The 56,281-nt window shown below is 67.5% G+C and carries 56 protein-coding genes (2 of these 56 cut by a window edge); 15 read left to right on the top strand and 41 right to left on the bottom strand.

The window, feature by feature from the left end; genetic code table 11:
- From M2428_RS02180 to M2428_RS02160, 5 genes are all read left to right on the top strand, one after another.
- A protein-coding gene (locus tag M2428_RS02180; protein ID WP_277523232.1) for an amino acid permease crosses the window boundary here: on the top strand, positions 1-164 show its 3' end. Its footprint begins 1,249 nt before the window's first position; the window shows 164 of its 1,413 coding nt (coding positions 1,250-1,413); the start codon falls outside the window, past its left edge; its stop codon occupies positions 162-164.
- A 106-nt stretch (positions 165-270) separates the two neighbouring features.
- Entirely contained in the window at positions 271-1,308 is a 1,038-nt protein-coding gene (locus M2428_RS02175; RefSeq protein WP_277523231.1) for a thiamine pyrophosphate-dependent enzyme, read from the top strand.
- Entirely contained in the window at positions 1,301-2,380 is a 1,080-nt protein-coding gene (locus M2428_RS02170) for an alpha-ketoacid dehydrogenase subunit beta (RefSeq protein WP_277523229.1), read from the top strand. Before M2428_RS02175 ends, M2428_RS02170 begins: the two co-directional genes overlap by 8 nt.
- Positions 2,373-2,702, top strand: a complete 330-nt coding sequence (locus tag M2428_RS02165) for a biotin/lipoyl-containing protein (protein ID WP_018775751.1) — start codon at positions 2,373-2,375, stop codon at positions 2,700-2,702. Before M2428_RS02170 ends, M2428_RS02165 begins: the two co-directional genes overlap by 8 nt.
- A gap of 4 nt (positions 2,703-2,706) precedes the next feature.
- The gene (locus M2428_RS02160; protein ID WP_277523225.1) at positions 2,707-3,534 is read left to right on the top strand and encodes an alpha/beta fold hydrolase; all 828 of its coding nucleotides are present in this window, start codon (positions 2,707-2,709) and stop codon (positions 3,532-3,534) included.
- 95 nt (positions 3,535-3,629) lie between these two features.
- On the opposite strand, the gene M2428_RS02155 is transcribed toward M2428_RS02160, so the two are convergent.
- The 3 genes from M2428_RS02155 to M2428_RS02145 all read right to left on the bottom strand — a co-directional run bounded on the left by M2428_RS02155 (position 3,630) and on the right by M2428_RS02145 (position 7,225).
- A complete protein-coding gene (locus M2428_RS02155; RefSeq protein WP_277523223.1) occupies positions 3,630-4,964 on the bottom strand; it encodes an MFS transporter in 1,335 nt (444 codons plus the stop codon).
- A gap of 190 nt (positions 4,965-5,154) precedes the next feature.
- Positions 5,155-6,609, bottom strand: coding sequence for a 4-hydroxyphenylacetate 3-monooxygenase, oxygenase component (gene hpaB / locus M2428_RS02150; RefSeq protein ID WP_277523220.1), 1,455 nt, complete (start codon positions 6,607-6,609; stop codon positions 5,155-5,157).
- Positions 6,610-6,685: 76 nt separating this feature from the next.
- Positions 6,686-7,225, bottom strand: a complete 540-nt coding sequence (locus M2428_RS02145; RefSeq protein WP_277523219.1) for a flavin reductase family protein — start codon at positions 7,223-7,225, stop codon at positions 6,686-6,688.
- A 186-nt stretch (positions 7,226-7,411) separates the two neighbouring features.
- On the opposite strand from M2428_RS02145, the gene M2428_RS02140 reads away from it, so the two are divergent.
- Positions 7,412-8,128: a helix-turn-helix domain-containing protein gene (locus M2428_RS02140; protein WP_277523217.1), complete on the top strand. Its 717-nt coding sequence runs from the start codon at positions 7,412-7,414 to the stop codon at positions 8,126-8,128.
- A 110-nt stretch (positions 8,129-8,238) separates the two neighbouring features.
- Here the strand turns inward: M2428_RS02140 and M2428_RS02135 are convergent, their stop codons facing one another.
- The 6 genes from M2428_RS02135 to M2428_RS02110 form a co-directional block, all read right to left on the bottom strand.
- On the bottom strand, positions 8,239-9,654 hold the full coding sequence (locus M2428_RS02135) for an MFS transporter (RefSeq protein WP_277523216.1): 1,416 nt from the start codon (positions 9,652-9,654) through the stop codon (positions 8,239-8,241).
- A gap of 153 nt (positions 9,655-9,807) precedes the next feature.
- Entirely contained in the window at positions 9,808-12,894 is a 3,087-nt protein-coding gene (locus M2428_RS02130; protein ID WP_277523213.1) for an SMC family ATPase, read from the bottom strand.
- Complete coding sequence (locus tag M2428_RS02125) at positions 12,891-14,072, bottom strand: exonuclease SbcCD subunit D (RefSeq protein WP_277523212.1); 1,182 nt, start codon at positions 14,070-14,072, stop codon at positions 12,891-12,893. Before M2428_RS02125 ends, M2428_RS02130 begins: the two co-directional genes overlap by 4 nt.
- 85 nt (positions 14,073-14,157) lie before the next feature.
- Positions 14,158-15,198, bottom strand: coding sequence for an aquaporin (locus tag M2428_RS02120; protein WP_277523210.1), 1,041 nt, complete (start codon positions 15,196-15,198; stop codon positions 14,158-14,160).
- Positions 15,199-15,356: 158 nt separating this feature from the next.
- Complete coding sequence (locus tag M2428_RS02115; RefSeq protein ID WP_277523208.1) at positions 15,357-15,686, bottom strand: DUF202 domain-containing protein; 330 nt, start codon at positions 15,684-15,686, stop codon at positions 15,357-15,359.
- An 8-nt stretch (positions 15,687-15,694) separates the two neighbouring features.
- Positions 15,695-16,051 (bottom strand): DUF202 domain-containing protein, encoded by a 357-nt coding sequence (locus M2428_RS02110; protein ID WP_277523206.1) that lies wholly within the window; start codon positions 16,049-16,051, stop codon positions 15,695-15,697.
- Positions 16,052-16,354: 303 nt separating this feature from the next.
- Here M2428_RS02110 and M2428_RS02105 point away from each other — a divergent pair, with 303 nt between their 5' ends.
- A complete protein-coding gene (locus M2428_RS02105) occupies positions 16,355-17,545 on the top strand; it encodes an ADP-ribosylglycohydrolase family protein (RefSeq protein WP_277523203.1) in 1,191 nt (396 codons plus the stop codon).
- 332 nt (positions 17,546-17,877) lie between these two features.
- Here M2428_RS02105 and M2428_RS02100 read toward each other — a convergent pair whose 3' ends face one another.
- A complete protein-coding gene (locus tag M2428_RS02100) occupies positions 17,878-18,441 on the bottom strand; it encodes a DUF4395 domain-containing protein (protein WP_277523201.1) in 564 nt (187 codons plus the stop codon).
- A gap of 106 nt (positions 18,442-18,547) precedes the next feature.
- Complete coding sequence (locus M2428_RS02095; protein WP_277523199.1) at positions 18,548-19,564, bottom strand: exonuclease domain-containing protein; 1,017 nt, start codon at positions 19,562-19,564, stop codon at positions 18,548-18,550.
- A 103-nt stretch (positions 19,565-19,667) separates the two neighbouring features.
- Here M2428_RS02095 and M2428_RS02090 point away from each other — a divergent pair, with 103 nt between their 5' ends.
- Positions 19,668-20,435 carry a VTT domain-containing protein gene (locus M2428_RS02090; RefSeq protein WP_277523585.1) on the top strand — a complete coding sequence of 256 codons (768 nt, stop codon included), beginning with the start codon at positions 19,668-19,670 and terminating at the stop codon, positions 20,433-20,435.
- A gap of 154 nt (positions 20,436-20,589) precedes the next feature.
- Here the strand turns inward: M2428_RS02090 and rdgB are convergent, their stop codons facing one another.
- The 6 genes from rdgB to clpS form a co-directional block, all read right to left on the bottom strand.
- Positions 20,590-21,267, bottom strand: a complete 678-nt coding sequence (rdgB, locus tag M2428_RS02085; protein ID WP_277523196.1) for an RdgB/HAM1 family non-canonical purine NTP pyrophosphatase — start codon at positions 21,265-21,267, stop codon at positions 20,590-20,592.
- Positions 21,264-22,022 (bottom strand): ribonuclease PH, encoded by a 759-nt coding sequence (gene rph / locus M2428_RS02080; protein WP_277523194.1) that lies wholly within the window; start codon positions 22,020-22,022, stop codon positions 21,264-21,266. Before rph ends, rdgB begins: the two co-directional genes overlap by 4 nt.
- A 65-nt stretch (positions 22,023-22,087) precedes the next feature.
- Positions 22,088-22,885, bottom strand: coding sequence for an MBL fold metallo-hydrolase (locus M2428_RS02075; RefSeq protein ID WP_277523191.1), 798 nt, complete (start codon positions 22,883-22,885; stop codon positions 22,088-22,090).
- Positions 22,882-23,958 carry a glutamate racemase gene (murI, locus tag M2428_RS02070; RefSeq protein WP_277523190.1) on the bottom strand — a complete coding sequence of 359 codons (1,077 nt, stop codon included), beginning with the start codon at positions 23,956-23,958 and terminating at the stop codon, positions 22,882-22,884. The genes M2428_RS02075 and murI overlap by 4 nt, the downstream gene beginning before the upstream one ends.
- Before the next feature lie 46 nt (positions 23,959-24,004).
- Entirely contained in the window at positions 24,005-24,571 is a 567-nt protein-coding gene (locus M2428_RS02065) for a DUF2017 domain-containing protein (RefSeq protein WP_277523188.1), read from the bottom strand.
- Positions 24,564-24,929, bottom strand: coding sequence for an ATP-dependent Clp protease adapter ClpS (gene clpS, locus M2428_RS02060; protein WP_277523187.1), 366 nt, complete (start codon positions 24,927-24,929; stop codon positions 24,564-24,566). Before clpS ends, M2428_RS02065 begins: the two co-directional genes overlap by 8 nt.
- A 37-nt stretch (positions 24,930-24,966) precedes the next feature.
- Here clpS and M2428_RS02055 point away from each other — a divergent pair, with 37 nt between their 5' ends.
- From M2428_RS02055 to M2428_RS02045, 3 genes are all read left to right on the top strand, one after another.
- Complete coding sequence (locus M2428_RS02055) at positions 24,967-26,295, top strand: nicotinate phosphoribosyltransferase (protein ID WP_277523185.1); 1,329 nt, start codon at positions 24,967-24,969, stop codon at positions 26,293-26,295.
- Positions 26,296-26,982 (top strand): isochorismatase family protein, encoded by a 687-nt coding sequence (locus tag M2428_RS02050; RefSeq protein ID WP_277523183.1) that lies wholly within the window; start codon positions 26,296-26,298, stop codon positions 26,980-26,982. It begins immediately after the preceding gene.
- Positions 26,983-27,119: 137 nt separating this feature from the next.
- On the top strand, positions 27,120-27,467 hold the full coding sequence (locus tag M2428_RS02045) for a hypothetical protein (protein WP_277523181.1): 348 nt from the start codon (positions 27,120-27,122) through the stop codon (positions 27,465-27,467).
- A gap of 108 nt (positions 27,468-27,575) precedes the next feature.
- Here M2428_RS02045 and M2428_RS02040 read toward each other — a convergent pair whose 3' ends face one another.
- The 8 genes from M2428_RS02040 to M2428_RS02005 all read right to left on the bottom strand — a co-directional run bounded on the left by M2428_RS02040 (position 27,576) and on the right by M2428_RS02005 (position 37,401).
- Positions 27,576-29,363: a DEAD/DEAH box helicase gene (locus M2428_RS02040; protein ID WP_277523179.1), complete on the bottom strand. Its 1,788-nt coding sequence runs from the start codon at positions 29,361-29,363 to the stop codon at positions 27,576-27,578.
- A 256-nt stretch (positions 29,364-29,619) separates the two neighbouring features.
- A complete protein-coding gene (locus tag M2428_RS02035) occupies positions 29,620-29,946 on the bottom strand; it encodes a DUF3039 domain-containing protein (protein ID WP_229993836.1) in 327 nt (108 codons plus the stop codon).
- Between the two features lie 52 nt (positions 29,947-29,998).
- Positions 29,999-30,781 (bottom strand): glucosamine-6-phosphate deaminase, encoded by a 783-nt coding sequence (gene nagB, locus M2428_RS02030; RefSeq protein WP_277523176.1) that lies wholly within the window; start codon positions 30,779-30,781, stop codon positions 29,999-30,001.
- A gap of 59 nt (positions 30,782-30,840) precedes the next feature.
- A complete protein-coding gene (locus tag M2428_RS02025) occupies positions 30,841-32,412 on the bottom strand; it encodes a transporter (RefSeq protein ID WP_277523174.1) in 1,572 nt (523 codons plus the stop codon).
- The gene (locus M2428_RS02020; protein ID WP_277523172.1) at positions 32,394-33,188 is read right to left on the bottom strand and encodes an ABC transporter ATP-binding protein; all 795 of its coding nucleotides are present in this window, start codon (positions 33,186-33,188) and stop codon (positions 32,394-32,396) included. The genes M2428_RS02025 and M2428_RS02020 overlap by 19 nt, the downstream gene beginning before the upstream one ends.
- A gap of 90 nt (positions 33,189-33,278) precedes the next feature.
- A complete protein-coding gene (locus M2428_RS02015) occupies positions 33,279-34,379 on the bottom strand; it encodes an NADH:flavin oxidoreductase/NADH oxidase (protein ID WP_277523171.1) in 1,101 nt (366 codons plus the stop codon).
- Positions 34,379-35,404: a tetratricopeptide repeat protein gene (locus M2428_RS02010; protein WP_277523169.1), complete on the bottom strand. Its 1,026-nt coding sequence runs from the start codon at positions 35,402-35,404 to the stop codon at positions 34,379-34,381. The genes M2428_RS02015 and M2428_RS02010 overlap by 1 nt, the downstream gene beginning before the upstream one ends.
- A 56-nt stretch (positions 35,405-35,460) precedes the next feature.
- A complete protein-coding gene (locus M2428_RS02005) occupies positions 35,461-37,401 on the bottom strand; it encodes a hypothetical protein (protein WP_277523167.1) in 1,941 nt (646 codons plus the stop codon).
- A 313-nt stretch (positions 37,402-37,714) separates the two neighbouring features.
- Between M2428_RS02005 and M2428_RS02000 the strand changes: the two genes are divergently transcribed.
- Positions 37,715-38,899: an AI-2E family transporter gene (locus M2428_RS02000; RefSeq protein WP_277523583.1), complete on the top strand. Its 1,185-nt coding sequence runs from the start codon at positions 37,715-37,717 to the stop codon at positions 38,897-38,899.
- 4 nt (positions 38,900-38,903) lie between these two features.
- On the opposite strand, the gene M2428_RS01995 is transcribed toward M2428_RS02000, so the two are convergent.
- Positions 38,904-39,713 (bottom strand): alpha/beta hydrolase, encoded by an 810-nt coding sequence (locus M2428_RS01995; protein WP_277523165.1) that lies wholly within the window; start codon positions 39,711-39,713, stop codon positions 38,904-38,906.
- A gap of 10 nt (positions 39,714-39,723) precedes the next feature.
- Entirely contained in the window at positions 39,724-40,095 is a 372-nt protein-coding gene (locus M2428_RS01990) for an ATP/GTP-binding protein (protein WP_277523163.1), read from the bottom strand.
- 144 nt (positions 40,096-40,239) lie between these two features.
- On the opposite strand from M2428_RS01990, the gene nucS reads away from it, so the two are divergent.
- Positions 40,240-40,935 (top strand): endonuclease NucS, encoded by a 696-nt coding sequence (gene nucS, locus M2428_RS01985; RefSeq protein ID WP_277523161.1) that lies wholly within the window; start codon positions 40,240-40,242, stop codon positions 40,933-40,935.
- Positions 40,936-41,224: 289 nt separating this feature from the next.
- Positions 41,225-41,428 (top strand): cold-shock protein, encoded by a 204-nt coding sequence (locus tag M2428_RS01980; protein ID WP_011692441.1) that lies wholly within the window; start codon positions 41,225-41,227, stop codon positions 41,426-41,428.
- A gap of 277 nt (positions 41,429-41,705) precedes the next feature.
- Here the strand turns inward: M2428_RS01980 and M2428_RS01975 are convergent, their stop codons facing one another.
- The 14 genes from M2428_RS01975 to M2428_RS01910 form a co-directional block, all read right to left on the bottom strand.
- Positions 41,706-44,303, bottom strand: a complete 2,598-nt coding sequence (locus tag M2428_RS01975) for a DUF2156 domain-containing protein (RefSeq protein ID WP_277523581.1) — start codon at positions 44,301-44,303, stop codon at positions 41,706-41,708.
- Between the two features lie 77 nt (positions 44,304-44,380).
- A complete protein-coding gene (locus M2428_RS01970; protein ID WP_277523120.1) occupies positions 44,381-45,745 on the bottom strand; it encodes an alpha/beta hydrolase-fold protein in 1,365 nt (454 codons plus the stop codon).
- 5 nt (positions 45,746-45,750) lie between these two features.
- On the bottom strand, positions 45,751-46,182 hold the full coding sequence (locus tag M2428_RS01965) for a DUF2550 domain-containing protein (RefSeq protein ID WP_277523118.1): 432 nt from the start codon (positions 46,180-46,182) through the stop codon (positions 45,751-45,753).
- A gap of 10 nt (positions 46,183-46,192) precedes the next feature.
- Positions 46,193-46,477 carry a F0F1 ATP synthase subunit epsilon gene (locus tag M2428_RS01960; protein WP_090581408.1) on the bottom strand — a complete coding sequence of 95 codons (285 nt, stop codon included), beginning with the start codon at positions 46,475-46,477 and terminating at the stop codon, positions 46,193-46,195.
- A gap of 1 nt (position 46,478) precedes the next feature.
- Complete coding sequence (gene atpD, locus M2428_RS01955; protein WP_277523115.1) at positions 46,479-47,933, bottom strand: F0F1 ATP synthase subunit beta; 1,455 nt, start codon at positions 47,931-47,933, stop codon at positions 46,479-46,481.
- 83 nt (positions 47,934-48,016) lie between these two features.
- Positions 48,017-48,910 (bottom strand): F0F1 ATP synthase subunit gamma, encoded by an 894-nt coding sequence (locus M2428_RS01950; protein ID WP_277523113.1) that lies wholly within the window; start codon positions 48,908-48,910, stop codon positions 48,017-48,019.
- Between the two features lie 76 nt (positions 48,911-48,986).
- Complete coding sequence (gene atpA, locus M2428_RS01945) at positions 48,987-50,624, bottom strand: F0F1 ATP synthase subunit alpha (protein WP_277523579.1); 1,638 nt, start codon at positions 50,622-50,624, stop codon at positions 48,987-48,989.
- Between the two features lie 83 nt (positions 50,625-50,707).
- Positions 50,708-51,535 (bottom strand): F0F1 ATP synthase subunit delta, encoded by an 828-nt coding sequence (locus M2428_RS01940; protein ID WP_277523111.1) that lies wholly within the window; start codon positions 51,533-51,535, stop codon positions 50,708-50,710.
- The gene (locus M2428_RS01935; RefSeq protein WP_277523109.1) at positions 51,535-52,086 is read right to left on the bottom strand and encodes a F0F1 ATP synthase subunit B; all 552 of its coding nucleotides are present in this window, start codon (positions 52,084-52,086) and stop codon (positions 51,535-51,537) included. Before M2428_RS01935 ends, M2428_RS01940 begins: the two co-directional genes overlap by 1 nt.
- A gap of 48 nt (positions 52,087-52,134) precedes the next feature.
- Positions 52,135-52,353 (bottom strand): ATP synthase F0 subunit C, encoded by a 219-nt coding sequence (gene atpE, locus M2428_RS01930; protein ID WP_003804776.1) that lies wholly within the window; start codon positions 52,351-52,353, stop codon positions 52,135-52,137.
- A 140-nt stretch (positions 52,354-52,493) separates the two neighbouring features.
- A complete protein-coding gene (atpB, locus tag M2428_RS01925; RefSeq protein ID WP_277523074.1) occupies positions 52,494-53,294 on the bottom strand; it encodes a F0F1 ATP synthase subunit A in 801 nt (266 codons plus the stop codon).
- A gap of 91 nt (positions 53,295-53,385) precedes the next feature.
- Positions 53,386-53,736: a hypothetical protein gene (locus M2428_RS01920; protein ID WP_277523072.1), complete on the bottom strand. Its 351-nt coding sequence runs from the start codon at positions 53,734-53,736 to the stop codon at positions 53,386-53,388.
- Positions 53,729-54,214 carry a hypothetical protein gene (locus M2428_RS01915; RefSeq protein ID WP_277523070.1) on the bottom strand — a complete coding sequence of 162 codons (486 nt, stop codon included), beginning with the start codon at positions 54,212-54,214 and terminating at the stop codon, positions 53,729-53,731. The genes M2428_RS01920 and M2428_RS01915 overlap by 8 nt, the downstream gene beginning before the upstream one ends.
- A gap of 142 nt (positions 54,215-54,356) precedes the next feature.
- The gene (locus M2428_RS01910; RefSeq protein WP_277523069.1) at positions 54,357-55,481 is read right to left on the bottom strand and encodes an MraY family glycosyltransferase; all 1,125 of its coding nucleotides are present in this window, start codon (positions 55,479-55,481) and stop codon (positions 54,357-54,359) included.
- Positions 55,482-55,786: 305 nt separating this feature from the next.
- Here M2428_RS01910 and M2428_RS01905 point away from each other — a divergent pair, with 305 nt between their 5' ends.
- A protein-coding gene (locus tag M2428_RS01905) for a glycosyltransferase (RefSeq protein WP_277523067.1) crosses the window boundary here: on the top strand, positions 55,787-56,281 show its 5' portion. The gene runs 402 nt beyond the window's last position; only the first 495 of its 897 coding nucleotides appear in the window; it begins with the start codon at positions 55,787-55,789; its stop codon lies off the right edge, out of view.

Below are 56,281 nucleotides of genomic sequence, written 5' to 3'. Positions count from 1 at the left end.
TCCTGGCCCTGATCTTCGCCGTCGGTTTCAGCAGCCCGGACAGCAGCAAGCAGCTGTTCAGCACCCTGGTACTGGTGGCCGGCATCGCCGCGGCGTGCTGGATCGGCGCCCGGATCACCGGCAACCGCCGCGCCGGCGTAGCGGCCGACCAGCAGACCCGCTAGACAAATTGCCAAGCTCACCGGCGGCAGGGACGGCAAAAGTGTGCAGTCTGGGCAGCCCAACCTAGGCTGATTGCCCACCCCGCCGCCGGTGACTAGGGTCACAGGCATGGACACACTTCTCCCCGTGGCTTCCGGCGGCGCTGCCGGACCGCTCACTGCCGACGAGCTCCGCGAGCTCTATTCGCTGATGGTGGCCGTCCGGCACCTCGACACGTCGGCCATCGCCTGGCAACGGCAGGGCATCATCCCCGGCTACGCCCCCGAGCTCGGCCAGGAAGCGGCCCAGGTGGGCAGCGGCTACGCCGTGGACACCACCCGGGACTTCGTCTTCCCCACCTACCGCGAAATGGGCGTCGCCCGGACCATGGGCGTGGACATGGTGGCCTACATGTCCACCCACAAGGCCACGTGGCACGGCGGCCTGTACAACCCGATGGAATCCCGGCTGGCCCCGATCCAGGCGGTCGTCGCCGGCTCCGTCCTGCACGCCGTCGGCTGGGCCCACGGCCAGACGCTCGATGGAAAAGACGGCGTCGCCCTGACCTACTTCGGCGACGGCGCCTCCTCGCAGGGCGACGTGCACGAGGCGATGAACTTCGCCGCCGTGATGAAGGCGCCGGTGGTGTTCTTCGTCCAGAACAACGGCTGGGCCATCTCGGTCCCCACCGAACGGCAGGTGGCCGGCGGCTCCGTCGCGGCCCGCGCCGCCGGCTACGGGATTCCGGCGCTAAAGATCGACGGCGACGACGTCGTCGCGGTCCTCGAGGCGACCCGCCGCGCCTTCGCGCATGCCCGCTCCGGCAACGGCCCGGTGCTCATCGAGGCCATGACCTACCGCCGGGGCCCGCACTCTACCTCCGATGATCCGGGCCGCTACCGCTCCCTGGACGAGGAACGCGACGGCGCCGGCACCGACCCGCTCGAGCGGCTCCGGCAGCGGCTGCTGGCCGACGGAATCGCGGACGAGGCGTTCTTCGCCGAGGCGCTGGCTGCGGCCAAGGCTGAAGAGGAGCAGATCCGCACCGGCATCCAGGGGCTCGGCTCCCGGCCCGGCAGTGAAATGTTTGACCTGGTCTTCCAGGAAACCACCCCGGCCCTGCAGGCCCAGGCCGCCAACTGGCGCGAGGAGTCCGAACATGTCTAACTCGATTCTCGAAGGCGTAGACGCCGCAGGCGACGACACTGCCGAGAAGACTGCCGAGAACACAGCCAGCCCCGCATCAACCACCGTGATGTCGATGCAGCAGGCGCTTAACCGCGCCCTGGACGAGGTCCTCGCGGACAACCCCAAGGCCGTCATCTTCGGCGAGGACTGCGGCCGGCTCGGCGGCGTCTTCCGCATCACCGACGGGCTGCAGGCCAAGCACGGCGTGCAGCGCGTCTTTGACACCCCGCTGGCGGAATCCGGCATCCTCGGCATGTCCGTGGGCCTGGCGATGGCCGGGTTCCACCCCATTCCCGAGGTCCAGTTCGACGGTTTCGCCTACCCGGCGATCAACCAGATCGTCTGCCAGATCGCCCGGATGAACTACCGCAGTCGTGGCACCATGCCGATGCCCATCACCCTGCGCGTGCCCAGCTTCGGCGGCATCCGGGCCCCCGAACACCACGGCGAAAGCCTCGAGGCACTCTTCGCCCACGTGCCGGGCCTCAAGGTGGTCTCGCCGTCGAACCCGCATGAGGCCTACCACCTGCTCAAGTACGCCGCCACGCGGCCGGACCCGGTGATCTTCATGGAGCCGAAGTCGCGGTACTGGCAAAAGGGTGAGGTCGACGCCGCCCGGCACGATACAGGCGGCGGCTCCCCCACCGGTGCCAAGGTGATGCGCGAAGGCCGCCATCTCACGCTCGTTGCATGGGGTGCCATGGTCTCGCGCTGCCTGCAGGTGGCCGAGCTCGCCGCCGAGGACGGGATCGACATCGAGGTCCTGGACCTGCGCTGGCTCAAGCCGATCGACGCCGAAGCGCTGGCCGCCTCCGTGCGCAAGACGCGCCGCGCCGTCGTCGTCCACGAAGCGCCGCTGACCTCCGGCCTCGGCGCCGAGGTGGCGCAGCTGATCACGCAAAGCTGCTTCGATACCCTCAAGGCCCCGGTGGAGCGCGTCACCGGCTTCGATGTCCCGTACCCCTCGGGCGACCTCGAAGATGAATACATCCCGAACATTGACCGGATCCTCTTCGGCATCCAGCGAGTATTGGAGTACAAACGTGGCTGAAATTTCCTTCCCGCTCCCCGATCTCGGCGAGGGCCTGATCGAGGCAACCGTGCTGGAATGGCTGGTTTCACCGGGCGAGCAGGTGGAGCGCAACCAGCCGCTGGTGGAGGTCGAAACCACCAAGTCGGCCGTTGAATTGCCCAGCCCGCAGGCAGGTAAGGTAGTGCGTATCTACGGCGGGCCCGGTGACAAGATCAATGTCGGCGAGCCCCTGATTGTGTTTGAGGTGCCGGACAACACCGCCGGCATCGTGGGCACGGTCCCGAAGGAAGAGGCACCAAAGCGCCGGGTCCGCCTGAGCGCCGTACTTGATGAGGACTGAGAGCATGAGCGGCAGACACACCGGCGAACTGCATTCCCACACCGTGGAGGGCACCGACCCCCAGCTGTACGTGCAGGTGCATGAGCCCCAGAACGACGCCGGGCTCCGTCCGGTCCTGCTGCTGCACGGTTTCTCCTCCTCCTCGAAGCTCAACTGGGAGGACACGGGCTGGCTCGCCGCGCTCCTTGAGGCCGGCCGGCGCGTCATCACCGTGGACCTGCCCGGCCACGGCCGCAGCGGCGCGCCGGAGGACATGGACTCCTACTCCCCCAGCCGGATTCGCGCTGACCTGCTGCAGATAGTGTTCGACGCCGGCGTGCGTCCCCTGCGCGACGGCGACCCGTCCAGCGGCCTCGACGTTATCGGCTATTCGATGGGATCCCGGCTCGCCTGGGAGTTCGGCGCCACCCAGCACGAGCTGGTGCACCGGCTGGTCCTGGGCGGCCCCAACGTCGCCGACCCCCTGGCGGACTTCGACCTGATCGCCGCGCAGCGGTACCTGGCCGACGGCACCCCGATCGCGGACGAATCCACCGCCGGGCTGCTAAAGATGGCCATGCTGCTGCCCAGCAACAACATCTTCGCGCTGCTGTCCCTTATCGAGGCGATCAAAACCGAGCCGTACGACCCCGCCGAGGCCGTGCCGCGCATGCCCATGCTCCTCGTGGCAGGGGAAAAGGACGACCGTGCCGCCTCCATGCCGGAGCTCGCCGCCCTCGGCGCCAAGGCCGGCGGCATGGTCGAACAGCTGGTGCTGCCGGGCCGCAACCACACCAACGCCATCACCAGCCGCGCCTTCAAGCAGGGTGCCATCAGCTTCCTGGGCGTCTAAGCAGACAGGCAGCGCAACACAGGCAAGACACAAGAGAGGCACGGACCGCGGTCCGTGCCTCTCTTGTGTATTGCTTTGCCTGCCGGAACAACCGCCTAGTGGTGGCTGCTGACGCCGAGCGGGCGGCCCTTCGTCTCCCCGGCCAGCAGGACGCCGACCGCGGAGATGACGCAGAGGATCATGATGTAGATGCCGATGGAACCGGTCCACCCGGTGCCCTGCAGCAGGACCTCAGCAATGGTGGCAGCGAACGCACCGCCGAGGATGGCGCCGAAGGCGTAGCCGATCGAAATGCCCGAGTAGCGAACGTTCGCCGGGAACATCTCGGCGTACATCGCGGACATGGGGCCGTAGGACAGGCCCAGGCCGATGGTCAGGACAAACAGCGCGACGCCGTAGAGCACGATGTTCTTGGTGTCGATCAGCGCGAACATCGGGATCATCCAGGCGAAGACGATGCCGTAACCGAGCAGGAAGGTCTTGACGCGGCCGATCTTGTCCGACAGCCAGCCTCCGACCAGGGTGAAGATCAGCCAGCCGAAGGAAGCCAGCGTGGTGGCCAGCAGGATCTGCGGGGTAGGCATTTTCAGGGACTTGGTGGCGTAGGAGATGAAGAATGCGATCAGCAGGTAACCGGCGGCGTTGTTGCCGATGAAGATCATCGTCGAGTAGAGAACGGCCTTCTTGTGGTTGCGGAGAAGCTCGCCCAGGGGCGCCTTGCTCCCTTCCTTGCGCTCCTGCATCTCCTTGAAGACGGGGCTCTCGGCGACCGCCCGGCGGATCAGGTAGCCGACGACGATCAGCACGATGGAGAGCAGGAACGGAACCCGCCAGCCCCAGGCCGCGAAGTCTTCCTTGGACATGGACGTGTTGAGGAAGTACAGCAGGCCCGTGGCGAGGATCATGCCCACGGGCACGCCGATCTGCGGGTAGGCCCCGAACAGGCCGCGCTTGCTCTTGGGAGCGTGCTCCACGGCCATCAGGGCAGCACCGCCCCATTCACCGCCGGCGGAGAAGCCCTGGATGACGCGGAGCAGGATCAGCAGGACCGGAGCCCAGAAACCGATCTGCGCGTAGGTGGGCAGCAGGCCGATCAGCGCCGTGGCGGCACCCATCATGATGAGGGTGAAGACCAGCATGGCCTTGCGGCCGAGGCGGTCGCCCAGGTGGCCGGCGACGACGGCGCCGAGCGGGCGGAACAGGAAGCTGATGCCGATGAGGGCGAAGGACAGGATCTGCGCCAGGCCCGGGTTGGAGGCGTTCAGCGGTGCCAGGAACAGCGGTGACAGCAGCGTTGCCGTCAGCTGGGCAAAAATGAAGAAGTCGTACCACTCGATGGTGGTGCCGACCAGCGTGCCCGCGAGGACCTTTCGTTCCTCATGCTTGCTGCTGGGGCCCGCCTCGGTATCGACACGTGAAGTTGCGGTCATTGGAACTCCGTTGCTGGGGGCAGAGGTACTGCCCAAGTGGGTGCGAAGTGACTAGCTGGTGCCTCTTGGGTACTGGCCGCGGAAGTTGCGGAGCACTCGAATTACTGATCGAACGGTCAGTTAGTATCCTAAATACTACTATGAAATGTGTGATAGGGCACACATATTCCCGGGGAGTGTCTTCCGGGGGTCAGTCGGTGCGGTTGAGCAGCTCGCGGACCCTGGCCCGGACCGGTTCGCGGTCGTAGGTGTTGACCAGGGCACCGGCCATGCGGACCGGGTCCCCGAAGAAGAAGTACTCGTAGAGCGACTGGCGCCCGGCGAACCCGGAGATCGAGGCGTCGAAGGCCAGCTTGAACAGCCTGACGCGCTCGGGGCCGGTCAGGGTCTTGCCCTGCAGGTACAGCTCGATGTCCTCCCGGGCCTCACTGTTGACGTCCGCCTCGCCCGGCAGTGCCATGAGGCCCGACGCCGAGAACTTCCGGATGATCTGCGGGAAGCGCTGGGCAATCTTCGGGTACCAGTTGCGGGCCGCGTTCAGCGTGGACCACTTCGGCAGCATGACGCCGGCATCGTTGAGCCCGGCGTCGGCCTCCGACGCGCGGACCAGCGCCTTGCCGATTTCGACGTCGATGATCAGCTCGGCAATGTCCTCCTGGATGTGCTGGAACCCGTCGATGCCGATCGACTCGGCCAGTTCCGACGCCAGGCCGAGGAAGAACTCGCTCTTGGCGATGGTGCGGGTGACCACCTGGTGGGTCATGAGCGCGCCGGCGCCGGTTTCGGTGTAGAAGCTGTTGCACAGTTGCGGGTGGCCGAGCATGAAGATGCGCTCGTTGGGCACGAAGACATGGTCAAAGACCGCGACGGCGTCCATTTCCTCATAGCGGGAGGCCAGCGGCTCGTCGTGGGTGCTGCCGCCGTTGTACAGCGAGGTCCGGCAGAGGTAGCGCAGGCCCGGGGCATCGTTGGGGATGGCGAACGCGTAGGAGTAGGGCGCGTCTTCCGGGGTGCCCCGCAGGACGGTGGACGGGAACACGAGGAGCTCATCGGCGATCGGGGCGATGGTGGCGAGCATGCGGGCGCCCTGGATGACGATCCCGTCGTCGCGCTCCTCCACGATCCGGGCCGAGAGCTGGCCGCCGAGCTGCTCCGAGCCGGAGACCGAGCGGTTGACCTGCGGCGGGATGAGGGTGTGCGTGGCGAGGACGTCGTTTTCCCGGGCCCACTCATAGTACTTTCGGATGTTCTCGCCGAACTTCGGATCCGCCTGCGCGAACCACTTCCCCGCCGTGCCCAGCGCGGTGAGCGCGGAGTTCATGTAGTCTCCGGAGCGGCCAAGGAAGCCGTTGGAGGACTCGGCCCAGGTGGAGATGGCCCGGCGGCGCCGCTGTAGGTCCTCAATGGTCTTCGGCACCAGGAAGGAGGCGTTGACCAAGTCCCCGGTGCTGGGCGAGGTGTAGGTGAGCGCCTCCTGGTACTTGGGGTCGTGCTGCATGTCAAAGAGCCCGGCGTAGGAGCGGGCCACATTGCGGAAAGCCGGGTGCTCGGCGATCTTCTCGCTGACCACCTCGCCGTCGATCACCACGTGCGGCGTCATGGCGTTGAGCTTGTCCAGGTACTGCCGTCCGGTACGGATACCCATTGGTCTTCCTCCAGTCGTCGTTGAGCTGAGCTGAGCCGTATTGATTGGATGCTGTGTTGAATGGATGTGGCTTGCGCTAGAGCAGGTCCTCCATGCCCAGCTGGCTTTCCGGGATGGTGGTGAAGGTGCTGTTGGCGAACGCCAGGGCATCGCCGTTGCGGTAGTTGAAGTCCACCACCTCGCCGACGTAGAGGGTGTGGTCGCCGCCGTCGTACGCCGCCCAGGGCCTGCATTCGAAATAGGCGAGGACATTGGACAGCCGCGGCGCGGTGTCCCCCTCCACCCACAGCGGCTCGGGGCCGGGACGGCCGGCGAAGTGCATAGCCAGATGCCGCTGCTCGGCTCCGAGGATATTCACCGTGAAGGGCCGGCCGGCGAGCTCATCGTGGGCCTTGGCAGTGCGGGCGATGCTCACCAGCACCAGCGGAGGCTCCATAGAGACCGAGGTGAAGGAGTTCACGGTAATGCCGTGGCGCTTCGTTACGCCGTCGAAGGTCACGATCGCGACGCCGGTGGCAAACCTGCCGAGGCTGCCCCGGAAGTGGCTGGCCCGCGGGGCGGACAGCGGACCCTGGCCCCGGACACCCCCGGCGTGGTCGCGTGGCTTGGCAATCATCACTGATCCCTTGCGTTCGTTGCGGTCTTGTTCGGTCGTGGTGTGGTTGATCTGTGCTTTGGGTAGGATGTTGTTCTATAATCGAACAAGTAGTTCCCATATAGAACGCTAGCGGACCGTGAGCCGGAACACAAGGGTTGCCCGGCACGCCCGGCGTCCAGCGACCCCGCCCCTAGGATGGACCCCATGACCCCGAATGCCGGCGCTGCCCAGGCTTCCCCGTCCCAGACGCTTTCCCGCGGCATTAGGGCGTTGGAGATCCTCGCCGAGGCGCAGCAGCCGCTCACTATTGCCGAACTCGCCGATGCCATGGGCGTCCACCGCTCCGTGGCCTACCGGATCCTGCGCACCCTGGAGGACCATTCGCTGCTGGTGCGGGACGACGGCGGCCGCGTCCAGCCCGGCCCGGGCCTCGCCGTCCTGGCCCGCGGGGTCTCCCGCAACCTGCAGACGGCGGCCCTGCCGGAGCTGACCCTGCTGGCCAACACCCTGACCATGAGCGCCTTTGTGGCGGTCTGGGACCGGGAGGAGTGCGTGACGCTGGTGACGGTGGACCCGAGGCACAGCGGCGCCGCGGTGGTGCAGCACCCGGGGTCGCGGCATCCCATCAGCGCCGGGGCGCCGGGCATTGCCATCCAGTCCGCCTTCCCGGAACAGGAGTGGCGGGCCCTGGTCCCGGGCATCCCGTACCGGGCCGAAGCGGCCGAGGCCCGGCGCCGCGGCTTTGCCGCCAGCCATGACGAGGTGATCCCCGGGGTGTCCTCCATCGCGGTGCCGCTGCGCGTGCCGGGCGGCCGGCCGGCCGCCCTCGCCGTCGTGTATATCCGCGCCGCGCAGGACCCGGACGAGGTCGCCGGGGCCCTCACGGAGGCCGCGCGGCGCATCGAGGCGCAACTGGGCTAAGCGTGGAACGTGCCGCCGTCGCCCGCTTCCCTCCGATGCCCTATCAGCAGATGTCCTCCTGGCGCCGTTTAGGGACCACAAGTGATAGCGCAACGGCGGGTTAGCGGGGCTTAGGCGGCCGGCGCCGCCTTCCGTCCGCGTTGCCGGAGTACGACGGCGGCTGCGGTTCCCAGCAGGAACAAAGCCGTGGCTGCGCACACGGGAACCAGGAACGACGTCGAATAGCCGAAGTTCTGGGCCAGCTGCCCGGCGATGGAGGATCCGAGCGCGGTGCCGGCGACAATGCCGCTGGCCAGGGCCGTCATGACCGTGCCGAGCTTTCCGGCCGGAGCCACGAGGCCGCCGATGGCGAAAACAGTGACCATGAGCGGGCCGACGGGCAGGCCCAGCACCAGCAGCACGAGGACCATGGGCAGTGCCGTCGTGGGCAGCAACAGCAGTGATGCGAGCCCGGCCATAAGCCCCGCGCACGCAATCCAGCGGACGTTCACCGTGAGGCGGCGGGGCCAGTACGCGACCGAGAGGGCGGCGGCCGCAGAGCTCAGTCCCATCGCGGCGTAGAGCAGGCCCGCGAGCTCGGAGGTGGCGAAGCTGGCGGAGAAGGAACTCAGGGATGCCTGGGTGGAGCCGAAGAACGTGCCCATGCACACCATCGCCAGCACCGGAAGGGCGACGGCGGCGAAGGTCCTGGCGCGCTGGGCCGCCGTGCGGGCGTCCGCGTTCCGGTCCCCCGCCGCTGCGGGAGCAAAGCCGGAGGCCGATGCGGCTGCCGGTTCAGCTGCCTGGCCGGAGGACGGGCGCCGTGCTGTGCGGACCACCGCGTGGTGCGTGGGGTGGACGGCGAAGGCGGGTACGAGGACAGCTGTCAGTGCCGCGGCCAGGGCCAGCGGCAGCCACGGCGCGAGCAGGCTCGCGAGGATGCCGACCAGTGCCGGGCCGAGTACGAACGTGAGCTCGTCCGCGGTGCTCTCATAGGACAGGGCGGTGTCCAGGTCGGCGGAGTTCGCGGCCGACCCGCGCCCGGATGTCCGGGATGTCAGCGCCATCCAGCGGACCCGGGCCAGCGGACCGACCTGCGGGCAGCTGGCCCCGGCCACGAAGGCCGTGATCAGGACGGGGACAGCGGCGGCAAGGTCCTGCGCCCCGGGAATGAGGTACGCCGCGAGGATCAGGGCAACGATGGCCACGGTGTTGGCGACGGCGGACACGAGCAGCACGCGGCGCTGGCCGAGCCGGTCGGCGAGGACGCCCAGCACGGGAGCACCCAGTGCGGAACCGATGCCGACGGCACCGGCCGCGGCGCCGCCCACGGCGTAGGAGCCCGTGACGGAGGTGACGAGCGTCAGGGCGCCGACGGTGAGCATGGCCAGCGGCAGGCGGGCGAAGAGCCCCAGCGGGATGAAACTGCGGCCGGCGAGCAGCGGCAGCCGCGCGAAGCGGCCGCCCTTGGCCGGCGCGGGGGCCGGCAGCGCGCCAGTCGCCGTTGGGGAGTTGGTCGAAATGGGGGCGTCAAGAGTAGACGCCAAAGAAGACGGTGAAGGGTTCATGGTTTCCGGGTTCGCTCATTAGTGCGCATCGTCCCTCCTCCCGATGCGCGCGACCCGGTAACAGATCCATGATAGCTGATGCCCGGACGGCCAGCCGGGCTGGCCGTCCGGGGACGGGCTCAGGACAGGGGCTCAGACCCGGGTGTCGTCGCTGATGTGCAGGGTGGAGCCGCTGCGGCCTTTGACCACCTGGAGCTGGGTGCCGATGCGCTGCTTCATTTCCGCCACGTGGCTCACGAGCCCCACTACCCTACCGCCGTCGCGGAGGCCTTCGAGGGCGTCCATGACCTGTTCCAGCGCCTGCTCGTCGAGGCTGCCGAAGCCCTCGTCCACGAAGAGGGTCTCGATGTCCACGCCGCCGGACTCGTGCTGCACGACGTCTGCCAGCCCGAGGGCCAGCGCCAGTGAGGCCATGAAGGACTCGCCGCCGGAGAGGGTGGCGGTGTCCCGGCGCTGGCCGGTCCACTCATCCACGACTTCCAGGCCGAGGCCGGACTTCGCGCCGCGCGCGGCCTTGGCGTCGGTGTGCTGCAGCGTGTAGCGGCCGTCGCTCATGCCAATCAGGCGCTCCGAGGCGGCGATGGCCACCTGCTCAAGCCGGGCGGCGAGGACGTAGCTATTCAGGCTCATGCGGTAGGTGTTGTCGCCTCCGCCCTTGGCGGCGTCGGCCACGGCGGCGAGCAGCGCTGCCCGGTCCCGCGGTTCCCTGCCGGCGGCGGCGAGTTCCGCGTAGTCACCGGCGATGCGTCCGAGGGTCCGGAGCGAGTTTTCTGCCAGCCCGGCCGCCAGCACGGCTTCCCGGGCTTTGCGGTCGGCCGCCGCCGATTCCGTCCTGAGCTCTTCGAGGACGGCGTCGCTGACGAGGTCCCCAGCGGCCCGCTCGGCCGCCGCCAGAGCGAGGTCCTCGCCGGCAAATAGTTCCTGGATCCTGGCGGCTTCGTCCTGTCCCGCCCGGATGGCCGTTTCGAGGCTTGCTGCCACCGGCGGCTGCAGCAGCGCTTCCCGCGCCGCGGTTTCGGTGCTGAAACCGGCTGCGGGCAAGGCCTGATCAAGTTGCCGGCGTGCCTCCCCGGTGCGGGCGGCGGCCTGTTCGAGGGCCGACTGCGCGGCGTCGGCGTGCTCCAGGACCGAGGCGGTTGATGCCAAGGCGGCGATCCGCTGTTCGAGCGTCGCGTGGCTGGCGCGCAGCTTGTCCAGGGAGTGTTTTAGGGCCTCTGCCTGTTCGTCGATTTCGGCGATCGTGGATTGCGTTTGGGCGATGCCGGAGGCGGCGTCGGCCTGCGCCCGGTCCGCGGCCGTGATGGCCGCCTCGAGTTCTGCCAGCCGGGCCCGGCTGGCAGCAAGGTCCGTGGCGGCGCGGCCGGCGTCCCCGGCCCGTTCCCGGGCCAGGGCCGCCTCCGAGCGGGCTTCCTCGGGAGGTGTGCTGCCGCCCTGGGCTGCCAGGACGGCGACGATCTGGTGGGCGTCGGCGAGCTCGCGTCCCAGGGCAGCGAAGGTCTCTTCCGCCGTGTCGCTGGCTAGTTGCGCTGCCTTCTCAGCCTCGGCAACGGCAAGGGCCGAGGCTGCGGCCGGGGCGGGTGCCGGGTGCTCCGGGCTACCGCAGACGGGGCATGGGACTCCGGCGAGGAGTTGGGTGGCGAGCTCGGCTGCGGCGTTCGTGAGCCGTTGCTCACGGAGGTCCAGCCAGTGCTGCCTCCGGTCCTGGTGTACGTTCCGGGCCGCGGCGTGCTGTTCCGCGATTGCCGAGCACTCGGCCTCGGCGGCGAGGAAGCGGCCAACGATGGTCACGAGTTCGTCAGCTGCCGTGGCCTCCTTGGTGCGCAGCTGGACTTCCGCGGCCAGTTCCTCGAGGGGGCGGATTCCGGCGGACAGAGCCGCCGACTCGGAGCGCAGGGCGGCCAGGGTGGCGGCACCCGTCTGCCGCCCGGTTTCCAGCTCCTGAAGCTGCTGGCGCAGCCGGCTGCCGCGCTCAGTAAGTCCGATGAGCCGGGATTCGTCGGGCAGGCGTTCGGTGAGCACGGCGTGCAAAGACCGCAGCCGTGCGAGGGTGCCCCGGACGGCTGCGCTGTCCAATGTGGCGTGCGGGCCCGCGGCGTTGTCGGCAGCCTTCCCTGTCCCTGCGTCGATGAAAAGGTCCTGCCCCGCGAGCTCCGTGTCCGTCAGTGCCGCGGACCGCAGCGTGCGCGCGGCCTCCCGCAGGGCCGTTCCTGCCCGGTCCTCAGCTGCCGCGGCACTTTCCACGGCCTGCAGCTGGCCGCCAAGCACTTCGGCTTGGCGGTGCAGCCCGAGGGCGGCGGCTTTATCCAGCAGGAGAGGGGCGGCGGCGTCGGCGTCAATCCGTCGCTGTTCTGCGGCGGCAAGTTTGGCGTGGCGGTTTGCCCGCGCGTTGGCGGCCTCCAACGCGGCGGCATGTTCAGCGGCGTGGTTCTCGGCTGCGGCAGCGGCGGCCGCCCTGCCGTCCGCGGCGGTTGCCGCGGCGTCGTCAAGCCAGGCCAGCAGGGCATCGGGCTGGTCCCTGCCGGGGGCACCTACGGGGTCGAGTTCGAGCGCCGCGGTTTCAGACTCGGCCTGCGCCAGGAGCAGGTCAAGCTTCGTGGTAAGGCTCGCGACCTCCGCTTTGGCGGTCAGCGCCCGCCGGGACAGTTCCTGTTCCACGGCTTCAAAGCGCTGGGTGCCGAACAGGCTCTGCAGCAGCTCCAGGCGGTCAGAAGCCTTGGAGCGCAGGAACGCCGCGAAGTCGCCCTGCGGCAGCATAACCACGCGCGTAAACTGGTCCCGGTTCATGCCCAGGACGTCGGTGATCTCGGCCCCGGCCTCATCGTTCCGGCCGGATTTCTCCACCCACGCGCCGTCGATGCGTTCGCGCAGCAGCGTGTTCGCCTGCTGGACCGTGAAGCCGTTCTTGCCCCGGGCGCTCGGCTTGTCCCAGGCGGGCGACCGGGAAACTTCGAAATGCCGGCCCTTGGCCGAGAACTCGCAGGTGACGCGGGGCTCGGTGGCGGCCTCCGCGTGATCGCTGCGCAGCCGCTTCCCGTCCTGCCGGGCCCCGGGAACCGATCCGTAGAGGGCGAAGCAGATGGCATCCAGGACGCTGGTCTTGCCCGCGCCGGTGGCGCCGTTGAGCAGGAATAGGCCGTGGGCGCTGAGCCGGTCGAAGTCGATCCGCTCCGTGCCGGCAAACGGGCCGAAGGCGGCAATCTCCAGGCGGTGGATCCTCACAGGGAGACCCCTTCCAGGCGCACGGCTTCGAGCGCCTCGGCGAGAACGGCCGCTTCGGCGTCGGAAGCTGGCCGGCCGCGGACGTGGTCGAGGAATCCGCAGCAGACGGAGAGGTCATCCTCGGCTTCGGCAAGCCGGCTGCTGTAGCTGGCCTTCGGCGCCGCGCTGGCGCCATCGGGATCGAAGCCGAGCACCAGGGTGTCGGGGAACCGTGCCCGCAGGCGGTCCATCGCCTGGGCGGGGCGGGCGGCGTCCGTCAGAGTGATCTGGCAGTAGGCGGCCTCGGCCCAGGCGAAGTCCTCCGACTCGAGGAGGTCATCCAGTTTCCCGCGGAGTACGGCGAGGGCCCGGGGCGCTTCCCAGTGCACTGCGCGGACGTCGCCGATTCCCTCGGCGTCGACCTCCACGAGCCAGCTGCCCTTCTTGTGCTTCGCCTCCGAGAAGGAGTACGCCAGCGGCGAGCCGGAATAGCGCACCGCCGGGGAGAGCTCCTGCCGGCCATGCAGGTGGCCCAGTGCGGTGTAGCCGAAGCCGTCGAAGAGATCCAGCGGCACCGCTCCGACGCCCCCGATGCTCAGATCCCGTTCGCTGTCAGAGCTGATGCCTCCGCTGGCGAAGGTGTGCGCCAGGACCACCGAATGGACGGTCCGGGTCTCGCTCCGATGCCGCACGTCTGCACGGATCCGTTCGGTGGCGGCGCGGGTGACCTCGAAGTGGCTCGCGGTCTCGACGCCCAGCTGCTCGGCGACCAGCCGGGGCTCCAGCCAGGGGATCCCGTAGATGGCCAGCACCGGCGCTGTATCGTCCGCTGCATCGTCCCCAAGCGGAAAGAGCACGGGCTGGTCCAGTTCGTTCAGCCGGGTGCGCAGATGCACTCCCCCGCGCTCGAGCAGCCGCGACGCGAACCCCAGCCTGATGGCGGAGTCGTGGTTGCCGCTGGTAAGGACAACCTGGGCGCCCGCACCCGTGAGGCGCACCAGGGCGTCGTCCAGCAGGCCGACGACGTCGACTCCCGGCAGTGCACGGTCGTAGACGTCCCCGGCGATGAGGACGACGTCCACGCTCTCGTCCCGGACAAAGGTCACGAGCTGGTCGATGAAGGCTCGCTGGGCATCGAGCATGCCGATGCCGTGGAAGGACCGGCCCAAGTGCCAGTCGGAGGTGTGCAATAACCGCATATTCCTACGGTATCGGCTGGCACCGACACTCTTGCGCCACCACCCCGGGAGGGTGACCGAAGTCAAAGGCGGTCCCGAGTTGTTGTTACTTTCCACCCTTGCTGTCGAAGAAGCTGCGGGCCTCGTCGTCCTGGGCGACGGTGCGGTCGGGCGAAGCCGAAGCGCCGGCCACCTTCCCGTTGCCCCGGTGGCCGGCGCCGACCTTCTGGCCGTCGTCCGCGCCGTCGGTCAGCTCGCCATCACCGAAGTCGGCGGCGTCCAGGCCGACGTCGTCCACGTCGGCGGCATCCAAATCGGCGTCGTCCAAGTCTGCATCGGTGAGCGTTGCACCGGCCGGGTCAGCGGCCTGGCCTGTCTGAACAGTGCTCTGGGCGAAGCCGCGGAAAACCAGCCCGGCGACGGCCGCGCCGACCACCGGCGCCACCCAGAACAGCCACAGCTGCCCGAGCGCATCCGGGCCGCTGAAGATGGCCGAGGCCGTGGCCCGGGCCGGGTTGAACGGAACATTGCCAAGCGCCTGGCCCAACTGCAGGAGCATCGCCGTCGTCAGGCCCACCGCGAAGGGGGCAGCCGCCCTGGCGGGATTCCGGCTGGCCGTCGTGGCCAGGAATACGGCCACGAGCAGGGCGGTGCCGAGGACCTCCACGAGCAGGACGCCGGCCATGGGCACCTGGATGATCGAGTGCTCGCCGAATCCGGCCGCCACGGTGGCGAATGCGCCCTGGCTGTCGTTGATCGTCGGAATGGTGCGCAGGACGCCGAACAGGGCAACGGCCCCGAGCGCGGCGCCCACGAACTGCGCGCCGATGTATGCGGCGGCGTCGGCCAGCCGGATCCGGCCGGCGATGGCGTTGCCCACGGTGATGGCGGGGTTAAAGTGGCCGCCGGAGACGTAGCCGACGGCCAGCATCGCGGCCGTCAGCGCCAGGCCGGCGGCCAGGGCGGCGGGCAGCGGGTTCGACTGCGGAATGGTGAAGAGCGGCACGCCCAGGCCTGCGACCACCACGATCAGGGTCCCCAGCGCCTCGGCGGAGAGCCGGGCCACGAGTCGGGGCCGGGGCGAAACGCCGCTGGCGGCCGATGGCTGGACGCCAACGGATTCGCGGGCTGGCACAAGCAGGGTCATAGTCAGGATTCCTTTGCTGGTGGCGGCGCGGCCTGGGGCTGCAGTTGCGGCGTCGCTGGCCCGCCGCCGGGCGGTGGTCCGGGTGCGGCCTCGGCCGCCCGGAGAATGGGTCCGCCAGCAGTCTGCCAGCGGAATCTGGATGTTCGCTGGATTCTGGCTTAGTGCCCCAGGGCCACCGCTGCCACGGCGCTGGCGGCAAGGGCGACGACGGCGGCGGCGGCCCAGCGCAGGAGCGCAGCCGGCGGCGCGGCATTGGACCGCCGGAGCTCCCGCCCGCGGACCAGCACGCACACAGCCACCACCAGTGTCGCGGCCATGGCGGCCAGCGCGCAGACACCAAGGAAATCAACGGGACCCGGAACGCCTCCGCGGGACCCGGCGAGCGCCCAGCTGCGCCAGATCAGCAGGTCCGCCACGATCAGGGTCAGCAGCGTCCGGCGCCAAGACAGGGATGTCCGCTCGGGCTGCAGCCCAGGGTCCCGGGCCATATCAGGCCTCACCGCGCCACCAGGATCAGGGCGGCGAACACCAGTGCCGCGGCTGCGACGCCGATTGTCATCACCAGCATCACGCCGGAAAACGGCAGCTCCTGGTTGTTACGCATGGCAGCCTCCATGAGTCCCCACCGGCGGTAGGACAGGGCGGCCAAACCTGCGCCGAGGAACGCGAGGATGACGCACAACGCGATCCGCACGGGTCCGGGCGCGATCTCGGGGGCCAGCTGGTCAATCGCCAGGGCTCCGGCAATCAGGGCCAAGGATGTCCGGATCCAGGCCAGGAACGTCCGCTCGTTAGCCAGGGAGAATCTGTAATCGGGAGTGGTCCCGGTCTTCCGCCACGCTGGTTCGCGCATTCGTTTCCTCCGCTGCCGGACGGATACGCCGCCGGCGGTTGCTTCGCCTGACCGCTGGACGGGTCCTAACAGCACCCTACCGGCGTTCCACATCCGCCGCCCGCGGGATTGGGGACAGCGGCAGTGGGTACAGCGGCATTGGGTCTGCAGCATTGACTCCGCGGCGCCGGGTCGGCGGCATTGGGTACGGCGACATTGCAGAGTGCGGGCAGGGTCGGTGGCATTGCAGAGTGCGGGCAGGGTCCGCGACGCTGGGTCGGCGGCATTGCAGAGTGCGGGGCAGCGCCGGGTAAATTTGAGGGCATGAGCACCAAGCCCGGGACCAGCCCCGCACCCGCCCCAACACCCGGCCAGCCACACTCCCCCGCACCGGCCCACGGCTCGCGCATCCACGGCTGCCTGCTCGGCGGTGCGCTCGGTGATTCGCTGGGCTACGCCGTCGAGTTCGACGATATCTCGGCGATCCGCGCCCGGTTCGGCCCCGCGGGCCTGCAGGATTTTTCCGCGCTCGACGCCGGCAGCCCGTTCTCGGACGACACGCAAATGACGCTGTACACCGCAGACGGCCTCCTGGAAGCGCTGGAATGGGCGAACGACGGCGTGGCATCGGACATCAACGCGTGCCTGTGGCTCGCCTACCTGCGCTGGCTGGGCACCCAGGGTGTCGCGGTGCCGGCGTCGGCCCCGTTCCAGCCGCCACGCTGGATCGATGCCCAGACTGTCCTGAAGAACCGGCGTTCGCCCGGCAAGGCGTGCCTGAGCGGACTCGCCACCGGCGAGATGGGCACCGTGAAGCGGCCGGTCAATCCAGAGTCGAAGGGCTGCGGCACCGTGATGCGCTCGGCGCCGTTCGGCCTCATCCCCCACCTCGAACCAGAAACGGTCTACAAGCTCAGCGCCGATGCCGCATGCCTGACGCACGGGCACCCCGCGGCACGGCAGAGCGCAGGCGTGTTCAGCCTGGTCATCCATGCCCTGTCCTCCGGCCACGGTTTGCGCGAAGCGGCGGAATCGGCCCTCGGGCACCTGCGCGGCGGCATCCTGCGCAAGGGCGAGGACCCGGATCCGGATGTTGTGGCACGGCTGGAGGCGGCCCTGCGGCTGGCCGGTGACCGGCCCGGCGGCGGAGACGTGCTCAGCCCCGAGAACCTGGTCAGCGAACTCGGCGAGGGGTGGGTGGCCGAGGAAGCCCTGGCCGTGGCGCTGTACGCCGTGCTGGCCACCGTTCCGGAGCCGGAAGCAGGGCCAGATGGCGACACGGCGACGGCGGACGCCGGCACGGCTGAGCCCGACGCCCAAGCGCATTTCCGCGCGGCAATTGCGGTGGCCGTGAACCACAGCGGGGACAGCGACTCAACGGCGTCGATCGCCGGGAACATCCTGGGGGCGTACTACGGCGAGCGGTGCCTGCCGGCAGACTGGCTGGCGGCACTCGAGGCACCGGAGGTCATCCGGGGCATGGCGTCGAGGCTTGCGGCCGTCACCGGTTCCTAGCTGCGGCGGGCAACTTGTCGGCCGTGCACCTGTGCGTCAGGCGTTAGGTCTTCGGCATTCGCGCAGCGCGGACGGCTGCGCTCGGAAGCCCGCGCGCCCGGCTTGGCCGCGGGACATGCCCCGTTGCACCCCGCTGAGATGGACATGTCCATCCCCCGGCCGCTGCATCCTCAGGACATGCCCATCTCCCGCGGCGGGGACTGGACATAGTGCCACCATGTCCAACCGTCATAGCCTCCGGAGGTCATGCCCGGGCCTCCAACAGCGCACCGATGGACATGTCCATCCCTGGTGGCCGCATCGCCGGGACATGCCGGGCCTGGTTGAGGATCCTAGGCGCCCCGGAGCGAGATGTTGATGCAGGCTTCGCAGACGTCCGCGGGGATGAGTCCGCGGCGCTGCAGGAAGCCGAAAATGGTGCAGCCGAGGCAGAACCCGGCGAACGCCTCAAGGGACGCGGCGGCAATCAGCACGGCGAGCAGGACCCACGCCGCAGGCGCGAGGCCGGCAGCCAGAAGCAATGCGGCCGCCGTCGACACGGCGGCGCCGATGCCCTGGGCGAAGCGCTTTGGTGGACCGGGAACGAGGCGGGTCCGGCCGAGCCAGGGCGTCAGCACCTTGACCGAGAGCTGGGCCAGGGGCGAGATCCGGGGGCCGAACAGCACACGCAGCCAGAAACCCGCCGCGATGATGGCGAGTCCCCAGCCGAATCCGGTCAGCAGGGTCACCGCGGACAGCGCCACCACCAGGGCAGCGGTAATGCGGGCGGCGTACTCGTTCACCGGGTTGGGGAACGCGAACACCCGCCGCCAGTCAATGCCGCGCGACGGAACGGACTTCGACGACACTGACTTAGACGGAACTGCGGGAGTCTGTGCATCCGTGGGTTTGCTCATCGCCCAAGGCTACGAGCGGGCGCGCCGGGGCGGGAATGATTGTTGCGCCATGTGACCGCGGGTTCAGGCAGGGCCGGTTCAGCCGGGCCCGTTCCGGCGGAAAAGTTCAGAAGGGTGCTGCGGCCAAATGTCCGCCGACCATCTGGAGGAATTCACCCTCGGATAAGACCTCGATCCGCTGCCCGCGGTCGTGCAGTTCCAGGACCCGGCGCGCCTTGCCGGTGAGCCGGCCGGAGCGCAGGTCCGCGGCCACAAACCCGTCGCCCACCACCAGGACGGTGGTGCGGGCCGTCACCCGGCTTTCAGGCCTGGCGCCTAGATCGGCGGAGCGGACCTTGGCTTCGGGCCGGGAAATCGCCAGTTCGCCGGTGAACACGACGGTCTGGCCGAACAGCGGATGGTCTGGGCTAGCGGCGGCATTGGGCAGCGGGTTGGGCCCTTCCTCCGGCCACCCGGCCACGAACCGGCGGCCAACAGGTGCGCCGGCAGTTCCCCCGGCGAGCGCCTCCAGCGCCGCGAGGGTGGCCTTGGACAACGGGTCGCGCCGGGGGTCGAACGCCGGCTGGTGCGACACCGCGAGGCCCAGAGACAGATAGAGTTCCGCGATGCTCGCCGCCTTGTTCCGGGCGGCGATGTCGATCAGGATGCCGGCACAGGCCCGGGCGTCCTCGGCGGCATCGTGGTGGTTGACCAGCGGAACGCCCGCCTCCTCGGCGGCGTAGGGCAGCGAATTGGACACCAGGGAATAACAACGCCGGGACAAAATCACCGTGCAGACGTAGTCGTAGGCGGGCCCGGCCAGCCCGGACACTTCCAGCCCAGAGCGGATCACACCGAGATCGAACCCCGCATTGTGAGCCGCCAGCACGTCGCCGCCGATGAACGCGCCGATCTCCGGGAACAGCTCACCGAACCGCGGCAGCCCCGCCACCTGGTCCGGCCGGATGCCGTGGATCCGGACGTTGTGGTGATCGAAGGTGTCATGGTTTTCCGGCGGCCGCATGAGCCAGGAGGCTTCCTCGACGACGACGCCGCCACGCACCTTGCTCAGGCCAACAGCGCACGGTGAACCGCGGAAGCCGTTCGCGGTCTCAAAGTCGATCGCCGTAAAGTCCAAAGTCACGGCCCAACTTTACCGCCCGCGGGCGGCGCCTCCCGCACCGGGAGCGGCACCCGGGGGCGGGCCGGCGGCCGTCAAGTACCCTTAACGGGTGAACGTACTAGCAATGAGCGACCTCGCCGTGTCCGCCCTCGGCGGTGCCGGCCCCGTCCAGCCGCAGATGGCCTCCTTCCTGCCAGACTGGCTCAACCCGCAGGTTTTCCTGGCGAATCCGGCCTTCGCGCCGTGGGTGGTCCTCCTTGTCTGCGGCATCATCTTTGCCGAAACCGGGCTGTTGATCGGTTTTTTCCTGCCCGGGGACTCCATGCTGTTCACGGCCGGGCTGCTCGTGGCCACCGGCACCATCCAGGTCAACATCTGGGTCCTGACCGCGCTCATCATCGTCGCCGCTATTGTCGGCAACCAGGTGGGCTACCTGATTGGATCCAAGGCGGGACCTGCCCTGTTCAACAGGCCCAATTCCAAGCTGTTCAAGCGTGAAAACGTGGATAGCGCACACGCCTTCTTCGAAAAGCACGGCGGCAAGGCTCTGATCTTGGCCCGGTTCGTCCCGATCATCCGCACCTTCGTCCCGGTGATTGTGGGCGTCGCGCAGATGAGCAAACGCAAATTCTTCACCTACAACGTGATCGGCGCGGTGCTCTGGGGCGGCGGCGTCACGCTTCTGGGCTACCTGCTCGGGGACAAGGTGCCGTGGGTCAAGGACAACCTGGACATCATCTTCATCGCCATCGTGTTGGTCTCCGTGATCCCGATCGCCATTGAGGTCATCCGCGGCGCCATCGCCAAGCGGCAGTCCGAGGAGTACGGCACGGACGTCGTGGATGAATTCATCGAGGAGCATGAGCCGGAAGAAGAGCGCCGAACCCCGTAGCCCAGGACCCCGGTCCCGGATCCCAGCGCCGCAGTAGGCGCAGCAGTTAACAACGAAGGCGCCCCACCGTGTGGGGCGCCTTCGTTCGTCTTGCGCCTCGCCTGACGTGGCGACACGGGCGGGCGTGGGCGACGCGGCCTGGCGTGTGGGCCGGCTACTTCCCGGACAGGGCCTCGACGATGGCCGGCAGGAGCGCCCGGAACGCGTGGCCCCGGTGGCTGATGGCATTCTTCTCCTCGGAACTGAGCTCCGCGCAGCTGCGGTCCAGCCCGCTCGGCTGCAGGACGGGGTCATAGCCGAAACCGCCCTCCCCGCGCGGCACCCGCAGGAGTGTCCCTTCCAGCTGCCCGTACTCCACAACTTCCCGGCCGCCGTCGGGCGAGGACCCGGGCACGGCCAGCGCCGCGGCGCAGACAAACGCGGCCCCGCGGTACTCATCCGGCACGTCGGCCAGCTGGGCGAGCAGCAGCTGCAGGTTCGCGGCGTCGTCACCGTGCCGGCCGGACCAGCGGGCGGAGAAAATCCCGGGTGCGCCGCCAAGGACGTCCACGGCAAGTCCGGAGTCGTCGGCGATCGCCACGAGTCCCGTGGCCTCGGCCACGGCCCGCGCCTTCAGCAGCGAGTTTTCCGCGAAGGTCACGCCGGTCTCGGCGACGTCGGGGGCGTCGACGGCGCCGGCGTCCACCACCTGCGTGTCGACGTCGAGGCCGGGCACCTGGCCACGCAGCAGCTCGCGGAGTTCCCGGAGCTTGCCTTTGTTGTGGGTGGCGAGGACCAGCCGCGGTGCCGGCCCCTCAGCTGCCGGCCGGCTTGCGAAAGGAGCATCCGTCACGGGGCCTCCGCCAGGGTGTCGCGCTGGATGGCGGCGAGCTGCTCGGTGCCCAGCAGCGCCAGGTCCAGCAGCTGGTTCAGCTCGTCGCGGTCGAAGGGTGCGCCCTCGGCGGTGCCCTGGACCTCCACGAACTTCCCGGAGCCGGTCACCACAACGTTCATGTCGGTCTCAGCGCGCACGTCTTCGACGTAGGGTAGGTCGAGCATCGGCACGCCGTCGATGATGCCGACGGACACCGCGGCGATCGTGTCGATCAGGGGCTCAGCGTTTCGGCCGATCATCTTCTTCTCGCGGGCAAACCGGATGGCGTCCGCGAGTGCCACGTACGCTCCGGTGATGGCCGCGGTGCGGGTTCCGCCGTCGGCCTGCAGGACATCGCAGTCCAGCACGATCGTGATCTCGCCGAGGGCCTTGGTGTCGATGATGGAGCGCAGCGAGCGGCCGATCAGCCGGGAGATCTCGTGGGTGCGGCCGCCGATCTTGCCCTTGACGGACTCGCGGTCGGAGCGGGTGTTCGTGGCCCGGGGCAGCATGGCGTATTCGGCGGTGACCCAGCCGCGACCCTCGCCCTTGAGCCAGCGCGGCACGCCTTCGGTCAAGGAGGCCGTGCACAGGACCCGGGTGTTGCCGAACTCGATCAGGGCCGAACCCTCGGCCTGCTTGGACCAGCCGCGCGTGATGCTGATCGGACGCAGCTGGTCGGGAGTACGGCCGTCGGCGCGGATGACGGGGACACTGGGAGCTTGGGAAGTCATGCCTTTAGCTTATCGACTCACCCGCCCCCGTCCGCGCCGGCGGTCAGCTAGACGGTGGCCGTCAGCTAGACGGTGTAGTGCACACCCGCGACGGCGACGGCCACGTCCTTGCCGAAGACGTCCTTGGCCTCGGCCATGACGGTGGTGGGGGACGTCCAGACGGGAATGTGCGTCAGCAGCAGTCGCCGCGCTCCGGCGGCGACGGCGGCCTCCCCCGCCCGCTTGCCTGTCAGGTGCACGTCCTTGATATCGTCGTCGCGGCCTTCCTCGAACGCCGCCTCGCACAGGAAGAGGTCGGCGTCGCGGGCGGCGTCCTCAAGGCCCGCGCAGGAGTCCGTGTCTCCGGAGTAGCTCAGGATGCGGGTCACCGGCGTGGCGTCCTTGGCAGGCTCGGTGACCTCCACGCGGAGGGCGTAGGCCTCCTCCACGGGATGGTTCACCGCGTAGGGCGTCACCGTGAACGGGCCGACGCTCACGGGCTTGCGCTCGGACCAGTTGCTGAAGTCGAATTCCTCGTGCATGCCCGGATCCAGGTCCAGGCCGTAGGCCGTGGCCATCCGGTCGGCCGTGGCGGCGGGCCCCCACACCGGTATCCTGCCCCGTCCCCAGCCGCCCGGCTTCCAACGCACGGCAACGTGGAGCCCGCACAGGTCCATGCAGTGGTCCGGGTGCAGGTGCGTGAGGAAGATCGCGTCAATGTCTTCCAGGTCCGTGTAGCGCTGGATGGCGCCAAGCGCCCCGCTGCCGAGGTCCAGGACGATCTTCCAGTTCCGCTCGCCGTCGTTGGCGGTCAGCAGATAGCACGACGCCGGCGAGCCCGGCCCCGGGAAGGACCCTGTACAGCCCACGATGGTCAGCTTCACAGCAGTTTTCCCCCGCCCGCGGATCCGCCCACGAAGTTGGAGATCCGCGGCCGGCCCGCGGCGGCCTGGGCGGCGGCGATCATCTCCGGGGTGATCCGGGCGAGGCTGCCGGTGGGGTACTGCGCCGCGACGTGGTCTACGTGCCGGACACTGAGGACCTCGGGGCCGAGGAAGCGCCGGGCGAGGTGCTCGAACTGGGCGGCGTCGCCGGTGGCAATGAAATTGTGCTCGGGGGCCGCCGCGTCGGTGCGCTCGAGGCCCCGGGAGGCCAAGGCCCGGTAGACGTCCTTGGCCGTTTCTTCGGCGCTGGAGACCAGCGTGACGTCCTCGCCCAGGACGAATGAGATCACGCCGGTGAGCAGCGGGTAATGGGTGCAGCCGAGCACCACGGTGTCCACCCCGGCGGCAATGAGCGGTGCCAGGTAGTCTCGGGCGACTGCGAGCAGTTCCGGTCCCGTGGTGATCCCGGCCTCCACATAGGGCACGAACGCCGGGCAGGCCACGGACGTGATCGCCAAGTCCGGGGCAGCGGCGAAGGTGTCCTCGTAGGCGCGCGAGCCCACCGTGGCCGAGGTCCCGATCACGCCCACCCGGCCCGTGCGGGTTGCCGCGACGGCGCGCCGGACAGCCGGCTGGATCACTTCGATCACGGGAATCCCGTACCGGGCCGTGTACCGTTCGCGGGCGTCGCGCAGCACGGCGGCGGACGCGGAGTTGCAGGCGATGGTCAGCAGCTTCACGCCGGAATCCACGAGCTCGTCCATGACGCCGAGAGCATTGGCCCGGACTTCGGCGATGGGAAGGGGTCCGTAGGGCCCGTGCGCGGTGTCGCCGACATACAGGATGGATTCGTTGGGCAGCTGGTCGATGATCGACCGGGCCACCGTGAGGCCGCCGACGCCGGAGTCGAAGACGCCAATGGGGCGTGACCCCAGCTCGGATGCCGGTTCGGGCGCCGTGGGGCCGATTGCGGTGCTGCTCGCTGGGGAGTCCGCAGCAGCCACTGCCGGATCCATACTCGATGCTGAAGTCATGATTATTCGAGGATAGGGCTTCGCTCCCGGGGCGGCCATCACATTGTGGTGTGCAACTCGTGTCTCATGGGTCACACGCTCGGGCTCAGCGCCGGGCATCGAGCGAGTGCACCATCGCCTGGACCAGCGACTCCTGCAGCCAGGTGGTGAAGTTGTATACGAGGGCCAGGTAGCTTTCCACGTCCTCGGCCTGGGCCCAGTCCTGCATGAGGTGGACGTTGTCGGCGTCGGCGTCGTCACGGATGTCGAGGCGTTCGGCCAGCACCAGCCGGACATCGTTGAGCGCGGTGGCCCAGTGCCGGGCGTCGTCGGGGGTCAGGACGAGGTGTTCCCGGTCCAGGCTCAGGGCGGCCGCCTTCAGCGCGCCGATCTTGTTCTCGCGCAGCGACCGTTCGGTGTACCGGCGGAACTCAAGGGAGGCGTCGTCGTCGTTCTTCATGACGTTCGGCAGCAGCCGGCGCAGGGCGCGGTCCGAGGGTTCGCGGGCGTCGGTGTCCAGTCCCACCAGGGCCGCCAGCGGGTCCTCGTTGGCGCGCTCCTCCGGCTCCAGCATGGAGATCACATCGTCAAAAAGGCTGCGCAGCAGTTCCCGCTCGGCCGGCTCCAGATGGCCCCTGATGCCCTTGAGCCCGTACTTGAATGCCTTAGCCACGTTTTCCCTTGCCTTTGCCGGAACCGCCCGCGCTGCCGCCCGTGGCTTTCTCCACCGTCGCCCAGAGGCCGTAGCCATGCATGGCGACGGCGTGCTGCTCCACCTGCTCCTTGCTGCCGTGAGCCACGATCGAGCGGCCCTTCTTATGGACCTCCATCATGAGCTTGTTGGCCTTGGCCTCCGAGTAGCCGAAATAGCTGCGGAACACGAAGCTCACGTAGCTCATCAGGTTCACGGGATCGTTCCAGATCACGAGGTTCCAGGGGATGTCCGGGGCGGTCAGCACGTCGCCGGACGTCACTGTTCCGGTCTGGGTGCTCTCCCGTGTGTCGGGGCCGAGCGCAACGCTGAGGGTCATCTGTCCATTCTATGGGGATGCACACTAGAGTGAATTTGTGAGTACCTCCGCTGGCTGGGACCGTCCCCGCACGTCCCTGTACACCGACCATTACGAGCTGACCATGCTGCAGGGGGCTCTGCAGTCCGGGGCGGCCCACCGGAAATCGGTCTTCGAGGCCTTTGCCCGGAGGCTGCCGGACGGGCGCCGCTACGGGATTGTGGCCGGCACCGGCCGGCTGCTGGAGGGGATCGTGAACTTCCGCTTCGGCGATCCGGAACTGGACTACCTGCGCCGCACCAAGGTGGTCAACGACCAGACCCTGGAGTACCTGGCCGATTACAGCTTTTCCGGCGACATCTGGGGCTATCCGGAGGGTGAGGCGTACTTCCCGAACTCCCCCGTGCTGATCGTGGAGTCCACGTTCGCCGAGGCCTGCATCCTTGAGACGTACCTGCTCTCCGTGCTCAACCACGACTGCGCGATCGCGTCGGCCGCCTCCCGGATGATCTCCGCGGCCGGAACCCGCCCGTGCATCGAGATGGGGTCGCGCCGGACGCACGAGGAATCGGCGGCCGCCGCTGCCCGGGCCGCTGTCATTGCCGGGTTCGACAGCACGTCCAATCTGGAGGCCGGATTGCGCTACGGGCTGAAGACGGTGGGCACGGCCGCCCATTCCTTCACCCTCCTCCATGACACCGAGCGTGAGGCCTTCGAGGCCCAGATTGCCGCCTTCGGACCGGACACTTCCCTCCTGGTGGACACGTACGACGTCGAAACGGCCGTCCGCACCGCCGTCGACCTCGCCGGAGACAAGCTGGGCGCTGTCCGGCTGGACTCCGGTGACCTCGTGGCCCAGGCCCAGTGGGTGCGGCAGCTGCTCGACGAGCTCGGCAACGACCGCACCAAGATCGTGGTGACCTCCGACCTCGACGAATTCGCCATCGCGGCGCTGGCGTCCGCCCCGGTGGACTCCTACGGCGTGGGCACCTCGCTGGTGACCGGTTCCGGGGCACCGACGGCGAGCATGGTCTACAAGCTCGTCAGCCGCACCGATGACACCGGAGACTTCATCTCCGTCGCCAAAGCCGCCAAGAACAAAGCCAGCAAGGGCGGCCGGAAGTATGCACTGCGCAAGCTCAACGAGCGCGGAACCGCCACAGCGGAGATCGTCGGCGTCGGCCACCACCCGGAGGATGACGGCAACGACCGGCCCCTGCTGGAGCAGTTCGTCAAGAACGGCGAGCTCCTGCCCGGGTGGACCGGCCCCGAGGGGGTCCAGCGCGCGCGCCGGCGTCACGCGGAGACTATGCGGGAGCTTCCCGCGGTGGTCAACCGGCTGCAGCGCGGCGAGGCGGCCATCCCCACCATCTACGAGGAGGACTAAATGTCCCGCGCCCTGATCATCGTTGACGTCCAAAACGATTTCTGTGAGGGAGGTGCCCTGCCGGTCGTCGGCGGGGCGAACCTCGCCGGGGAGATCAGCGAGTACGTTGACGCACACCACGGCCAGTTTGACCACGTTGTGGCCACCCAGGACTGGCACATCGACCCCGGTGCGCATTTCTCGGAGGAACCGGATCTCGTGGACAGCTGGCCGCCGCATTGCGTGGCAGGCACCCGCGGGGCCGAACTGCATCCCGACCTCGATCCCGAACACATCCAGGCGTACTTCCGCAAAGGCCAGTTCGCCGCGGCGTACTCCGGCTTCGAAGGCCTCCTGGCCCCCGAGGACGACGTCCCCACCGGGGACCGCAAGCCGGGCGCCATGCCCGTTTCCGGTACCGGTACAGACACCGATACCGACGCCGACGACGTCGGGAGTCTTTTCGCCGCCAGTGATTTCGCCGCTGGCGAGGATGCGATCGGACTGGATGACTGGCTGCAGAGCCACGACGTGGAGGACATCGTCGTCGTGGGGATCGCCACGGACTACTGCGTCAAGGCGACCGCCCTGGATGCAGTCCAGGCCGGCTACTCCGTCACAGTGCTGCGCGGTTTGACTGTCGGAATCGCCGAGGACCTGGACGACGCCGTGGCCGAGATGGAGCTCGGCGGCGTCGATGTCCTCTGAGCGCCGGCGCCCGTGCCCGGGGAGCCGGGCGGGCTTAACGGCTGGCGGGAAAAGGCCGCCGCCGCAGTAGACTCGAAATCCTTGCCCTATCGCCAGTCTTGCCATATTGACCGACCCGTAGAACCCCGGAGTACACCATGAAGAAGACCCTGACCGTTCTGATTGCCGCCGGAGCGCTGCTCGGCGCGGCCGGCTGCTCGGCCACGCCGCAGCTGACCAATGAAGAAACCTGCGCCCGGGTCAAGACCGTGGTCTCCGCCCAGTCGGCCACGTCGGACAAGGCCGGCATGACCAGGGTCGCCAACCAGCTGCGGCCCATCAAGGTGGCAGCCTCCGAGGACCTGCGGGCCCCGCTGCAGACCATCATTGAATACTTTGACGAGTCGGCCAAGCCCGCCCCGGACACCGCCAAGCTCGAGGACATGAAGGCCGACTACACCGCGGCAGGCCAGACGTACGGCCAGGTCTGCGGCACCGGCCAGTAACCGATGACCCAGTAGCGATAGCCGAGTAACCGAAGCGCGCTAAACAGAGCAGATTAAAAAGTTGAGGGACCAGGCCATCGGCCTGGTCCCTCTACTTAATTCCTGCGGCTACTTCCGGCCGATGAACCAGTCCTGGAGCTTCCGCAGACGGGTCTGCAGCTGCTCCTCATTGGCCTGCGCGACGGGCGGGCCGCCGCAGACGGTCCGGAGTTTGGTGTGGATGACGCCGTGCGGGGTCCCGGTGCGGGCCGACCAGGCCGCGACGTTCTTGGCCAGCTCCGTGCGCAGGTCCATGAGCATCCGGTGGTCCGGCACGGCCGGGGCTGCCGCGGGGACGGCGTCCGCCTGCGGGGAGCGCTTGTTCTTCCGGTTTAGCTGTTCGTGCTGGCGCTGGCGCAACAAAGTGCCGACCTGCTCGGCGTCCAGCAGGCCGGGGATTCCGAGGAAGTCCAGCTCATCCTCCGAGCCGACCTCGCCACCGGTGCCGAACTCGCCGCCGTCGAAAAGCACGCGGTCAAAGGACGCCTGGGAATCGAGGGCCTCGAACTTGCCCTTCATCAGGGAGTCGGAGGCTTTCTCCTCGCGGTTCGCCTCGTCCATGAGCGAGTCCTCAGGATTGAAGAGACCGTCGCTGTCCTCCTTCTCCGGACGGTCCAGGGCGTGGTCGCGCTCGGCCTCCATCGAGTTGGCCAGCGCCATCAGCTGCGGCACCGAGGGCAGGAAGACCGACGCCGTCTCGCCGCGCTTGCGGGCACGCACGAAGCGCCCCACGGCCTGGGCGAAGAACAGCGGGGTGGAGGTCGAGGTGGCGTAGACGCCGACGGACAGCCGCGGCACGTCCACGCCTTCGGAGACCATCCGGACGGCCACCATCCAGCGCTTCTCGCTGGCGGTGAATTCCTCGATCTTGCTCGAGGCCTTGGCGTCATCGGAGAGGATGACGGTGGGCGATTCGCCGGTGATCTTCTTCAGCTGCCCGGCGTACGCGCGGGCGTCCTCATGGTCGGTGGCAATGACCAGGCCGCCGGCATCCGGGACGCTGCGCCGGACTTCGCTGAGGCGTTTATCCGCGCCGGCCAGGACTGCCGGGATCCATTCGCCGGCCGGGTTCAGCGCGGTGCGCCAGGCCTGCGAGGTGATGTCCTTCGTGACGGCAGACTCCCCGAGCGAGGCGGCCATCTCATCCCCGGCGCTGGTGCGCCAGCGCATTTGGCCGGAGTACGCCATGAACATCACCGGGCGGACCACATGGTCGCGCAGCGCCTTGCCGTAGCCGTAGGTGTAGTCGGCCTTGGAGCGCCGGATCCCGTCGCGGTCCTCGGCATACTCCACGAACGGGATGGGCGAGGTGTCGGAGCGGAACGGGGTACCGGTCAGGGACAGCCGGCGGGCCGCCGGGTCGAACGCCTCGCGGAGGCCGTCGCCCCAGGACAGCGCCTCGCCGCCGTGGTGGATTTCGTCCAGGATCACCAGCGTGCGGGCGGCCTCGGTCTTGGCCCGGTGCAGCATGGGCTTGCTGGCCACCTGGGCGTAGGTCACGGCGACGCCGATGAACCCGCGGCCGTGCTGGCCGTCGGCGTTCTTGAAGTTCGGGTCGATCGCGATGCCCACCTTGGCGGCGGCGTCGGCCCACTGGCGCTTGAGGTGGTCGGTGGGCGCCACGATGGTAACGCGGTTGACCACACCGGAATCGATGAGCATGGACGCCACGCGCAGGGCGAAGGTGGTCTTACCTGCGCCGGGGGTTGCGACCGCAAGGAAATCCTTGGGATGGATGCTGAAGTAGCTGTCCAGCGCCTCCTGCTGCCAGGCGCGCAACTTGGGGGCGGTGCCCCAGGCAGCCCGCTCGGGATAGGCGGGGGGAAGCGTGGGTCCGCCGAAAAGTGTCTCTGTCATTGAGGCGCCCTCCAACCGCGCATGGCTGCAGCCGACGGAGAAACCCAAATAAGCACAAAAACACCAATCTATTTCGGATGGACCCGGCGGAATCCCGCACAGGGAAGTACCCGGACAGCATGGACCGGCAAGCAGGAAACAGGGAGCAGGAGAACAGGGAACAGAAAACTGGGGCGGAGGGGCGCGCCGCCATAAAGAATCGCCGCCAGGACGGCTAACGGAACCCGGTTGTTCCGTTAGCTCCCGTTATTTGCCGTTACTTGTCGCCGGAGCCCTTGCCGCCGTCGTTCCCGGGGCGCAGGCCCTCGTAAACTTCCTTGCATTCAGGGCAGACGGGGAACTTCTGCGGATCCCGGCCCGGTGTCCAGACCTTGCCGCAGAGCGCGATGACAGGGTCACCGGTCAGCGCGGATTCCATGATTTTTTCCTTGCGCACGTAGTGCGAGAAGCGCTCCCGGTCACCGGGCTCAACTTCCTGGCGCAGTTCCTCGCGCTCGATCGTGGCCGTAGACGTACCGGCTCCGGAGAGCTCGCGCATCGGATCGTTTTCGAGAGGATCGGTCATGCTAGTCATGACACCCATCTTAGCCGGTGGAAGTGCCCCCGCCGGACCTGTGCGATGCCGGCGCCGGAGCTTAAAGCCCCTGCCAGGCAGGTTTGTGGTCGTAGCTGTGGCGGTAGTAGTCCGCCAGCCGCAGCGACGACGCCGCAGCCTCGTCCAGGAGGATGGTGGCGTGCGGGTGCAGTTGCAGCACGGAGGCCGCGCAGATGGCGGCGACGGGGCCCTCGGCGAGATCCCGGACGGCCTGGGCCTTTTGCGCACCGGTGGCGACCAGGATGACGTGGCGGGCATCGAGGATGGTGCCCAGGCCTTGGGTCAGGACGTGGTGTGGCACGGCGGCGAGGCTGCCGAAAAACCGTGCGTTGTCCCGGCGTGTCTGCTCGATCAGGGTCTTGATCCGGGTCCGGGACGCCAGCGACGAGCCCGGTTCGTTGAATCCGATGTGGCCGTCAGTGCCGACCCCGAGGAGCTGCAGGTCCACTCCCCCGGCGTCGCGGATGGCGTCTTCATACCCCTGGCAGGCTGCCGGGATGTCCGCCGCGGCGCCGTCGGGCACGTGGACGTTGGCCGGGCTGATGTCCACGCGTGCGGTGAAATCGCGCGCGATCACCTCGCGGTACGACTCCGGGTGGCCGGCGGGCAGTCCCACGTACTCGTCCAGGGCAAAGGCGCGGGCCTGGCTGAAGTCCAGGCCGTCGCGCTGGTGCCGCAGGGCCAGCTCGGCGTAGATCGGCAGCGGCGAGGAACCGGTCGCCAGGCCCAGCACGGCGTCGGGCTTGCGGCGAAGAAGGGCCTCCACCGCATCCCCTGCAAGCGACGCAACCTGCTTGCTGCCGGGAAGGATGACAACTTCCATGATCCTGCCTTTACTGGCCTACCTGGTCTTCGAGTCCGCGCACTCCCAGCATGCACCCGTCAGCGGTTGACGGCCAGTTGTGCCAGCAGCTCCGGGCCCCGCCGGTCCAGCCACGCACCGCCGGCCCGGACGCCGGTAGCGAAAAGAGCGAGGCCCAGCACGGGTCCGAGGACCAGCGTGATCCAGCCCGGCACAGCGCTGCCGGTGATGAACTGCGCGGCCACGAGCGCCACCTCAGGCGCTACGAGGACCATGAGCACGGCCATGCCGCCGAACTGCACGGCAAGGGTCTGGGCCACGTTTCCCGGCGGTTTCTTGAACGGGCTGTCGCCCGGCAGCGGGACGCTCACGGTGTAGCGCGCCGAGATCACCGAGGCCAGGCCCAGGCCGGTGAAGAGGACGCCGAGAGCGAGGCCGAGGACCGCGGGCAGCTTCTCCCAGTCGCCGGTGAAGAAGAACGGTCCGACGCTGAAAATGAGCACCACAGGCAGCGCGAAGCTCAGGCACGCCAGTGCCCGGCCGAGCCGGTCGTCGGCCCCGCGCACACCGGTGGCCACGTGCAGGGCGAACGCGGTGCTGTCATAGGAGACGTCCGTGGAGATCGACCAGGCTAGAAGGAAGGCCGTCAGCGGCCCCACAAACTGGAACGGGCCATAGAACCCGCTCTGGCTGCCCTGGAAGAGCATCAGCACGGGCAGGAGCGGAACGACCACCAGCGCGCCGGCGTAGCGGGGATCACGCAGCCAGTAGTAGAGGGACCTCGCGGCGACGGCGGCGGACGGCGTCGCCGGGAGCAGCCTGAACAGGCCCGCGCCGCCGGTGCGCCGCTTGGAGGTCCCGGCGTAGGGCGGGGTCACCAGGGCACGCTGCAGCAGGACCTTCCAGGCCAGGCCCAGGCCCGCGAGTGTGGCCACGGCGATGAGGAATTTCACGGCCGCGGCCGCGTAGTTGCCGGCGGCGAGCTCGCCGCCAAGCGCGAAGGCCGCCCCGGCCGGAGTCCAGGACAGTGTCTGGGCCAGGCCGGCAAGGAAATCGCCCGAACCCGCGATCCCCCTCGCGATGCCCGCCACAATGGGGCCCGTGAGCACCAGCGGGATCAGGAAGGCGACGGCGCTGATGTCCTTGAAGCGCCGGGAGCTGGCCAGTCCGGCCGTGGCGGTGGTCACGACCTTGGACAGGACGACGCAGCTCAGCACGCCCAGCACGGCACCCGCCATGGCGCCGCCCGCGGCCGGCAGGCTGCGGGACCAGGTGCCTACCGTGGCGAGTGCAACCAGCGAGGTTGCGATGCCCGGAATGCCGATCAGGCCGCCCAGCGCCAGCCCTGCCAGCAGCTGCGGCATAGGCACGGCGAACGTGGTGAAGCGGGCAGGGTCCAGGGTCATGTCCGCGGCGGAGACCGCGACGGGGATGATGGCCCAGCCCAGGAGCGCCGTTGCGCCGCCCAGGACCACCACGGTCTGGGCGAGTTCGATCTCCTGGCCGCGCAGGACGAGCAGCCCGGCCGCCAACACCCCCACGACTCCGAGGGCATACAGGGCACCGATCCCGAGGCCCACCAGCTGCCAGGGGCTGCGCCGGACGCTGTTGCGCAACAGGGTCAGCTTGAGCCTCAGAAGGTGCGCAACCATTCCAGCCCTTCCGTGTGGTTCCGGCCGCCCACAAGCTGCACGAAGCGGTCCTCAAGGCTGGCCCCGGCACGGACTTCCTCCACCGTGCCCGCGGCGAGGACCCGGCCGCCCGCGACGACGGCGACGTGGTCGCACATGCGCTGGACCAGGTCCATGACGTGGCTGGAGACGATCACCGTTCCGCCCGAGGCAACGTAGCGGTCCAGGATGTCGCGGATGTTCGCCGCGGAAATGGGATCCACCGATTCGAACGGCTCGTCGAGGACTAGGAGCCGTGGTGCGTGGATCAGCGCCGAGGCCAGCGCGATCTTCTTGGTCATGCCGGCGGAGTAGTCCACCACCAGCGTGCCGGCGTCATTGCCCAGGTCCAGCGCTGCGAGCAGTTCCGCCACCCGCGACGCCACCATCTCCCGGTCCATCCCACGCAGGAGGCCGGCGTAGGTCACCAGCTGCTCACCGCTCAGGCGGTCGAACAGCCGGACGCCGTCGGGCAGTATTCCCATCAGCTTCTTGGCCTCCAGCGGATGCTGCCAGACGTCGACGCCGTGGACCAGCGCGGTCCCGAAATCGGGGCGCAACAGGCCCGTCGCCATGGACAGCGTGGTGGTCTTGCCGGCGCCGTTGGGGCCGACCACCCCGTAGAAGGATCCGGCCGGAACGTCCAGGCTGATACCGTCGACGGCGATCTTGTCGCCGAAGCGCTTGGCGAGGCCAAGCAGGGACAGGGCAGGAACCGGCGAGGACGGGCCGGGCGGCACCGGGGGCTGGAATGTCATGACGCCAGACTAACCCTCCGTCGGCGCGAAATGGATCGTCCGCAAGGCGTAGGTTTTCACCCGCGGGAACCGGCCCCGCGACCGGGCGTTTTAGAACAAATGCCGGGGTACGGCGCGCTCGTACTGCGGCGGCCACGCAAGGTCATGGCCGAGCTCGAACGCGGCCCGCAGCCACCAGTGCGGGTCCCGCAGGGCGGCCCGGGCTATGAACACGCCGTCGGCCTGCCCGGTGGCCACCGCGTGCTCGGCCTGCCCGGCCGAGGTCAGGAGTCCCACCGTGCCGGTCCTGACCCCGGCTTCGCGCCGGATCCGGGCGGAGAAGCCGGTCTGGTAGCCGGGGCCCACGGGAATCTGCTGGTGGGCAACGGCCCCGCCGCTGGAAACGTCCACCAGGTCCACGCCGCGCTCCGCGGCGGCACTGGCCATCCGGACCGAAGCCTCGGCCTCGATCCCGCCCGGTGCCCAGTCCGAGGCCGAGATCCGCAGCAACAGGGGCATGGAGTCCGGGATGACCGCGCGCACGGCGTCCACCACAGCAAGCGTCAGCCTGTTCCGGCCCGCCTCGTCCCCGCCCCAGCGGTCCGTGCGGTCGTTGACCAGCGGGCTCTGGAACTGGTGCAGGAGGTAACCGTGGGCGCCATGGATTTCGATCGTGTCGAACCCGACGTCGACGGCCCGCACGGCGGCCGCAGCGAAGTCGGCAATCACACCGTCGATCTGCGCTTCAGTCATGGCCGACGGCGGCGCGTAGCCGTCGAACGCGCCAGTGCCGGGGCCCACGGTGTCCCAGCCGCCGTCGGACGCCGGCACGCTGCCCTTCTTGCCTGAGAACGGCCAGTAGGAGGACGACTTCCGGCCGGCGTGCGCCAACTGGGTGCCGATCTTGGTCTCCGCGGTGCCGTGGCGGTGCACGAAGGACGTGATGCGTTCCCAGGCCGCGGCCTGGTCGTCGTTGTAGAGGCCGGCGTCGCGTGGGCTGATTCTGCCCGCGGCGTTCACGGAGTTGGCCTCGGTGAGGATGAGGGCAGCGCCCCCGGTGGCAAAGGAGCCCAGGTGCATGAGGTGCCAGTCGGTGGGCACGCCCTCGCCCGTCCCGGGCTCGCAGCTGTACTGGCACATCGGGGATACCCAGCCGCGGTGCTGCAGCCGCAGTGACCTCAAGTCCAGCGGCGCGAAGAGTGCCGATCCCACTAGAACAGCACCCGGGCCAGTCCCTGGCGGGCCTTGGCGACACGCGGGTCACCGGTGCCGACGACGTCGAAGAGTTCCAGCAGCCGGACCCGGGCGGTCTCCCGTTCCGGGCCGAAGTTCCGGCCAATGAACGTCACGATCCTGCCGAGTCCGTCCTCGATGTGGCCGCCGGCGATGTCCAGGTCCGCAACGCCGAGCTGGGCGTCGAGGTTGTCCGGCTCGTCGGCGGCGAGCCGGCGGAGGTCATCTGCCTCCGGCCCCGAGATGGCCTGCAGACGCGCCATGAGTTCCACCTGCGCCAGGCCGGCCTTGGCCTCTGCGTCGGCGGGCATCTCGTTCAGGGCCTGCCGGTAGGCGGCGGCCGCGGCCGCGTAGTCGCCGGCCTCGATCGCGTCGAACGCTGCCTGATGCAGCGGCGGCAGCGGCGGGGCCTCCGGTTCCCCCCTGCCGGGCCCGCCGGCGCCAATCTGTCCGGTCACGCCGTTGGCGGCCGCGACCTTGAGAAGTTCGTCGAACAGGCTGCGTACCTGCTGTTCGTCCGCGCTGCCCTGGAAGAGCGGAACGGGCTGGCCCTTGACGACGGCCACGGCGGTCGGCACGGCCTGGACCTGGAAGGCCTGGGCAAGTTCCGGGAAGACGTCGATGTCGGCGGCCCCGAGGACCAGCCGGCCGTCATAGGTCTCGACGATGCCTTCGAGGACCTCCACCAGCTGGCCGGAGCCGGCCGAGTAGGAGGCCCAGAGGGCGATCACCACGGGCACCTGGGCCGAGAGCTCCACGAGCTCCTGGAAGTTACCCTCGGTCACGTCCACGCGCAGCGGCCGGCCGGAGTGGCCGGCGGCACCGGCTGCCGGTGCGGGGGCTGCGGCAGAACCGGCCGGACCGGTGGCCGCAGGACCTGGCCCAGCCGGTGCCGGCGAGGTAGGCGCCGGCCGCTGTTTCAAGGCGGAGAGATCGACGGCGCCGCGCAGGTTCAGCGGGCTGGCGGCAACTGGCGGGACCGGGCGGGAAGCTGGCGTAGTCATAGCTCCACTCTAGCCATTGAAGTCCCGCCCGGCGCCACCGTCCCCGCCGGTGCAGGCTACTTGAAAGCAGCCCCGACCAGGCCCCGGGTGGCGGCCACGAGCTTCATCGGATCCTTGGAACCGGCCGGCGGAACATAAACCGCCACCGACTCGGCGAACTTCAGCACCATGCCGGTGCTGGTCTCCTTGCCGCCGGCCAGGGCTGCCGCGTCGTCGCCAATCGTGAGCTTGTCTCCGTCGGCCTTCGGGGTGCCGTCGAAGGAGAAGTTCAGGCGGCCCAGCACCAGTGCCCCGCCGTCGGCCGTACGGAACACGACAGTGTTCTCGGGGGCCACCTTGTGCGTGAAGGCGAAGGTGCCATTGACGCCTGACTTGACGACGTCGGCCTGGTAGGCGAGCGTGTCCGCGATGTACGGGGAGGACTGGCCCTCGACGAGCTTGTCCTTGAAGGCGGAGGTGGCCGTGGTCAGTCGGTCACCCAGTCCGGCGAGGGCTTCGTCGCCGCTGTACAGCAGGCCGGTCTTGTCCGCGGACGCCATGGTCTCCGTGCCGGCCCGCCCGATCGCCGGGAACGTGGCACCGGGCTGCAACGGCGTGCTGCTGACCAGCTTGTAGTTCTCCCGCGGGGAGGCCTGGGTCAGGGTCAGCAGCTGCGGGACGACGTTGCCGTCGCCCTGCGTGACGGCCATGACGGAGCGGGGCCAGCTGCGCTTATTGGTGACCACTGTGGTCAGCAGCTTCATGGAACGGACAGGCATGCGGGCCTCGTAGGAGCCGACCTGCGAGCGGATCTTGTAGTTCTGCGTGCGCACCTCGAGCTCGGACTTGGCCACGCGCGGCGCCAGCTTGGCGGCGTCCTTGGCGGCGTCTCCTGCATCGACGGCACCGGCAACCTGTTCCAGGACGCGGCGGAACTGGGCGTCCAGCAGCACCGGCGCATCTCCGGCCTGGTCCGTAGTGGAACTGTCCGGGGTCGCGTTGCTGGAGGCCGGGGCAGAGGTAGCCGGGGCACTGGACACCGGGGCACTGGGCGACGGCGCGGGTGTCTGGCTGGCCTGGGCAGCCACTGATGTTCCGGCGACGGCGGTGGCCGTCAGCAGGGCCACCACGATGCCGGAACGGCGCGCCGTGCCGGCGCCCTTTTTCTGCTCGGGCGCTGTTTTCTCCGGTGTTGATTTCTCCGGTGTGGCCGGCTGCGGTGCTGTTTCGGGTGCTGTGTCAGGTGCTGCAGTGCCGGGTGCGGCAGGCTGCTGCGTGCTTGCAGTCGAACCCTGTCCCGCGCGTCGTGCTGCGGCCTTGGCCTGCGCGCGGCGGGCGAACGCGCTGCCGCCCCCGTCGTCGCCGCTGCCGCCGTCGCCGCCGTCGTCTGTTCGGTTGCCGGACCGGTTGCCTGACTTCGGCTTCAGGACCAGCATTGCCGCGCCCGCGATGATCAGCAGGCCACCGAGCACCATGAACGGAATGGCCCAGGGCGTGGACGTGTCGTTCGGGAACGTGATCGTGATGGAGCTCGGGGCGGGCTTGGTGCCGTCCGTCGCCAGGAGAAGGGACCAGTCGCCGTCGGCCGGCGCGTTCCACGAGTAGTTCATTTCACCACTGGCGTTCTCGGTGCTGACCCAAAGATCCGATCCGGCGGGTGAGGGCGCGGTGGCGTCGCCGTCGGTATGCGTCAGCTGCAACGCCTTGCCGTCGTCCGAGACGCCGGTGACAGTGTTGTGTGCCGTCTTGCCCACCCACGCGTTGACGTCGTCCGGCCGCCCAGCAGCCAGCAGGAAGGCACCCTCGCCCTTGACTTGGATGTTCACGGTCCCGGGGTGCAGCGTCCTCAGCTTCTCGTCGAAGACGGTCAGCGGCGCGGCAGTACCGGTCGGTGCCGTGGCCGTGATCGTCTCTGGGGGAGCCCAGAACGTCTTCTGGCCAATTCCGGCCAGCAGTGTCAGGAGGCCGAGCAGCACCAAGGCGACTGCAGTCTTGAAACGCAAAATACTACCAATCATCAGCGGACAGTTAGCTTCAATAGTAACCATTTTGTTACCCGCGAGTCAGATCGGCGGCCCGGCCCACCCCCGCCCGCGGCTCCCTGGCCGGGTTCCCGCCCTTGAGCTGACAAGCCTGCTGATAGTGTTTGCGGTGATCATCACACCCGCGCCGTCTCAGCGGCGCCGCACGGAAATAAGGGCATTCAACGCAGTGACTGAACATACGGATTCGTCCTCCGCCGGACAAGAAGAAGCCCAGGAATCCGGCAGCCAGGAACGCGGCCCCGAAGAAACTGTTGCCGGCCCCCGGCCCACAACCTCCCGCCCCCGGATCGCCGTCGCGAATGTCCTTTTGTCCGCGGCCCGGCGCCTGCGTCAGCCCCTGCCCGGAGCCCAGCCGCGAATCCGTTTCGAGATGCCGCCGGAGCATGAGGCCGAGCCCGGCTCCGAGGCCCCCTTCGGCAGTCCCGGTCCACGGATGTCCGCCCAGCACCCCCTTTACATGGGCTTCATGGGCACGGTCGGCGTCGGCATCGCACTCCTGGTCTACTGGATCGGTTCGAATACGACGCAGCTGCTCTTGTGGATCGTCACGGCACTCTTCATCACTTTGGGGCTGGACCCCGTGGTGCGCTGGCTCGAACGCCGGAGTGTCCCCCGCGCCGCCGGCATCCTCTTGTCCGTGTCCACCCTGGCAGTGGCGGTCGCCGCATTTTTCGCCACACTGATCCCCACGATCGTGCAGCAGGTGACGCAAATCGTGCAGCAGGCGCCCAAATGGGTCCAGGAGTTCATTGACTCGGAGTTCTTCCGGAGCGTTGACAGCCAGTTCGGCATCCGGGACCGCATCAGCCAGGAGCTGGAGAAGTTCGTCAACAACCCGGAGGCCATGGGCGGCATCTTCGGCGGCGTTGTCGGCTTCGGCACCACCCTGGCAAACGGGCTCTTCGGCGCGCTGATCGTACTGGTCCTGAGCCTGTACTTCCTCGCAGCCCTTCCCGCCATGAAGAAGTGGGGCTACCGGCTCGCGCCCCGCTCGCGCCGGGCACGGGTTGAAGCCCTGTCCGAGGAAATCACCGGTTCGGTGGGCAACTACGTCATCGGCCAAGCCGCCGTCGCAGTGCTGAACGCCACCTTCGCCTTCATCGTGATGTCGATCATCGGAGTGCCGTTCGCCACACTGCTGGCGTTCGTGGTGGCCCTGCTGGCGTTCATCCCGCTGGTGGGCGGCATGATTGCCGGGTTCCTGGTGACGATCGTTGCACTGACTGCCGGCTGGCAGACGGCGATTGTCTTTGCCATCTGCTATTTCGCCTACCTCCAGTTCGAGGCCTACTTCATCTCACCGCGGATCATGCAGAAGGCTGTGGCGGTGCCCGGGGCCGTCGCCGTCATCTCGGTGATCGCCGGTGGCAGCCTGCTCGGCGTGCTCGGCGCCCTGATCGCCATCCCCACGGCGGCGGCGATCCTGCTGCTGGTCAAGGAAATCTTCATCGCGCGCCAGGACAGCCGCTGAGCGGTTAGTGCGCCGTGGCGACCGGCCCGTCCCATTCCTGCGGCAGCACAGTTCCGGCATTCCCTGATCCGGTACTGCCGGGGATGACCTCGTCCACAATCTCGTTGAGCACCCGTCCGGCGTACTTCTCCCCCACCCACAGGTGCTTGGCGCCGTCGACCCCCAACACCTGTGCCTGCGGGACAAGCGCGAACCTCGCCGCCGCGGCCGCCGGCTGCAGGTAGTCGTCGTGTTCGGGGACCAGCACCTTCAGCGGCTTGCCCGCCTGCGCCCATTCCTTCAGGTGCACGTCCGTGGCCCGGTGCAGCGGAGGCGAGAGCAGGATAGCCCCCTCGATCTCGGAGGCGACGGGCTCAGCCGCGCCGTACATGAGGGCCAATTCAGTGCCGAAGGACCAGCCCACGAGCCAGCGGTTCGGCAGGCCCCGGTCCACGGCGAACTGCACGGCGGCCTCGACGTCCAGACGCTCGCCGATGCCTTCCTCGAAGGCTCCCCCGCTGGTCCCCCGCGGCGATGATGTGCCGCGAGTGTTGAAGCGCAGCACGGCGATTCCGGCGAGGGCCGGCAGCCGGTAGGAGGCCTTGCGGTAAACATGCGAGTCCATGAAGCCACCGTGCGTCGGCAGCGGGTGCAGCGTGATGAGTGTTGCCTTGATCTCGCCGGATTCGGGGACGGCGAGCTCGCCCACCAGCCGGTGTCCGTCCGAGGTGCGGAGTTCGACGTTCTCGCGGTGGGCCGGAAGGACGGTGGACGCGCGGATGGCAGTTGGCGCAGACGGCTGGGTGAAGACGTACGACGCGGGATCAAAAGTCATGCTGACCAGCTTAGCGATACCGGTAGCTCCGCGAGGTCCAGCAGTTGGTATGCCAGTGCCGCCGCTCGGCGAGACCCGCGGCGGCGCCAAAGAGGTGGTCCTCGGACCAGACCACCAGGTGGGCGATCCCCGGCAGCACGGCGGTGGAGCAGCCCGGGCAGATGTAGGTCTTCTCGGCGCGGCTCGCGGTGATCGGGCGGACCATCCATTCGCCGTCCGGTGCGCTTTCCCGGCGGGCGAAACCTGAGCGGGCGCGCTCCAGATCAAGCTCCGGCGCCGGGCCGTGCTTGGCTCCGGGGGCTTTGCTCTTTCCGGGCGCTGCGCTCTTGCCAGAGCCTGTCTTGGCAGAACTTGCGCGGCGGGGGCGGTTGGAACGGGGCATGCCTCCATTCTGCCCCAGCCCGGCTGCCACGCATTCCGGGACCGCCGGCGCCGCAGGCCAAGGCCCGCCGGCCAGACCGCCCCCCACCCGGCCCCAGCCCGGCCCCAGCCCGGGGACTCCGGCGCAGACGGTAGAGTGGACCGGGTGCGTTTAGTCATAGCCCGCTGCTCCGTTGATTACGTCGGCCGCCTCAAAGCCCACCTCCCGCTGGCCACCAGGCTCCTGCTGGTAAAGGCCGACGGCTCGGTCCTGGTCCATTCAGACGGCGGATCCTACAAACCCCTGAACTGGATGAGCCCGCCGGCGTCCTTGCGCGTCTCCACCCCGGATGAGATCGACGTCGAGGTCGGCGTCGTCGAACAGTGGACCGTGCAGTCGGTCAAGACCGATGACCGGCTCATTATCAATATTCATGAGCAGCTGCACGACACGTCCCACGAACTGGGCCAGGACCCCGGCCTGATCAAGGACGGCGTCGAAGCGGACCTCCAGCGGCTCTTGGCCGCCCAGATCGAACTGCTCGGCAACGGGTTCTCGCTGATCCGCCGCGAGTATTTCACCGCGATCGGCCCCGTGGACATCCTGGCCCGGGATGCTGACGGCGCCACCGTGGCCATTGAGCTCAAGCGGCGCGGCGACATCGACGGCGTCGAGCAGCTCACCCGGTACTTGGAACTCCTGAATCGGGACCCACTGCTGGCTCCGGTCCGGGGAATCTTCGCAGCCCAGCAGATCAAGCCGCAGGCCAAGGTCCTCGCCAAGGACCGCGGAATTGACTGCGTGACCCTGGACTATGACGCCATGCGCGGCGTTGACGACAGCGAGTCCAGGCTCTTCTAAAGCTTCCTGCGGCAGCCTTTCCGCGGCGGCGATTCGCGTTAAGCGGTTCTTTGCACAAAATTTATGCATTTCTTCCGTTCGCCCGTTGACCTAACGCAAGTGTCATGAAATTCTTATACAAGTCTTTGTGTAGGTGTTATTCATGCTCGCAAGACATGTTGCGAGCGTGAAGCTCCTGCAGCCGCGGTCCGGGAATCCGGAACCGATGCCAAAGGTTCTTCTCGCAGAGTGACCAAGTTCGGTGCGAAGTGTGCCGGACTTATTCAAGATCCACAACGAGGAGAAACAAATGGCACAGGGAACCGTCAAGTGGTTCAACGCAGAAAAGGGCTTCGGCTTCATCACCCCGGATGACTCCGATGGCGATGTCTTCGTTCACTACTCCGAGATCCAGACCGGTGGCTTCAAGACCCTCGACGAGAACCAGCGCGTTCAGTTCGAGATCGGCCAGGGCGCCAAGGGCCCCCAGGCTACCGGCGTAACGCTGGTCTAGTCTCCCGTCGGGAAGTGCCTTAGGGCATTTCCGGCACCAGGAATGATCCCCGGCAATTGCGCCGGGGATCATTTTTTGTGCATTGTTGGGCTCAGTGATTCGGGTCCTCGCTTTTGGCCACGCCTCATTGGTCAAGAGCATTGTTCCTCCGAATTGCCCAGCCGCGAATGCGCTTGCGGCGGAGCCGGAGCCGCACCAAGGGTGCGGGGCAATAACACGCCGCACAATACCCGGCAGGACACTAACCCGCCGGGCACTAACCCGCCGGACCTGCCGGCTAACGCACCAGGGTGCGCAGCAGGCGTGCGCTCTGCCGGACGGACAACCCGGGAAGATATGCGCGGCTCAAGGCCCGACCCATCGCGGGCAATTGCAACGGATCCTGATAGTAAAGGTAAAGCGTGCGGTAGTCCGGTTTAAAGCGCGACTTGAACGTGGCCAGCGAGCGGAACCCGTAGACAGGTTCCAGGGCCCTGCCCACCACGTCCAGGATCCCAGCCAATCCCTCCGGCCCGGCATCTCGGCCCCCGGCAGCGTCTTGGGCAGGGTCTCCAGCTGCGCCTCCGGAAGTCTCGCGGGCAGCGTCCCCGGAAGACTCTCCGGCAGCGCCCCCGGTGTCACTGCGACCGGCTGCGTCGTCTCCGGCAAGGTCCTTCGCCAGCGGCGAGCCGGAAAGGGAGATCACCTCGACCGTGCGCTTGAGCTCCAGCACTGCGGAGGCAATGAGGAACTCCATGACGCCGGGGAAGGCGTCTCCGCGCCGGCGCATGAAGTCCAGCGTCCAGCTCACCAGCTTCCCGTCCTCGTACACCGGCAGCCAGCTCGTGACACCCTGCACGCGTCCGTCGGCGTCCACCGCCAGGCAGCACAGCACCTCGTCGTCGTCGAGTTCGTCGATGCTGCCGAGCGTGAAACCCATCTCCGGCACGTGCTTTTGCGCCGCCCATTCCTCGGAGACCTCGATCAGCTGGGCCCGCAGCGGGGCCGGGAATTCGCTGTAGCGCCCCCACACCGCACGGACGCCGGTTTTCGCAGCACGGTTCAGGGCCGTGCGGACGTTCTGCCACTCCTTGCCCTTGAACTCGAGTTCGCGCACCGCGAGCCTGGTTTCCTGGGCCACGGCCACCCGGCGGAACCCGCGGGCCCGGAGCATCGGCCAGAGGCCGGCGGTGCAGGAGTAGAAACACGGGATCAGGGCGTGCTCCGCGCAGTAGCGCATGAAACCCGCCGCAGTTTCCTCGTGGAAGGCAGCAGGTCCGAAGGGCCCCGCCAGCGTCAGGGCCACATTGCCGTGCTGCTGATAAGCCACCCCGCCGCGGCGGCCCGGCGTGAACCAGTATTTGTTCGGTTCCCAGAGCGCCATCCAGGACAGCGAGTCTCCGCCCTGTCGGATGAGGTCACGGGCCGTGTCCCGGTCGCCGGAGCCGACGTCGGTGCTATTCAACCCGGTACCATGCAGCCGGCGCCGCAGGACCAGCCAGACCGCCGCCAGGGCCACTCCCCAAAAGATGATGCCGGCATAGGCGAACAGAAAGGACTCGACGGCGTACCGGTTCTGGAAGAGCCGGCTGTAGGCGCCGGGAATGGGCAGCGGCAGGTACTGCCGGGCGAGTTCCGCCGCGAGGCCCAGCACTCCCCTGTCGCGGTCCATCCCGCCGGCCGCCAGCCAGGCCACCGCGTAGGCGCCGGCGAGTCCCAGCCACGTTCCGCCAACCACAATGCCCAGAATCCGCCGGGCGCGCGGTGCCGTCTCCACCCGGAATTGCCGGCGGTTAAGCCAGAGCAGCACAACGAGCAGCAGCGGAACGGCCACTAGCGGAAGGACGTGGACGAAGCCGGAGCCCATCACGGCCGTGTGCGCCCGGTTGGGGTAGGGCGGAATGCGGGCGAACAGTGCGAGGTACACGGCGGCCAGGGCTGTCACGCCGAGCTGGACGATAATGGCGATCCGGAGGGCCAGGCGCCGGCCTTGGCGCATGCCGTCCGCGCAGATCAGCAGCAGGACCACCGGGACGACGGCCAGCGCCAGGCCCAGCGGACCGGCTAATCCGGCCCGGCCGGCCTCCAGGCAGCTGACGTCAACCGTTCCGCCGCAGTTTTCCTCCAGCTGGCTCAACGTGGGCAGCGGGTTCAGCACGACGTCGCGCAACAAAGCCAGAGGCCCGGTGGGGCTGCTGACAGCGGCCGTGAGGATCGGTCCCACCGCGAAAATCGCGACCGTGAGCGCCAGCAGGTTGCGCGTTTCGCGTCCCGTTGAACGGTGGCGGTGCAGCGTCCCCCGGTCGTCCTGGATCCACCAGCCCGCGGCCAGGCCGGCGAGGGCACCGGCCAGCCCCACCACCGTCTCCGGATGCCCGACGTAGAGCACCAGCAGCAGGGACGCGGACACGACGGCGGTCCGCAGCCGCCGCTGCCACAGCGTGGGCAGCAGTCCGCTGGCGGCCAGGGCCACGGCGAGGACGGCGGCGTAGGGGCCGATCAGCCGGGCGTTGACCATGAGGCCGAGCCAGCCATCGCCGATATACCGGGCCAGCTGGGTGATCAGCAGGAACACGGTCACAGCCGCGAACTGGCCCGCAAAGAAGAACACGGCCGTCCGCAGCGTCCCCAGATGCCGTTCAGCCAGGCCCAGGAGCACGAGGATCATCAGCGATGCGGCGAGGTAGGCCAGCAGGTTGGTGGCGAAGAACTGTGAGGTGAACAGGGACCACCAGTGTCCCGCCCTCAGCCCCGGCGCGTTGACGGAGGCAATGGGCAGCAGGGCCTTGGGCGGCCCGGACAGAAAGCTGCCCGTGACGGCCCCGACGATCAGGAAGGTCGCAAGGACCGCCAGAGTGAAGGGTACGGCACGGAAGTGCGCCAGTGTCCGGCGCATGCCCTGCCGCCAGACGCCCGGCCGGGGCGGGTCCCCGCGCCCGGCCGCGGTCCGCGTGGCGCCGGTGTTGGCCCGGCTCATGGGATGATCCCCCAGCGCCGGGCCAGGAAGTCCAGGCCGCCGGGCAGGCCGTTGGATGCCGTATCCCAGGAGTGCCCCGCGTTGGCAATCCGGTGTGTTTCGACCGTGAACCCGGCACGGCGTGCCGCCTCGGAGAGTACGTCCATGTGGCTGATGAATTCCGGGTCATGGTCCCCGGCGGCGAAGTACACGCCTTGGCCGTCGAAGCGGTTTTCCGCCATGACGCGGAGCGGGGTCAGCCGGTCGAAGGCCGCGACGTCGGCGCCGAAGGATGCTTCGACAGTCTTGGCGCGCTCCTTTGCGATGGCCGGCTCATTCTCGCTTGAGAAGGCCAGCGCTGCGCTGTAGACGTCGGGATGCCTCGTCACCATCTGCATGGCGCACGTGCCGCCGAACGAGAATCCGCCCACGGCCCACTGCCCCGGGTTAGGGTCGACGTCGAGCGTGCGGTTGATCCAGTCCGGCACGTCGCGCGCCAGGAAGGTGTCCACCTGGGCGATCCGGCTGTCCAGACACAGCGTGTTTCCGGACACTGAGCCGTTGGGATCGACCACCACCACCACAGGCGCCACCCCGTCGTGCTGCGCGGCAAACCCGTCCAGCCGGCTCCGGAGCGCGCCGCCGGTCAGCCAGTCGGCCGGGCTGCCGGGCTGGCCCGAAAAGAGGACCAGCACCGGCAGCGCGGGCCGCGGAGAACTCTGGTAGGCCGGCGGGAGGTAGACGTAGGCGTCCCGGCTCTGGAAGCCGGAGACCGTGCCGGGGATGATCGCTTTGCGGATCACGCCGTCGGGAAGCTCGGCGGGTGCCTGCCAGTGGGCGAGCCCGGTGGCGGCAGGGCCGCCGGCCATGCGCGTCAGGCCGGCCTCGAGCGGCTGGATCCGGGCCACTGCCGTTCCGGTGAGATCGGCTACGGTGTGGTTCAGGCCGAAGTAGATGTTGATCTGGACGGCGGAAAGCGCGAAGACGGCCAGGAACGCGGCCGTGGCTGCGGCGCTTGAGCGCCAACGTTTGGGGCGGCTGCGGCCGCGGCCCCAGAGACCGAACAGGCGCATGAGCCACAGGAGCAGGGCGGCGACGGCGGCAAGGGACCAGGCGAGGTTCTCGCCTGGCAGTTCGGCGGGGAAGACCGTGATCACGTAGATCAGGAACCAGTGCACGGCCGCGACGAGAGCGGCGGCGAGCAGCGTCACGGCAGCCACAACGACCGCCGCACTGGCCAGGCGGCGCCGTCCGGTGTACCGAAAAGCCGTGTGCCGAAGGCCGGCGTGCCAGAGGAGGTAGGCCAGGCCCGCGGCGCCGGCGGCCCATGCAAGCCACACCACCGGGCCGTCGACCAGGCGGAGGCCGTCAAGGTAGTCCACCGGGGCTAGCGCCAGGTGCCGACGCCGATGACGGGTCCGGCCTCAAGCCAGGACGACAACCCCGTGTAGGCATCGAAGCGCATCGCGAGAAGGACCGGCTGCCCCTCGTAGCGGAGCTCCACGATCACAGCGTCGGGCTGGACCTTGAGGAGCTCGGATTCGGTAGGCTTGCGCCGGCCAAGCAGCTCCAGCGAGCTGCGCCGGAAGGTGTGCTTGGGACGGACGCTGAGTGAGACCAGGCGGAACCACTCGAGGTCGTTGTCCTGATAACGACAAACCCCCATCTGCCAGCTTTTTCCAGCCGTGCAGATGGAGGCGTCCACCGTGCCGAGGGCGCGCCGCAGATTGAAGCGGCGCACCCCCATGAGGCACAGTGCAAATACCAGCAACGCAAACGCAGTTGCCAGGACGATGAACGGCAAACCAATACTGTTCATCAAGGTCGTGCTAGCGGATCCCCGCAGTAGCCGCTTCGCCCATTTGGGCGTTGTCAGCAACAATGACCACTCTGTTGTTGTCAACGGAGAAGAATCCCCCGTCGACGGCTACCGAGATGCGGTCACCGGATACCGGCTCGATTGCCAGCTCACCTTCGGCCAGAATCGCCAGCAGGGGCGAGTGGCCGGGCAGGATTCCGATTTCACCATCGCTGGTGCGGGCCTTGACCATCTTGGCCGCTCCGGACCACACGAAGTGATCCGCTGCGACAATCTCAACCTCAAGCTCAGCCATATTACTTGGTCTGTTCCTGGATCTTGGCCCACTGGCGCTCGACGTCGTCCAGGCCGCCGACGTTGAAGAACGCCTGCTCTGCAACGTGGTCAAGATCGCCGTCGCAGATCGCGGTGAAGCCTTCAACAGTGTCCTTGATGGTCACAGTGGAGCCCTCGACGCCGGTGAACTGCTTGGCGGTGTAGGTGTTCTGCGAGAGGAACTGCTGGATGCGGCGTGCACGCGACACGACGATCTTGTCTTCTTCAGAGAGTTCGTCAACGCCGAGGATGGCGATGATGTCCTGAAGTTCCTTGTTCTTCTGCAGGATCTGCTTGACGCGGACAGCCGTGTTGTAGTGGGCCTGTCCGATGTACTGCGGATCCAGGATGCGGGAGGTCGACGTCAGCGGGTCAACGGCCGGGTACAGACCACGGGAGGCGATTTCACGGGAGAGTTCCGTGGTCGCGTCGAGGTGTGCGAAGGTCGTGGCCGGAGCCGGGTCGGTGTAGTCATCTGCGGGAACGTAGATGGCCTGCATCGAGGTGATGGAGTGGCCCTTGGTGGACGTGATGCGCTCCTGGAGGAGTCCCATCTCGTCAGCCAGGTTGGGCTGGTAGCCCACGGCCGACGGCATGCGGCCGAGGAGGGTGGAAACCTCGGAGCCTGCCTGGGTGAAGCGGAAGATGTTGTCGATGAAGAGCAGCACGTCCTGGTTCTGCACATCGCGGAAGTACTCCGCCATGGTCAGGGCGGACAGCGCCACGCGCAGACGCGTTCCCGGCGGCTCATCCATCTGGCCGAACACAAGGGCGGTGTCCTTGAGGACGCCGGCCTCTTCCATTTCGACCCAGAGGTCGTTGCCCTCACGGGTACGCTCGCCGACACCGGCGAACACCGAGGTGCCACCGAAGTTGCGGGCAACACGGGTGATCATTTCCTGGATCAACACGGTCTTGCCGACGCCGGCACCACCGAACAGACCGATCTTGCCACCCTTGATGTACGGGGTGAGGAGGTCGATCACCTTGATGCCGGTCTCCAGCATCTCGGTGGAGCCTTCCAGGGTCGCGAAGGCCGGAGCCTTGCGGTGGATCGGCCAGTAATCGGAAGCCTGGATCTCGGACTCGTCGACGTCCAGAGGCTTGCCCAACACGTTGAAGATGTGACCCTTGACGCCGTCGCCCACGGGCACGGTGATGGGGCCGCCGGTGTCCACAACGTTGGTACCGCGGACAAGTCCGTCGGTGGCCTGGAGGGAGATGGCGCGGATGAGGTTGTCACCCAGGTGCAGGGCAACCTCGAACGTGACGGTTCGGGTCTCACCGTTGAGAGTGATCTCGGTGGTGAGTGCGTTGTAAATCGAGGGGATTGCGTCAGCCGGGAATTCGACGTCGACAACCGGGCCAATAACACGTGCAATACGGCCGGTAGCACCGGACGTTGCGGCTACGTGTTGGGTAGCAGTGGCAGTCATCTCTCTCACTTCACTCAGTAGATGGCGTGGGGTTAAGTTTATTCTTTTTGGTGCAGGTACAGCTGGATCCGGGCTCGTGCTGGCTAGGACGCGGACAACGCGTCGGCACCGGCAACGATCTCGGAAAGCTCCTGCGTAATTTCAGCCTGGCGGGCAGTGTTGCGCAGACGCGTGTACTTCTTGATGAGATCCGTCGCGTTGTCGCCGGCGGACTTCATCGCGCGCTGGCGGGCTGCGAGCTCGGAAGCTGCTGCCTGCAACATTGCGGCGAAGATACGTGACTCGATGTAGCGCGGCAGCAGGGCATCGAGAACCTGCTCCGTTTCCGGCTCGAATTCGTAGAGGGGAAGCAGGTCCGATTCGGACGCGGCTTTCTCTTCGACAACCTCGAGCGGCAGCAGACGAACGACCGTCGGCTCCTGGGTCACCATCGACTTGAAGCGGGTGTAGACGACGTGGATTTCGTCGACGCCGCCCTCTTCGTAGGCGGTAGCGAAATCAGCCAGCAATGCTTCGCTGACTTCCCGCGCGGTCGCAAACTCCGGCGCGTCCGTGTTGCCGGTCCATACGCGACCATATTCACGGTTCCGGAAGTCGAAGTACGCCTGCGCCTTGCGGCCGACCAGGAACGTCTTGACTTCCTTGCCTTCCGCGTGGAGCAGCTCATTGAGGCCTTCGGCCTGCTTGAGGATGCTCGCCGAGTAAGACCCCGCGAGGCCACGGTCCGACGTGATGACCAGGACGGCGGCCCGGCGGATCTGCGCCGGCTCGGTGACCAGGGGGTGGTCGATTTCGCTCTGGCTTGCGACAGCAGAAACGGCACGCGTGATCGCGTTCGCGTAAGGCAGTGAAGCTGCTACGCGTGCGCGGGCCTTGCCGATGCGCGAGGTAGCGATCAGTTCCATCGCCTTGAAGATCTTGCGCATCGACGTCGTCGAGCTGATCTTCTGGCGGTAGACCCGGATCTGGGCTCCCATACTTATCCTTTCCTAAGATCCCGATGGCCGGGACTGCCGAAACCCGTGCGGGTCCCGGCAGTCCCTGCCAGCGAAACTAGCGCTTCTGCTTGACGATTTTTTCCTGGTCGACCTGATCCTCGCCGATGGGGGCGTGCTCCTCGTGCCCCGCACCGACCAGGAGGTTGTCTCCCTCGCCGAAGAAGCCCTTCTTGAAGTCCACGATTGCGGTCTTCAGTGCTTCAGCGGTGTCATCGTCCATGACGTTGGTCTGGGCCAGCGTCGTCAGGATGGAGGACTTGTGCTTGAGGTGCTCCAGGAACTCGGTCTCGAAGCGGTTGATGTCTTCAACCGGAACCTCGTCGAGGTGGCCGTTGGTGCCGGCCCAAATGGAGACAACCTGGTTCTCGATCGGGAACGGCGAGTACTGGCCCTGCTTGAGCAGTTCCATCAGGCGTGCACCACGGGTCAGCTGCTGGCGCGATGCGGCGTCGAGGTCCGAGGCAAACATGGCGAAGGCCTGCATGTCGCGGTACTGGGCCAGTTCCAGCTTCAAGGTACCGGAGACCTTCTTCATGGACTTGACCTGGGCGGCGCCACCAACACGGGAGACGGACACGCCGACGTCCACAGCGGGGCGCTGGTTGGCGTTGAAGAGGTCCGACTGCAGGAAGATCTGGCCATCGGTGATGGAGATCACGTTGGTCGGGATGTAGGCGGACACGTCGTTCGCCTTGGTCTCGATCAGCGGCAGACCGGTCATCGAGCCTGCACCGAGCTCGTCGGAGAGCTTGGCACAACGCTCCAGCAGACGGGAGTGCAAGTAGAAGACGTCGCCCGGGTAGGCTTCGCGTCCCGGCGGGCGGCGGAGAAGCAGTGACACTGCACGGTAGGCCTCGGCCTGCTTGGACAGGTCATCAAACACGATGAGGACGTGCTTGCCGCCGTACATCCAGTGCTGGCCGATAGCCGAGCCGGCGTACGGTGCCAGGTACTTGAAGCCTGCGGGGTCGGACGCGGGGGAAGCCACGATCGTGGTGTATTCCAGTGCGCCGTTGTCCTCCAGGGTCTGGCGGACAGCCGCGATCGTGGATGCCTTCTGGCCGATGGCTACATAGATGCAGCGCACCTGCTTGGTGACATCGCCCGAAGCCCAGTTGGCCTTCTGGTTGATGATCGTGTCGATGGCAATGGCGGACTTGCCGGTCTGGCGGTCACCGATGATCAGCTGACGCTGGCCGCGGCCGATCGGGATCATGGCGTCGATAGCCTTGAGTCCGGTCTGCATCGGCTCGTGAACCGACTTACGCTGGGTCACGCCGGGTGCCTGAAGTTCCAGCGCACGGGTGGTCTCGGCCTTGATCTCGCCGAGGTCATCGATGGGCTGGCCCAGCGGGTCAACCACGCGGCCGAGGAAGGCGTCGCCAACCGGCACGGACAGAACCTGTCCGGTGCGGTGGACTTCCTGGCCCTCTTCGATTCCGGTGAAGTCACCGAGGATGATGACGCCGATCTCGCGGACGTCGAGGTTCTGGGCCAGGCCCAGCGTGCCGTCTTCGAAGCGAAGCAGCTCGTTCGCCATGACCGAGGGAAGGCCCTCAACACGGGCGATGCCGTCACCTGCGGTTGTTACACGGCCGACCTCTACGCGCTCTGCGTTTCCGGGTTCGTAGGACGCCGCGAACTCGTTCAACGCATTACGGACGTCGTCGGCGTTGATGGTCAATTCGGCCATCTGCAGTCCCTGCTCTCCTGTTTTCGTGATCATCGTTGCTCACGATGACCGGGGTTTCTTGTCGTTAGGTTGTGCTTGTCCGGCTAGCCGGCAAGCTGACGCTGGAGCTGGCCCAGGCGGCCGGCAACCGAAGCGTCAACCACTTCGTCACCTACCTGGATCCGGATGCCACCGATCAATGCCGGGTCAACCTTCATGTTGATCTTGAGCTCGCGCCCGTAAAGGGCGTTCAGCCCGGTCTGCAAGCGGCTGGTCTGCGTCTCCGTCAGCGGACGGGTGACGTTGACCGTCGCAATCCAGCGCTGCTGGCGCTTGGCGGCAAGCTCGGCGAAACGGCGAACCAGCTTGGTGACCTTGAGCCCGCGCGGAGCCGTGACGGCCTGTCCGATCAGGACTTTCGCTTCCTCGCTCGCACCGGGTACGAGCTTTTCGGCGAGGGTCACCTTGGCGGCCGGGCTGGCCTGCGGCTCGGACAGAGCACGCTGAACCTCGTGGCTGGACTCAACGGCCTGGTTGAAGGAGAACAGATCGTTCTCCAGCGATTCCAGTCCGGTGAGCCCGGAGGCAGAGACGGCCGACTTGTTCTCGGCAACAGCAATGACTACCGAAGCGGCAAGAGTCTCGAGTGCATCGCCGATATCCCGTGCGGATGCCCAGCGGGAGCCGGCCAGTCCGGCAGCGATCTCAACAGCATCAGCGGATACTTTCCCGCCGAAGAGCCGCTTGACCAGCGCCGACTTTTCGTCACCGCTGCGGGACGGGTCAGTCAGGGCGCGGCGCAAGCCGGCCGAACTGTCCACCGTTCCCAGGATTCCGAAGAGCTCCTTTGCCAACTGCAGCGATGCGGAGGGAAGCTTGGCTTCCAAGGCCGCCAGCGCAGCGGCCAGCGATTCGCTCGATACACCTGCCATTACTTAGCTACACCCGCGTTCTGGTTCTCCAGATCTGCCAGGAAGCGGTCCACCACTCGGGCCGACCGTGCATCGTCGCTCAGTGCCTCGCCGACGATGCGGCTCGCCAGCGTCGTGGCCAGCGTGCCGACCTCCGCGCGGAGCGACACAACGGCCGCCTGGCGCTCGGATTCGATCTGCGTGTGGGCCTGTGCGGTGATGCGGGCAGACTCGGCAGCCGCCTTCTCCTTCAGCTCTGCAAGGATCTGGGCACCTTCGGCGCGTGCTTCCTCACGGATGCGGTTGGCTTCAGTGCGGGCTTCCGTGAGCTGCTGCTTGTACTCTTCGAGTGCTGCGGAGGCCTCGGCCTGGGCCTTTTCGGCCTTGGCGATGCCACCCTCGATGGCCTCGGCCCGCTCCGCGAAGGTCTTCTCGAACATCGGGACAACGTACTTGACCACGATGTACATGAGGACAGCAAAGCCGGCAAAGACTACAAGCATCTCCCAAGGATTGGGAACGAGGGGGTTAGTACCGCCTTCGGTGGCGGCTGAGATGATCGTTTGATTCATATTTCACCCGTCCTTATCTACTCGGTTCTGGATGTTCGGTTGTTCTGTTTACTTGAGAACGAACGCGAAGACCAGGCCAAGGATGGCGAGGGCTTCAGTCAGCGCGAGGCCGAGGAATGCGATCGGCTGCAGGACGCGCTGGGCTTCCGGCTGACGTGCCACACCGTTGATGTAAGCGGCGAACACGAGACCCACACCGATACCACCGCCGATGGCGGAGAGGCCGTAGCCGATGAGGTTGAGGGAGCCGTTGATGGAGCCTTCCATTTTTCTTCCTTTCAAGATGCCACCCATGTGGCAGGTTGTTTGGGTTGCTTCATCCCCGTGAGGGGAAGTTTATGTGGTGCCGACTGGCGTTGTGCCGACTTGCGTGGCGCCTGCTGGCGTTGTGCCTGCTGGCGCTGTGCCTAGTGGCTGTCGGCGTGCAGCGCGCCTTCGATGTAGATCGCGGTAAGCAGCGTGAATACGTAGGCCTGCAGCACCATGATCAGCGCTTCGAGCATGTACATGGCGATGGCGCCGCCCAGGACGAGTACGGACGCGCCCTTGAGGAAGACGTTTTCCTGCATTACCAGGAATTCAATGCCCGCACCGGAGATCATGATGATCAAGTGGCCGGCCAGCATGGTGGCGAACAGACGGAGGCTGTGCGTGACCGGGCGGACCAGGAAGTTGGAGATGATCTCAATCGGAACGACGATCGGGAGAATGTAGAACGGCACACCAGACGGAACCGTGGCCAGCTTGAAGTACTTCAGGCCGCTCTTCCTGACGCCGACGGCGATCCAGGTGATGTACACGATCGCGGCGAGCACGTAGGCCCCGCCGACGTGCGAGAAGGTCGGAAGCTGGATCAGCGGGATTGCACCGTAGATGTTGTTCACGAGGATGAAGAAGAAGAGGGTGAACAGCAGCGGGACATACTTCATGAAGTCCCTGCCACCGATGATGTCCTTGGCGATGCTGTTGCGGACGAAGCTATAGGCGGCCTCGCCTGCGAACTGCAGCTTGCCGGGAACGAGCTGCTGCTTCCGCGCAGCGATCACAAAGAATGTACCGATAATGACAACCGATAGGATTACCAGCAGCATCTGCTTGGAAAATCCATCGGCCGCACCCCAGGGGATGATAGCCGGCAGGTGAAGTTCTTCAATTCCAGGAGGCGTGAAGGTTCCTGAATCTTGGGCCGGGAGCGCAAGCGCGATCAACGCGTTTCCTCTCTGCAGTGTCCATCATTGGGCGTTGGGCGGGGACCGGCGACATTGGTGCCCGCCTCTCCCCCTGTGAAATTATTTGGCATTACTGTTCCTCGTCCTTGGACGGGCCACGTGCAGCATTGCCGTCATCAGTTGAAATGCTGTTACTGGTGAGGCCGTGCATATGAGAAAGATAGAACCCTCCCGCAGCTCCAAGCAGAGCGCCTGCGAGCACAATCCAGCGGGTTCCCCACAGATTATCCAGTCCCCACCCTATCAAACTCCAGACGAGGATTCCGCCAACAATGTAGCTGAAGACGGCGATCCCGGCGTTGTATCCGCCGTCGCTGCCATCCGTCGATACACCGGGGGCACCGGCTGTAGTTTTAGGTGTTTTGGCTGGCTTGTTAATTGGTCCGGTAAGTGGCCTGCGGCCAGTTTTGCGGCTAAACATCGGTGCCGTCTTTTCGGGTTTCGGGGTCGTTGTAAATCTGGAGCCTCGCCTTGCTGAAACCGTAAATTTCAGCTGCCTGCCAGAACACCACGGTCACGACGGCGCCGATCAGGAACCAGCGGCCGTGCAGCCAGGCCGGAGCGCCGATGACGAAGAGGACCACGGCAAAGCCGACAACCTTGACGAAGTACGTCGCGACGAACAGTCCGATTGCTCCGGAGGGGTTGTTGCGGCCGACGAAGTGGCCCACCGCCAGGCTGATGGCGAAGAACGCCATTACCAGCGCTCCCCCGAAGAGGGAGGACCAGAGCCCCACGGGGCCGTTGAAGATGAAGGCAGCAATGCCGGTCAGCACCAGGGCGGCGGCGGAGGCTGCGGAGCTCATGGCCAGCAGTCTGAGCCAGAGGGATTTCGTGGGGCCAGAGACGCCAACGGGTCCGTTGCCGGAAGCGGGTCCCGGTTCGGCGTTGGAGGTCATGAGATCCCAATCGTCGCTGGCGTAATGCTGGTCAAGGTGGGCGGCGAAGTACCGCCCCTGAATTCTACATTAGATAGAAATTATTCGGTAAAGCGCGTCGGAACAGGTTCCTCCGGCATGCCGGGCGGGCTACTTCTTGAGGCTACTCGGGGGTGCGGGCCATCTGCCGCGGCCCCCGCTGACGCAGGTATGGCCACGCTGTCACCACGGCCATGATTGCCGCGGCGGCCAGATCGACGGCGAGGACGATATGCCAGGGGAAGATCGCGAAGGCCAGCCCGCCAAAGGCAAGGATGCAGGTCCACAGGTACATCAGCACGACGGCGCCGCGGTGCGAGTATCCGATGTCCAGGAGCTTATGGTGCAGGTGCCCGCGGTCCGCCGACCACGGCGAACGGCCCAGCGCGGTCCGGCGCACAACCGCCAGGCACAGGTCCAGCAGCGGCAGGAACAGTACTGCGAACGGCAGCAGGATAGGGATGACGGTGGGAATGCCGTTGGCCCGGTCGTAGAGGCCGGAGCTGATCTGGCCGGTGGAGACGACGCCGGCCGAGGCCATCAGCAGGCCGATCAGCATGGCCCCGGAATCGCCCATGAAGATCTTCGAGGGAAACCAGTTGTGCGGCAGGAAGCCAACGCAGCTGCCGACCACGATGGCGGTCAGGAGCGTAGCCAGGTCCGAGCGGTCCAGCAGGATGGCTGTCCGGTGGACCCAGTAGGCCGTGAGAAAGAACGCCGCTCCCCCGATGATCGCCACGCCAGCGGCGAGGCCGTCGAGCCCATCAATGAAGTTGAACGCATTCATCGTGGTCACGATCAGCCCGGCGGTCAGCACAATGCTTACGGCCTCATTCTGAATCACGAACGGCTCCGGGACGAACGGGATAACCGTCATCCGGACACCCCAAGTGGCCACGACCAGCGCGGCGGCGCTTTGGCCGATCAGCTTGACCCACCACCGAAGATCCAGCAGATCGTCCGCCACGCCGACAAGCACGATCACGGCGGCCCCGGCCAGGATTCCCCACGGCGCCGTGTTGTTCCGGAAGATGTCCTTGACGAAGAACGAATTGCTCGCCATGACCAATGCCACCAGGACTCCCGCGAAGATGCCCAGGCCGCCGAGCCGGGAGATCGGGGTGGAATGCATGTCGCGGCTGCGGATCGGGGAATACAACTCCATCTTGTTGCCCACAAGCCGGGCACCCCAGGTCGCCGAGTACGTCACGATCGCTGCTGTCAGCATCATGAGCAGGTACATGATCACGGGAAGACCACCAACCAAGTACCGTCAGTGCCGTCAGCGCTGGCAACACACGCCGGCACGTTCCGCAGCAGCGGAGGCACCGGTGAGCTGCGGAAATGGGGTGGATTTAATTGCCGTGGAACTGTCTTTCGAAAAATGAAACTTCTCCGTCGCCGTGCTCAGGGCAGGCAGTGCGTAGTGCCTGACAGGGCTGTATTACAGTGGACTCTAGTCAAGATACTAATGCCAACGGCCACCTGTCTTCGCGTCACACGGCCCTCCGCCGGCGGGAAATTCACTGACGGTCGTGCTGAAAGGACCCCGCGATGACCCCCTCGGTTGCAGTCGCTGCCGTGACGTTTAACCGTCCCCGGGAGCTGGCGGTCCTGATGGACGCCATCAACAACCAGACCGCTCCCGTGCGGTCCATTTGCCTCGTCGACAGCGGCACTGAGCCCTCGAAGGATGTTGCTGAGCGGCACGCCAACGTGGACTATGTCCGGTCCGAGGCGAACCTCGGCGGCGCCGGCGGATTCTCGCTGGCCATCCTCAAGGCCGTGGCCAGCGGAGCTGACTGGATCTGGATGATGGACGACGACGCCGAGCCGGCAGATCCCGAATGCCTTGCCACGCTGCTGCGCGAGGCGGAGGAACGCGGCCTGGACGCTGTGGTCCCGCTCGTGGTGGCCCCGGGCCATCCCGACCAGCTGTCCTTTTTCTTCCGGCTCAACGGCAAGGTCACGCATGAGCGTGCGGAGGTGGAAAAGGTCGGGTTCCTGCCCGACAACGGACACTTCTTCAACGGCGCCCTGATCCGCTCC

The organism is Arthrobacter sp. ES3-54, from assembly GCF_029504395.1.
Lineage (GTDB): Bacteria > Actinomycetota > Actinomycetes > Actinomycetales > Micrococcaceae > Arthrobacter.
Note: the sequence above shows the minus strand (reverse complement) of the source record. Positions and strands in the feature narration are given on the sequence as shown.

Coding starts and splice junctions, on each gene's coding strand:
- M2428_RS02175 (WP_277523231.1), top strand. CDS start 271: ATGGACACACTTCTCCCCGTGGCTTCCGGCGGCGCTGCCGGACCGCTC.
- M2428_RS02170 (WP_277523229.1), top strand. CDS start 1,301: ATGTCTAACTCGATTCTCGAAGGCGTAGACGCCGCAGGCGACGACACT.
- M2428_RS02160 (WP_277523225.1), top strand. CDS start 2,707: ATGAGCGGCAGACACACCGGCGAACTGCATTCCCACACCGTGGAGGGC.
- M2428_RS02155 (WP_277523223.1), bottom strand. CDS start 4,964: ATGACCGCAACTTCACGTGTCGATACCGAGGCGGGCCCCAGCAGCAAG.
- hpaB (WP_277523220.1), bottom strand. CDS start 6,609: ATGGGTATCCGTACCGGACGGCAGTACCTGGACAAGCTCAACGCCATG.
- M2428_RS02145 (WP_277523219.1), bottom strand. CDS start 7,225: ATGATTGCCAAGCCACGCGACCACGCCGGGGGTGTCCGGGGCCAGGGT.
- M2428_RS02140 (WP_277523217.1), top strand. CDS start 7,412: ATGACCCCGAATGCCGGCGCTGCCCAGGCTTCCCCGTCCCAGACGCTT.
- M2428_RS02125 (WP_277523212.1), bottom strand. CDS start 14,072: ATGCGGTTATTGCACACCTCCGACTGGCACTTGGGCCGGTCCTTCCAC.
- M2428_RS02120 (WP_277523210.1), bottom strand. CDS start 15,198: ATGACCCTGCTTGTGCCAGCCCGCGAATCCGTTGGCGTCCAGCCATCG.
- M2428_RS02115 (WP_277523208.1), bottom strand. CDS start 15,686: ATGGCCCGGGACCCTGGGCTGCAGCCCGAGCGGACATCCCTGTCTTGG.
- M2428_RS02110 (WP_277523206.1), bottom strand. CDS start 16,051: ATGCGCGAACCAGCGTGGCGGAAGACCGGGACCACTCCCGATTACAGA.
- M2428_RS02105 (WP_277523203.1), top strand. CDS start 16,355: ATGAGCACCAAGCCCGGGACCAGCCCCGCACCCGCCCCAACACCCGGC.
- M2428_RS02100 (WP_277523201.1), bottom strand. CDS start 18,441: ATGAGCAAACCCACGGATGCACAGACTCCCGCAGTTCCGTCTAAGTCA.
- M2428_RS02090 (WP_277523585.1), top strand. CDS start 19,668: ATGAGCGACCTCGCCGTGTCCGCCCTCGGCGGTGCCGGCCCCGTCCAG.
- rph (WP_277523194.1), bottom strand. CDS start 22,022: ATGACTTCCCAAGCTCCCAGTGTCCCCGTCATCCGCGCCGACGGCCGT.
- murI (WP_277523190.1), bottom strand. CDS start 23,958: ATGGCCGCCCCGGGAGCGAAGCCCTATCCTCGAATAATCATGACTTCA.
- clpS (WP_277523187.1), bottom strand. CDS start 24,929: ATGACCCTCAGCGTTGCGCTCGGCCCCGACACACGGGAGAGCACCCAG.
- M2428_RS02050 (WP_277523183.1), top strand. CDS start 26,296: ATGTCCCGCGCCCTGATCATCGTTGACGTCCAAAACGATTTCTGTGAG.
- M2428_RS02045 (WP_277523181.1), top strand. CDS start 27,120: ATGAAGAAGACCCTGACCGTTCTGATTGCCGCCGGAGCGCTGCTCGGC.
- M2428_RS02040 (WP_277523179.1), bottom strand. CDS start 29,363: ATGACAGAGACACTTTTCGGCGGACCCACGCTTCCCCCCGCCTATCCC.
- M2428_RS02035 (WP_229993836.1), bottom strand. CDS start 29,946: ATGGGTGTCATGACTAGCATGACCGATCCTCTCGAAAACGATCCGATG.
- nagB (WP_277523176.1), bottom strand. CDS start 30,781: ATGGAAGTTGTCATCCTTCCCGGCAGCAAGCAGGTTGCGTCGCTTGCA.
- M2428_RS02025 (WP_277523174.1), bottom strand. CDS start 32,412: ATGGTTGCGCACCTTCTGAGGCTCAAGCTGACCCTGTTGCGCAACAGC.
- M2428_RS02020 (WP_277523172.1), bottom strand. CDS start 33,188: ATGACATTCCAGCCCCCGGTGCCGCCCGGCCCGTCCTCGCCGGTTCCT.
- M2428_RS02010 (WP_277523169.1), bottom strand. CDS start 35,404: ATGACTACGCCAGCTTCCCGCCCGGTCCCGCCAGTTGCCGCCAGCCCG.
- M2428_RS02005 (WP_277523167.1), bottom strand. CDS start 37,401: ATGATTGGTAGTATTTTGCGTTTCAAGACTGCAGTCGCCTTGGTGCTG.
- M2428_RS01995 (WP_277523165.1), bottom strand. CDS start 39,713: ATGACTTTTGATCCCGCGTCGTACGTCTTCACCCAGCCGTCTGCGCCA.
- M2428_RS01990 (WP_277523163.1), bottom strand. CDS start 40,095: ATGCCCCGTTCCAACCGCCCCCGCCGCGCAAGTTCTGCCAAGACAGGC.
- M2428_RS01980 (WP_011692441.1), top strand. CDS start 41,225: ATGGCACAGGGAACCGTCAAGTGGTTCAACGCAGAAAAGGGCTTCGGC.
- M2428_RS01975 (WP_277523581.1), bottom strand. CDS start 44,303: ATGCGCCGGACACTGGCGCACTTCCGTGCCGTACCCTTCACTCTGGCG.
- M2428_RS01965 (WP_277523118.1), bottom strand. CDS start 46,182: ATGAACAGTATTGGTTTGCCGTTCATCGTCCTGGCAACTGCGTTTGCG.
- M2428_RS01960 (WP_090581408.1), bottom strand. CDS start 46,477: ATGGCTGAGCTTGAGGTTGAGATTGTCGCAGCGGATCACTTCGTGTGG.
- atpD (WP_277523115.1), bottom strand. CDS start 47,933: ATGACTGCCACTGCTACCCAACACGTAGCCGCAACGTCCGGTGCTACC.
- M2428_RS01950 (WP_277523113.1), bottom strand. CDS start 48,910: ATGGGAGCCCAGATCCGGGTCTACCGCCAGAAGATCAGCTCGACGACG.
- atpA (WP_277523579.1), bottom strand. CDS start 50,624: ATGGCCGAATTGACCATCAACGCCGACGACGTCCGTAATGCGTTGAAC.
- M2428_RS01940 (WP_277523111.1), bottom strand. CDS start 51,535: ATGGCAGGTGTATCGAGCGAATCGCTGGCCGCTGCGCTGGCGGCCTTG.
- M2428_RS01935 (WP_277523109.1), bottom strand. CDS start 52,086: ATGAATCAAACGATCATCTCAGCCGCCACCGAAGGCGGTACTAACCCC.
- atpE (WP_003804776.1), bottom strand. CDS start 52,353: ATGGAAGGCTCCATCAACGGCTCCCTCAACCTCATCGGCTACGGCCTC.
- M2428_RS01920 (WP_277523072.1), bottom strand. CDS start 53,736: ATGTTTAGCCGCAAAACTGGCCGCAGGCCACTTACCGGACCAATTAAC.
- M2428_RS01915 (WP_277523070.1), bottom strand. CDS start 54,214: ATGACCTCCAACGCCGAACCGGGACCCGCTTCCGGCAACGGACCCGTT.